General features: G+C 67.6%; 61 protein-coding genes (2 of these 61 only partly in view). 36 read left to right on the top strand and 25 right to left on the bottom strand.

Going from position 1 to position 54042, the window contains the following annotated elements:
- The 4 genes from ACJASC_RS01740 to ACJASC_RS01725 form a co-directional block, all read left to right on the top strand.
- Positions 1–48: the final stretch of an alpha/beta hydrolase family protein gene (locus ACJASC_RS01740; protein WP_415143005.1), read on the top strand. 600 nt of this gene lie to the left of the window's left edge; only the last 48 of its 648 coding nucleotides appear in the window; the start codon falls outside the window, past its left edge; its stop codon occupies positions 46–48.
- 64 nt (positions 49–112) lie between these two features.
- The gene (panC, locus tag ACJASC_RS01735) at positions 113–970 is read left to right on the top strand and encodes a pantoate--beta-alanine ligase (RefSeq protein ID WP_021694936.1); all 858 of its coding nucleotides are present in this window, start codon (positions 113–115) and stop codon (positions 968–970) included.
- Positions 967–1779: a 3-methyl-2-oxobutanoate hydroxymethyltransferase gene (gene panB, locus ACJASC_RS01730; RefSeq protein WP_415143003.1), complete on the top strand. Its 813-nt coding sequence runs from the start codon at positions 967–969 to the stop codon at positions 1777–1779. The genes panC and panB overlap by 4 nt, the downstream gene beginning before the upstream one ends.
- Positions 1780–1802: 23 nt before the next feature.
- Positions 1803–2363, top strand: coding sequence for a hypothetical protein (locus tag ACJASC_RS01725; RefSeq protein WP_415143001.1), 561 nt, complete (start codon positions 1803–1805; stop codon positions 2361–2363).
- 9 nt (positions 2364–2372) lie between these two features.
- Here ACJASC_RS01725 and ACJASC_RS01720 read toward each other — a convergent pair whose 3' ends face one another.
- Both ACJASC_RS01720 and ACJASC_RS01715 read right to left on the bottom strand, forming a co-directional pair.
- Positions 2373–2588 (bottom strand): hypothetical protein, encoded by a 216-nt coding sequence (locus ACJASC_RS01720; RefSeq protein WP_415142999.1) that lies wholly within the window; start codon positions 2586–2588, stop codon positions 2373–2375.
- Positions 2589–2664: 76 nt separating this feature from the next.
- Positions 2665–3681: a 2-hydroxyacid dehydrogenase gene (locus ACJASC_RS01715; protein WP_415142997.1), complete on the bottom strand. Its 1017-nt coding sequence runs from the start codon at positions 3679–3681 to the stop codon at positions 2665–2667.
- A 132-nt stretch (positions 3682–3813) separates the two neighbouring features.
- Between ACJASC_RS01715 and ACJASC_RS01710 the strand changes: the two genes are divergently transcribed.
- Together ACJASC_RS01710 and ACJASC_RS01705 are read left to right on the top strand one after the other, a co-directional pair.
- Positions 3814–4431 carry an SH3 domain-containing protein gene (locus ACJASC_RS01710; RefSeq protein ID WP_415143062.1) on the top strand — a complete coding sequence of 206 codons (618 nt, stop codon included), beginning with the start codon at positions 3814–3816 and terminating at the stop codon, positions 4429–4431.
- 5 nt (positions 4432–4436) lie between these two features.
- A complete protein-coding gene (locus ACJASC_RS01705) occupies positions 4437–5324 on the top strand; it encodes a cation diffusion facilitator family transporter (protein WP_415142995.1) in 888 nt (295 codons plus the stop codon).
- Positions 5325–5380: 56 nt separating this feature from the next.
- Here the strand turns inward: ACJASC_RS01705 and ACJASC_RS01700 are convergent, their stop codons facing one another.
- On the bottom strand, positions 5381–5605 hold the full coding sequence (locus ACJASC_RS01700) for a hypothetical protein (protein WP_415142993.1): 225 nt from the start codon (positions 5603–5605) through the stop codon (positions 5381–5383).
- A 180-nt stretch (positions 5606–5785) separates the two neighbouring features.
- On the opposite strand from ACJASC_RS01700, the gene ACJASC_RS01695 reads away from it, so the two are divergent.
- Entirely contained in the window at positions 5786–6037 is a 252-nt protein-coding gene (locus ACJASC_RS01695) for a hypothetical protein (protein WP_415142991.1), read from the top strand.
- Between the two features lie 84 nt (positions 6038–6121).
- On the opposite strand, the gene ACJASC_RS01690 is transcribed toward ACJASC_RS01695, so the two are convergent.
- From ACJASC_RS01690 to ACJASC_RS01665, 6 genes are all read right to left on the bottom strand, one after another.
- Positions 6122–6583 (bottom strand): PRC-barrel domain-containing protein, encoded by a 462-nt coding sequence (locus ACJASC_RS01690; RefSeq protein WP_021693727.1) that lies wholly within the window; start codon positions 6581–6583, stop codon positions 6122–6124.
- Positions 6584–6676: 93 nt separating this feature from the next.
- Positions 6677–8692, bottom strand: coding sequence for a M3 family metallopeptidase (locus tag ACJASC_RS01685; protein ID WP_415142988.1), 2016 nt, complete (start codon positions 8690–8692; stop codon positions 6677–6679).
- A gap of 23 nt (positions 8693–8715) precedes the next feature.
- A complete protein-coding gene (locus tag ACJASC_RS01680) occupies positions 8716–9777 on the bottom strand; it encodes a HesA/MoeB/ThiF family protein (protein ID WP_415142986.1) in 1062 nt (353 codons plus the stop codon).
- Positions 9774–10250 carry a dUTP diphosphatase gene (gene dut / locus ACJASC_RS01675; RefSeq protein ID WP_415142984.1) on the bottom strand — a complete coding sequence of 159 codons (477 nt, stop codon included), beginning with the start codon at positions 10248–10250 and terminating at the stop codon, positions 9774–9776. Before dut ends, ACJASC_RS01680 begins: the two co-directional genes overlap by 4 nt.
- Before the next feature lie 12 nt (positions 10251–10262).
- Positions 10263–11486 (bottom strand): bifunctional phosphopantothenoylcysteine decarboxylase/phosphopantothenate--cysteine ligase CoaBC, encoded by a 1224-nt coding sequence (gene coaBC / locus ACJASC_RS01670; protein WP_415142982.1) that lies wholly within the window; start codon positions 11484–11486, stop codon positions 10263–10265.
- A gap of 65 nt (positions 11487–11551) precedes the next feature.
- Entirely contained in the window at positions 11552–12430 is an 879-nt protein-coding gene (locus ACJASC_RS01665) for an RNA polymerase factor sigma-32 (protein ID WP_021693722.1), read from the bottom strand.
- A gap of 107 nt (positions 12431–12537) precedes the next feature.
- On the opposite strand from ACJASC_RS01665, the gene cobU reads away from it, so the two are divergent.
- The 3 genes from cobU to ACJASC_RS01650 all read left to right on the top strand — a co-directional run bounded on the left by cobU (position 12538) and on the right by ACJASC_RS01650 (position 15199).
- The gene (gene cobU, locus ACJASC_RS01660) at positions 12538–13062 is read left to right on the top strand and encodes a bifunctional adenosylcobinamide kinase/adenosylcobinamide-phosphate guanylyltransferase (RefSeq protein WP_415142980.1); all 525 of its coding nucleotides are present in this window, start codon (positions 12538–12540) and stop codon (positions 13060–13062) included.
- The gene (locus ACJASC_RS01655) at positions 13059–13625 is read left to right on the top strand and encodes a histidine phosphatase family protein (RefSeq protein WP_021693720.1); all 567 of its coding nucleotides are present in this window, start codon (positions 13059–13061) and stop codon (positions 13623–13625) included. Before cobU ends, ACJASC_RS01655 begins: the two co-directional genes overlap by 4 nt.
- Before the next feature lie 62 nt (positions 13626–13687).
- Positions 13688–15199, top strand: a complete 1512-nt coding sequence (locus ACJASC_RS01650; RefSeq protein ID WP_415142977.1) for a YifB family Mg chelatase-like AAA ATPase — start codon at positions 13688–13690, stop codon at positions 15197–15199.
- On the opposite strand, the gene gshB is transcribed toward ACJASC_RS01650, so the two are convergent.
- The 3 genes from gshB to rsmI all read right to left on the bottom strand — a co-directional run bounded on the left by gshB (position 15196) and on the right by rsmI (position 17695).
- Positions 15196–16140 carry a glutathione synthase gene (gene gshB, locus ACJASC_RS01645; RefSeq protein ID WP_021693718.1) on the bottom strand — a complete coding sequence of 315 codons (945 nt, stop codon included), beginning with the start codon at positions 16138–16140 and terminating at the stop codon, positions 15196–15198. The two genes, ACJASC_RS01650 and gshB, sit on opposite strands and share 4 nt — an antisense overlap.
- A 105-nt stretch (positions 16141–16245) precedes the next feature.
- Positions 16246–16662, bottom strand: coding sequence for a YraN family protein (locus tag ACJASC_RS01640; protein WP_021693717.1), 417 nt, complete (start codon positions 16660–16662; stop codon positions 16246–16248).
- 181 nt (positions 16663–16843) lie between these two features.
- Positions 16844–17695, bottom strand: coding sequence for a 16S rRNA (cytidine(1402)-2'-O)-methyltransferase (gene rsmI, locus ACJASC_RS01635; RefSeq protein ID WP_415143059.1), 852 nt, complete (start codon positions 17693–17695; stop codon positions 16844–16846).
- A gap of 109 nt (positions 17696–17804) precedes the next feature.
- On the opposite strand from rsmI, the gene ACJASC_RS01630 reads away from it, so the two are divergent.
- Genes ACJASC_RS01630 through murJ form a run of 3 tightly spaced genes read left to right on the top strand, consistent with a single transcriptional unit; the run spans position 17805 to position 23351 of the window.
- Positions 17805–18989, top strand: a complete 1185-nt coding sequence (locus ACJASC_RS01630; protein ID WP_415143057.1) for an ABC transporter substrate-binding protein — start codon at positions 17805–17807, stop codon at positions 18987–18989.
- A complete protein-coding gene (locus ACJASC_RS01625) occupies positions 18949–21768 on the top strand; it encodes a [protein-PII] uridylyltransferase (protein ID WP_415142975.1) in 2820 nt (939 codons plus the stop codon). The genes ACJASC_RS01630 and ACJASC_RS01625 overlap by 41 nt, the downstream gene beginning before the upstream one ends.
- Complete coding sequence (murJ, locus tag ACJASC_RS01620; protein WP_021693712.1) at positions 21765–23351, top strand: murein biosynthesis integral membrane protein MurJ; 1587 nt, start codon at positions 21765–21767, stop codon at positions 23349–23351. The genes ACJASC_RS01625 and murJ overlap by 4 nt, the downstream gene beginning before the upstream one ends.
- On the opposite strand, the gene ACJASC_RS01615 is transcribed toward murJ, so the two are convergent.
- Entirely contained in the window at positions 23348–24061 is a 714-nt protein-coding gene (locus ACJASC_RS01615; protein WP_415142972.1) for a rhomboid family intramembrane serine protease, read from the bottom strand. The two genes, murJ and ACJASC_RS01615, sit on opposite strands and share 4 nt — an antisense overlap.
- A 77-nt stretch (positions 24062–24138) precedes the next feature.
- Between ACJASC_RS01615 and trpS the strand changes: the two genes are divergently transcribed.
- Positions 24139–25155 carry a tryptophan--tRNA ligase gene (trpS, locus tag ACJASC_RS01610; protein WP_415142970.1) on the top strand — a complete coding sequence of 339 codons (1017 nt, stop codon included), beginning with the start codon at positions 24139–24141 and terminating at the stop codon, positions 25153–25155.
- Between the two features lie 168 nt (positions 25156–25323).
- Here trpS and ACJASC_RS01605 read toward each other — a convergent pair whose 3' ends face one another.
- Positions 25324–25878 carry a L,D-transpeptidase gene (locus ACJASC_RS01605; protein ID WP_021693710.1) on the bottom strand — a complete coding sequence of 185 codons (555 nt, stop codon included), beginning with the start codon at positions 25876–25878 and terminating at the stop codon, positions 25324–25326.
- Between the two features lie 188 nt (positions 25879–26066).
- On the opposite strand from ACJASC_RS01605, the gene ACJASC_RS01600 reads away from it, so the two are divergent.
- The 16 genes from ACJASC_RS01600 to ACJASC_RS01525 all read left to right on the top strand — a co-directional run bounded on the left by ACJASC_RS01600 (position 26067) and on the right by ACJASC_RS01525 (position 40270).
- On the top strand, positions 26067–26549 hold the full coding sequence (locus ACJASC_RS01600; protein ID WP_415142968.1) for a VOC family protein: 483 nt from the start codon (positions 26067–26069) through the stop codon (positions 26547–26549).
- A gap of 97 nt (positions 26550–26646) precedes the next feature.
- Positions 26647–27510 carry a branched-chain amino acid aminotransferase gene (locus tag ACJASC_RS01595; RefSeq protein WP_415142966.1) on the top strand — a complete coding sequence of 288 codons (864 nt, stop codon included), beginning with the start codon at positions 26647–26649 and terminating at the stop codon, positions 27508–27510.
- A gap of 1 nt (position 27511) precedes the next feature.
- On the top strand, positions 27512–28741 hold the full coding sequence (locus tag ACJASC_RS01590; RefSeq protein ID WP_415142964.1) for a hypothetical protein: 1230 nt from the start codon (positions 27512–27514) through the stop codon (positions 28739–28741).
- A gap of 10 nt (positions 28742–28751) precedes the next feature.
- Complete coding sequence (locus ACJASC_RS01585) at positions 28752–29207, top strand: universal stress protein (RefSeq protein WP_021693706.1); 456 nt, start codon at positions 28752–28754, stop codon at positions 29205–29207.
- A 92-nt stretch (positions 29208–29299) separates the two neighbouring features.
- Positions 29300–29869, top strand: coding sequence for a NifU family protein (locus tag ACJASC_RS01580; RefSeq protein WP_415142960.1), 570 nt, complete (start codon positions 29300–29302; stop codon positions 29867–29869).
- Positions 29869–30447, top strand: a complete 579-nt coding sequence (gene tsaB / locus ACJASC_RS01575; RefSeq protein ID WP_415142958.1) for a tRNA (adenosine(37)-N6)-threonylcarbamoyltransferase complex dimerization subunit type 1 TsaB — start codon at positions 29869–29871, stop codon at positions 30445–30447. The genes ACJASC_RS01580 and tsaB overlap by 1 nt, the downstream gene beginning before the upstream one ends.
- Positions 30444–30860, top strand: a complete 417-nt coding sequence (locus ACJASC_RS01570; RefSeq protein WP_415142956.1) for a GNAT family N-acetyltransferase — start codon at positions 30444–30446, stop codon at positions 30858–30860. Before tsaB ends, ACJASC_RS01570 begins: the two co-directional genes overlap by 4 nt.
- 213 nt (positions 30861–31073) lie before the next feature.
- Entirely contained in the window at positions 31074–32069 is a 996-nt protein-coding gene (locus ACJASC_RS01565; protein WP_415142954.1) for a BMP family lipoprotein, read from the top strand.
- A gap of 76 nt (positions 32070–32145) precedes the next feature.
- Positions 32146–33747 carry an ABC transporter ATP-binding protein gene (locus tag ACJASC_RS01560; RefSeq protein ID WP_415142952.1) on the top strand — a complete coding sequence of 534 codons (1602 nt, stop codon included), beginning with the start codon at positions 32146–32148 and terminating at the stop codon, positions 33745–33747.
- A 1-nt stretch (position 33748) separates the two neighbouring features.
- Positions 33749–34870, top strand: coding sequence for an ABC transporter permease (locus tag ACJASC_RS01555; protein WP_415142950.1), 1122 nt, complete (start codon positions 33749–33751; stop codon positions 34868–34870).
- Positions 34871–34874: 4 nt separating this feature from the next.
- The gene (locus tag ACJASC_RS01550; RefSeq protein WP_021693699.1) at positions 34875–35843 is read left to right on the top strand and encodes an ABC transporter permease; all 969 of its coding nucleotides are present in this window, start codon (positions 34875–34877) and stop codon (positions 35841–35843) included.
- On the top strand, positions 35827–36630 hold the full coding sequence (locus ACJASC_RS01545) for a purine-nucleoside phosphorylase (protein ID WP_415142948.1): 804 nt from the start codon (positions 35827–35829) through the stop codon (positions 36628–36630). Before ACJASC_RS01550 ends, ACJASC_RS01545 begins: the two co-directional genes overlap by 17 nt.
- 88 nt (positions 36631–36718) lie before the next feature.
- Positions 36719–37636 (top strand): sulfite exporter TauE/SafE family protein, encoded by a 918-nt coding sequence (locus tag ACJASC_RS01540; RefSeq protein ID WP_021693697.1) that lies wholly within the window; start codon positions 36719–36721, stop codon positions 37634–37636.
- Positions 37633–38394 carry a TIGR02186 family protein gene (locus ACJASC_RS01535; protein WP_415142946.1) on the top strand — a complete coding sequence of 254 codons (762 nt, stop codon included), beginning with the start codon at positions 37633–37635 and terminating at the stop codon, positions 38392–38394. Before ACJASC_RS01540 ends, ACJASC_RS01535 begins: the two co-directional genes overlap by 4 nt.
- A 98-nt stretch (positions 38395–38492) precedes the next feature.
- The gene (locus ACJASC_RS01530; RefSeq protein ID WP_415142944.1) at positions 38493–38684 is read left to right on the top strand and encodes a hypothetical protein; all 192 of its coding nucleotides are present in this window, start codon (positions 38493–38495) and stop codon (positions 38682–38684) included.
- 50 nt (positions 38685–38734) lie between these two features.
- Positions 38735–40270 carry an AAA family ATPase gene (locus ACJASC_RS01525; protein ID WP_415142942.1) on the top strand — a complete coding sequence of 512 codons (1536 nt, stop codon included), beginning with the start codon at positions 38735–38737 and terminating at the stop codon, positions 40268–40270.
- Here the strand turns inward: ACJASC_RS01525 and ACJASC_RS01520 are convergent.
- Complete coding sequence (locus ACJASC_RS01520; RefSeq protein ID WP_415142940.1) at positions 40242–41660, bottom strand: 1-acyl-sn-glycerol-3-phosphate acyltransferase; 1419 nt, start codon at positions 41658–41660, stop codon at positions 40242–40244. The genes ACJASC_RS01525 and ACJASC_RS01520 overlap by 29 nt on opposite strands.
- A 337-nt stretch (positions 41661–41997) precedes the next feature.
- On the opposite strand from ACJASC_RS01520, the gene ACJASC_RS01515 reads away from it, so the two are divergent.
- The 3 genes from ACJASC_RS01515 to deoD all read left to right on the top strand — a co-directional run bounded on the left by ACJASC_RS01515 (position 41998) and on the right by deoD (position 44669).
- A complete protein-coding gene (locus ACJASC_RS01515) occupies positions 41998–43491 on the top strand; it encodes a methylmalonyl-CoA mutase family protein (protein WP_415142938.1) in 1494 nt (497 codons plus the stop codon).
- Positions 43492–43586: 95 nt separating this feature from the next.
- Positions 43587–43907: an H-NS histone family protein gene (locus tag ACJASC_RS01510; protein WP_415142936.1), complete on the top strand. Its 321-nt coding sequence runs from the start codon at positions 43587–43589 to the stop codon at positions 43905–43907.
- Between the two features lie 57 nt (positions 43908–43964).
- The gene (deoD, locus tag ACJASC_RS01505; protein WP_415142934.1) at positions 43965–44669 is read left to right on the top strand and encodes a purine-nucleoside phosphorylase; all 705 of its coding nucleotides are present in this window, start codon (positions 43965–43967) and stop codon (positions 44667–44669) included.
- Here the strand turns inward: deoD and ACJASC_RS01500 are convergent.
- The 10 genes from ACJASC_RS01500 to ACJASC_RS01455 form a co-directional block, all read right to left on the bottom strand.
- Entirely contained in the window at positions 44666–45508 is an 843-nt protein-coding gene (locus ACJASC_RS01500; RefSeq protein WP_415142932.1) for an urea carboxylase-associated family protein, read from the bottom strand. The two genes, deoD and ACJASC_RS01500, sit on opposite strands and share 4 nt — an antisense overlap.
- Positions 45508–46287: a succinate dehydrogenase iron-sulfur subunit gene (locus ACJASC_RS01495; RefSeq protein WP_021693688.1), complete on the bottom strand. Its 780-nt coding sequence runs from the start codon at positions 46285–46287 to the stop codon at positions 45508–45510. The genes ACJASC_RS01500 and ACJASC_RS01495 overlap by 1 nt, the downstream gene beginning before the upstream one ends.
- Positions 46288–46290: 3 nt before the next feature.
- Positions 46291–47358 (bottom strand): polysaccharide pyruvyl transferase family protein, encoded by a 1068-nt coding sequence (locus ACJASC_RS01490; protein WP_415142929.1) that lies wholly within the window; start codon positions 47356–47358, stop codon positions 46291–46293.
- Positions 47355–47642 carry a hypothetical protein gene (locus ACJASC_RS01485; RefSeq protein ID WP_415142927.1) on the bottom strand — a complete coding sequence of 96 codons (288 nt, stop codon included), beginning with the start codon at positions 47640–47642 and terminating at the stop codon, positions 47355–47357. Before ACJASC_RS01485 ends, ACJASC_RS01490 begins: the two co-directional genes overlap by 4 nt.
- Positions 47642–49447 (bottom strand): succinate dehydrogenase flavoprotein subunit, encoded by a 1806-nt coding sequence (sdhA, locus tag ACJASC_RS01480; protein WP_415142925.1) that lies wholly within the window; start codon positions 49445–49447, stop codon positions 47642–47644. Before sdhA ends, ACJASC_RS01485 begins: the two co-directional genes overlap by 1 nt.
- Before the next feature lie 14 nt (positions 49448–49461).
- Positions 49462–49833 (bottom strand): succinate dehydrogenase, hydrophobic membrane anchor protein, encoded by a 372-nt coding sequence (gene sdhD / locus ACJASC_RS01475; protein ID WP_415142923.1) that lies wholly within the window; start codon positions 49831–49833, stop codon positions 49462–49464.
- Between the two features lie 11 nt (positions 49834–49844).
- Positions 49845–50228, bottom strand: a complete 384-nt coding sequence (sdhC, locus tag ACJASC_RS01470; protein ID WP_415142921.1) for a succinate dehydrogenase, cytochrome b556 subunit — start codon at positions 50226–50228, stop codon at positions 49845–49847.
- 267 nt (positions 50229–50495) lie between these two features.
- Positions 50496–50699, bottom strand: a complete 204-nt coding sequence (locus ACJASC_RS01465) for a DUF1737 domain-containing protein (RefSeq protein ID WP_021693682.1) — start codon at positions 50697–50699, stop codon at positions 50496–50498.
- Positions 50696–51250, bottom strand: a complete 555-nt coding sequence (locus ACJASC_RS01460; protein WP_021693681.1) for an NnrU family protein — start codon at positions 51248–51250, stop codon at positions 50696–50698. Before ACJASC_RS01460 ends, ACJASC_RS01465 begins: the two co-directional genes overlap by 4 nt.
- Positions 51247–52086 carry an HpcH/HpaI aldolase/citrate lyase family protein gene (locus tag ACJASC_RS01455; protein WP_415142918.1) on the bottom strand — a complete coding sequence of 280 codons (840 nt, stop codon included), beginning with the start codon at positions 52084–52086 and terminating at the stop codon, positions 51247–51249. Before ACJASC_RS01455 ends, ACJASC_RS01460 begins: the two co-directional genes overlap by 4 nt.
- 143 nt (positions 52087–52229) lie before the next feature.
- Between ACJASC_RS01455 and ACJASC_RS01450 the strand changes: the two genes are divergently transcribed.
- From ACJASC_RS01450 to mdh, 3 genes are all read left to right on the top strand, one after another.
- A complete protein-coding gene (locus ACJASC_RS01450; protein WP_415142916.1) occupies positions 52230–52535 on the top strand; it encodes a hypothetical protein in 306 nt (101 codons plus the stop codon).
- Positions 52536–52730: 195 nt separating this feature from the next.
- Positions 52731–53825, top strand: a complete 1095-nt coding sequence (locus ACJASC_RS01445; protein ID WP_415142914.1) for a PRC-barrel domain-containing protein — start codon at positions 52731–52733, stop codon at positions 53823–53825.
- A 157-nt stretch (positions 53826–53982) separates the two neighbouring features.
- A protein-coding gene (gene mdh, locus ACJASC_RS01440; protein WP_415142912.1) for a malate dehydrogenase crosses the window boundary here: on the top strand, positions 53983–54042 show its 5' portion. It continues 903 nt past the right edge of the window; only the first 60 of its 963 coding nucleotides appear in the window; its start codon is at positions 53983–53985; the stop codon falls past the right edge of the window.

The following is a 54042-nucleotide window of genomic DNA, read 5'->3' as shown; positions in this document are numbered from 1 at the left end:
GGCCCCCTGCCCGCGAGCTTTCCCAAGGCCTGGCCACCCACCGGCTGAGCGCGGCCTGTTGTAAGGCCCTCTTCGCCCCCGTAAAAGACGGCCAAGGTCTGGGAGGACAACCATGCACGTCTGCCGCTCCATCGCCGCCATCCGCGACGCGGTCGCGGGGTTTCGCGCGACCGGCCACAGCGTCGGGCTGGTGACCACGATGGGCGCGCTGCATGCGGGGCATATGAGCCTGATCGCGGCGGCCAAGCGCGACCACGGGCGGGTCGTGGCGACGATCTTCGTGAACCCGACACAGTTCGGCGACCCCAAGGATCTGGAGACCTATCCGCGCACCGAAGCTGCCGATCTGGCGATGCTGGAGGCGGCGGGCTGTGACGCGGTGCTGATCCCGCGCGCGGACGAAATCTATCCCGAAGCCGACGAGACCATCGTCGAGACCCGCGACCTCGCGGTGCGGATGCACGGCGCGCTCAGGCCCGGACATTTCCGGGGCGTCGCCACCGTGGTGACCAAGCTCTTCAACATCACCCGGCCCGACGCCGCCTATTTCGGCGAAAAAGACTACCAGCAGCTGCAGGTGATCCGCCGCATGGCGCATGACCTGCACATGGGCATCGACATCCACGGCGTGCCGACCCTGCGCGAGGCGGACGGGCTCGCCATGTCGTCGCGCAACGTCCGGCTGACGCCCGAAGACCGGGCCGCGGCGGTGTGCCTGAACCGCGCGCTCGACCGGGCCGAGCGGATGGCGATGGAGCGTGCCAGCCCGGCGCAGATCGAGGCGGCGATCCGCGCCACCATCGCCGACGAGCCGCGCGCCACGCTTACCGGGCTCGACATCGTCAGCCCCGGCAGCCTCGCGTTCCTGCGCCACTCGCCCGACGCGCCGTTGTCGGAGCCCGCAGCCATCATGATCTCGGCCCGGTTCGGCGAGGTCCTCTTGATCGATCAAAGGGAGATTACCCCATGAGCAGCCAGACCGAGACGATCCGCCGCGTCACCGTTCCGCAGATCGCCCGCCGCAAGGGCGGCGAGCCGATCGTGTCGTTGACGTCCTATCACGCGCATACCGCCGCCATCGTCGACCGCTACGCCGATTTCATCCTCGTGGGCGATTCCTTGGGCATGGTGATGCACGGCATGGAGAGCACGGTCGGTGTGTCGCTCGAGCTGATGATCATGCATGGCCGCGCCGTGGTGCGCGGCACGAAAAAGGCGCTGGTCGTGGTCGACATGCCCTTCGGCAGCTACGAGGAAAGCCCCGCCATGGCGTTTCGCAATGCCGCCAAGGTCATGAAGGAGACCCAGTGCGGCGCGGTCAAGCTCGAGGGCGGCGCGCGCATGGCCGAGACGATCCGCTTTCTGGTCGAGCGCGGCATCCCGGTGATGGCTCATATCGGCCTGACGCCGCAGTCGAGCCACGTCATGGGCGGCTTCAAGACCCAAGGCCGGGACGAAGAGACGTGGGAGGCGCATGTCGAGGATGCCAAGGCGGTGACAGAGGCCGGGGCCTTCGCCGTGGTGCTCGAGGGTATGGTCGAGCCGCTGGCGGCCAAGATCACCAAGGCCATCGAGATCCCCACCATCGGCATCGGGGCCTCGGCCGAATGCGACGGCCAGATCCTCGTGCTCGAGGACATGCTTGGCCTGAACCCGTGGACCCCGAAATTCGTGAAGGTCTATGGACAGCTCGGCCCGATGATCGAGGATTCGGTGAAACGCTATGCCGAGGACGTGAAGTCACGCGCCTTTCCGACCGAGGACGAGGTATACCGCTGAGGTACCTTGTTGAAGGAATGGACATGTTCAATCGCCGCCACATGATCGCCCTTGGTCTCGCGGGGCTTCTCGCCGCCTGCGGCACGCCCGACCCGAACCCTCTGTCACGCGCCGCACGGGGCGAGATGCAGCTTGCCGACATCGTGGTGACGGCCGAGGGCGCAGGGTTCGAGAGCGGGGCCGCCCGTGATTACACCAGCCGCATCGCGCCGGATCTCGACGCCGCGCTGAGCCGCGAGTTCGCCGATCGTCTGGGCCGTGGCGGGCGATGGAAGATGCTGGTCGAGGTTTCTCGGCTCAACCTCGCGGGCGGCACTTCGACTGCGCTGGGCCGCGATCAGTCGCGGCTTTCGGGGGCGGTGCGGATCGTCGATCCTGCGGGCGCTCTGCGGGCGAGCTACACGATACAGGTCCTAGCAGGAGAAGCCGCCGAAAGCCGTACCGGCACGGTCATCGGCGCGGTCGCCAATTCCGCCGGCGGTTATTACCGGGACCTGCTGGCAGGGTTCTCGCGGGACGCCCGCGCCCAAGTGCTCGGCGCCGATCTTCCGGGTCAACGCCTCGCGCGGCGCATCTCGAACTGAACGAGTATTTCAGACGTTGAGCGGCCCGTCATCGGCGGGCCGCCGGCGTCCACGCGACACGCTCCGCGACCGCAGGTGGCACATCGTCGCGGCATAGGCGCCAAGCACGCCGAAGATCACCATCAGAATGCGCGCCGCGCTCAGATCCGCATGGGTGTTCGCGCCCAGACGGGCAAAACCCGAGAGCAGAGCGAGGGTGAAGAAGGTGATGGCCCAGTTGCGCATGCGAACGGAATCCGACTTGTCCTGATTGCGCTCGCAACGCGGCGGGAGCCATGCGGGTTCCCGCCGCCCGGCAATCTCAGGCATTCCGTGGAGTCACGAGATCGGGAGGCTCCGCACCATTCGCCAACGCAATGATATTGGCGATCACCCTTTCGCCCATTGCCACCCGCCCCTCGACCGTGGCCGAACCCATATGCGGCAGCAGCACGGCGTTGGGCAGTGCTCTCAGGCGCGGGTTGATCTCGCGCCGCTTCTCGAAAACGTCGAGCCCGGCCCCGCCGATCTCACCCGCGCGCAACGCCCGCGTCAGCGCGTTCTCGTCGATCACCTCGCCGCGCGAGGTGTTCACCACCACGGCCCCGGGCTTCATCAGCGCGATACGGCGGGCGTTGACAAGGTGATAGGTCGCGGGCGTGTGCGGGCAGTTGATCGACAACACGTCGCATTGGGCGATCATCTGGTCGAGGCTGGGCCACCACCGGGCACCCAGAGCGGTCTCGACCGCCTCGGGAAGCCGGTTTCGGTTGTTGTAGCCGATCTCCATGCCGAAGGCCGCCGCGCGCCGCGCCACCGCCTGCCCGATCCGGCCCATCCCGAGAATCCCCAACCTGCGCCCTGCGATGCGTCCGCCGAGCAGAAGATCCGGTGACCAGCCTTCCCACTGGTTCGATTGCAGCAAGGCGAAGGCCTCGGGTAGCCGCCGTGTCACCGCGAGGATCAGGACCATGGCCACATCGGCGGTGTCCTCGGTGGCCACATCAGGCGTGTTGGTCACCGCGATACCGCGCCGCGCGGCTGCCGCGACATCAAGATGGTCAACGCCCGCGCCGAAATTGGCAAGCAGCCGCAGTCCGGTCCCGGCGGCGACGAGTCGGTCCGCGTCGATCCGGTCCGACAGCGTGGTGATGAGCACCTCCGCCGTACCCAGAGCCGTATCGAGCGCCTCGCGCGACAGCGGCGCTTCGGCAGGGCCGGGCACGAAATCGAACATCGCCGCCAGCCGCGCCTCCACCGGCTCGGGCAGGCGTCGCGTCGCGATCACACGAAGGCGTTTCTCCGCCACACCGCACTCCCTTGCGCTTTTCCCCGCCATGGCATCGTGACAGAGTGCCGGGACCGGGCGCGCGACGCAAGAACGCGCCCCTCGCGTACCCCATGGGCATGGCATCGAGACCGGACGGACACAGCTCGGATGATGAATATCGGACCAATCGCGGCGCTTTTGATGGCGGCCTTGGCGCTGCCTGCGCAGGCGCAGGACGGCGAGGGACGTCCGAGGCTGCGCCCCGTGGGGCTCGGCAGCACTACCGCCGCACCGACGGCAGAGCCCGCAGTGGTACCCGCCCCGGCAGCTGCAGCCCCCGCCCCTGCCCGGATTGCGCCCCGACAGGACGTCTCCCTGCCCGAGGGGCCGGTGCGTGGCCCCGAGACCAACCTGCCCTTGCCGCGATTCGTCTCGTTGTCGACCGATCGGGGCAATGTGCGGCGCGGACCGTCACTGTCGCACCGTATCGATTGGGTGTTCCTGCGCCGGGACATGCCGCTTCAGGTCACCGCCGAATACGGCCACTGGCGCCGTGTCACCGACCGTGAGGGCGTGGGCGGCTGGATGCATTACGCGATGCTCTCGGGCGTGCGCACGGTGATCGTTGACGCCGAGGCGCTGCCGCTGCGCGCGAAACCGCAGGAGACCGCCACGATCGTCGCCCAACTCGAAGCCGGGGTGGTGGCGCGTCTGGGCGATTGCGAACCCGATTGGTGCGAGCTGAGCGCCGGGGGCTACAAGGGCTGGGCGCCCAAATCGCTGACGTGGGGCGTGGCCCCGGACGAGACCCGGGACTGATCCCGGTGGCACCGCGCGACACCGACGACCGGCTGAACCTCTCGGCCGGCATCGCCTCTGTTTCCGTGGCGCTGGTGCTGATCGCGGCCAAGCTCTGGGCGCTGTTCCAGACCGGCGCGCTTTCGGTGGCCGCGACCCTGGCGGATTCGGCGCTCGATCTGGTGATGTCCTTGGGCGCGCTGGCCGCCATCGCCTATGCCGCCCGTCCCGCCGATGACGACCATGCCTTCGGCCACAGCGCCGCCGAGGATCTGGCGGCATTGGGGCAATGCCTGTTCATCCTGATCTCGGCGGCGATGATCGCAGGGGCCGCGGCGCAGCGGCTGGCCTCGCCCGCCCCCGCTGCGATCGGCGCCGAAACCACGGGCATCGCAGTGATGGGGCTGTCGATCGCGCTCACCCTCGCGCTGGTCGGTTGGCAGCGCCATGTCGCGCGCTCCACCGGCAACCGCGTCGTCGCCGCTGATTCGCTGCATTACCTCGGCGATCTGGTCCCGGCCATCGGCGCCATCGGCGCGCTCTGGGCCTCGCGCCGCTTCGACTTTGCTTGGATCGATCCCGCCGTGGCCATCGGGGCCGCGCTCCTCATGGCGCAAGGGGCCTTGCGGATCGGGCGCGACGCGTGGGACGCCCTGATGGACCGCGCGGTCGATGCCGAGACCGTTGCCGGGATCGAAGCCATCGCCCGCGGCTTTCCCGGTGTGCATGGCCATCATGACCTGCGCACCCGCCGCTCGGGGGGGCGCGTCTTCATCAACCTGCACATCGAGCTCGATGGCTCACAGAGCCTGACGCAGGCGCATGACATCGGCGCGGCGCTCAAGCGCGCAATACTGGAGCGTTACCCTCGCGCCGACGTGATCATCCACAAGGACCCGGTCCGACCTCAGTAGCTCGACGGCGGGTCCGAGGCGGGAAAGCTCTCGTCCACGGTCTCGTCCTGCAGGTCCTAGCGGCGGGGCGGGTCGCGCATTTCTTCGCGTCCGGCCTGCCGCACCGGCCCGTCGTCATGCGCGAAGGCCGCGCCCGAGCGCGCCTGCGGCTGCCTGCGATCCATGCCCGCCTGCACTGCGTCGCGCATCTCGTGGCGATAACGGCGGGCCAGCCAGAGCGCACCGCCAAGAAGCGCCAGCGTCGTCAGGGCACCGGGCCCACGGCTCTGTCGATGTCTCATGATAATGGTTCCAAGCAGTGTTTCAGGTCTCGAAATCGGAACGTGCGGCTCGGTGGCTCCGTTCCGCCCCGTACGTTTGCAGACGCTGGCGCAGCGGCGCCGGGGGAACAGCGCGGGGGCAAGCGACGTTGGCCCCTCATAGATAACCCTGCCCATTGACCCACGCCCGGAGGCTGCCCCATGACCGTGACGATCGAAACCCTCGAAGGCCGCCTTCTGGCCCAGCGCAAGGTGCTCGCCCGTCTGGTGGCCACCTTCGAAGGCCCGGCGGGCGACGACCTGCGCGAATATGTCCGCGACCGCAGCCACATGAGCGGCCACGAGGAAGACCCCGGAGCCGTCCCTGGCGAAGGCCTGTCGATCGAGGGCGCTCTTGCCGACGAGATGCACCACATCTCCGAAGCCGCCGAGGCCCATCGCAAGTCGACTTGAACAGGATAAGCTTCGCGGAAAACAACCAAGGGGGCGCGGTGATCCGCGCCCCCTTGTCCATGAACTAGACGATCCGTGAAGAGATCAGTCCCAGAAGCCTTCATCGACGCCTTCAAGCTGTTCGAGCTGCTCTTCGTTCATGCGCGTGACGATGGCATAGCTGCGATCATCGACAGCAACGAGCCGCACGTCGCCGGTGGCCAGCATCACGTGTTTGTCAGCAATGTCGAGAAAGCCGCCGACTTCGGCCACGACACCGATCATCTGGCCGTCGCGCGACAGGATCACGTCTTCGATCTCGCCGATCTCGTTCCAGTCCGGACCAAGCGCGTCATAGGTGCCGACCGTGTCCCAGCCTTCGTCGTCGGCCTCGTTGGTGGTGTAGATCGCACCGCCGGTGATGTCACGGGTGCGAATGAGTTCGCCCTGCATGCCAGCCATGTCGGCGCTCGTCATGGTCGAGAAATCGGTCATGGCATGGGTTTCGGCCAAGGCGCCGGTGGCGCCGATGCTGAGAGCGAGAGCGCTTGCAGTAAGCAGTTTCATCTTCGTGTTCCTTTTCATCATTCGATGTTGCCTCACCAACGGGCCCGTCCAGCCAAAGTTCCTATATTCCCTTGCCGAGCGCGGTCTGGATGCTCAGGCGGCGAGTCCCCGCCCCCTGAGCAGCGCCGCGACATCCGGCGTCGAGCCGCGGAACCGCTCATAGAGCACGCCCGCCTCTTCCGAGCCGCCCCGCGACAGCACGTGTTCTTCCAACCGGGCGGCGGTCTCGGGGTCGAACGCGTCGCCGGTCTCTCGGAACGCCTCGAAGGCGTCGGCATCCATCATCTCGGACCACAGGTAGCTGTAATAGCCCGCCGCGTAGCCGTCGCCCGAGAAGACATGCGCGAAATGCGGTGTCGCATGGCGCATGGCGATGGCGCGTGGCATGCCGATCTCTTCCAGCACCTCGGCCTGCCGCTGCATCGGATCGGCGGGTGCTGTGCCGCAGTGGAATTCCAGATCGACGATGGCCGAAGCGGTCTGCTCGACCGTGGCGAAGCCCTGATCGAAATTGGCGGCGGCCAGCATCCTGTCCATCAGCGCCTCGGGCATCGGCTCACCGGTCTCGGCATGGGTGGCGAACTCGCGCAGCACTTCGGGCACTTCGAGCCAGTGTTCGAAGAGCTGGCTCGGCAGCTCCACGAAATCGCGCGCGACCGAGGTGCCCGAGATGCTCTCATAGGTCACGTCCGAGAGCATTTGGTGCAGCGCATGGCCGAACTCGTGAAACAACGTGCGCGCATCGTCGAAGGACAAGAGCGCGGGCTCGCCTGCGTCCGGCTTGGCAAAATTACAGACGTTGAGCACGAGGGGCCGCACGTCGCGACCCGCCATTCGATGCTGGTCGCGCATCGTTGTGCACCAAGCGCCCGAGCGTTTGGAGGGCCGGGCGAACCAGTCGCCGACAAAGACGGCGAGGTGTTCGCCGCGCCGCGTGATCTCGAAGGTTCGGGCGTCCGGGTGATAGGCCAGGGCCTCGATCTCGCGTGCCTCGATGCCAAAAAGGCGGTGCGCCACCGAAAAGGCCGCCTCGATCATCCGGTCGAGTTGCAGATAAGGCTTGAGCGTACCGTCATCGATCTCATGCTCGGCCCGGCGGCGTCCTTCGGCATAATAGCGCCAATCCCAAGGCTCGAGCGGGCCCTTATGCCCATCGGCGTGCAACATGTCGGCATAGATCGCGGCATCGGCTTCGGCGGCCGCGCGCGCGGGCGTCCAGACGGCATGCAGCAGCTCGCGCACTGCCTGCGGGCTGCCCGCCATCTCGGTCTCGAGCTTCCACGAAGCATAGTCATCATGGCCCAGGAGCTTCGCGCGCTCCTCGCGCAGCTTGAGGGTTTCGGCGGCGATGGCCCGGTTGTCGGTCTCGCCGCCATTCATGCCGCGCGCGCCCCAAGCCTCGAAGGCCCTTCTGCGCAGCTCGCGGTTCGGCGAATACTGCAGGAACGGCACCACGAGCGACCGCGAGAAGGTGATCACCGCGCCCTTGCCCCCACCCGCCGCCTTGGCGGCCGAGCGCAGCCCGGCGGGCAGCTTCGCGAGCTCCTCCTCCGACAGCGGCATGGTCCATGCGGATTCGTCGGCCAGCAGGTTCTGCGAGAATTGCGTGCCCAAGACCGAGAGCCGCGCGCGGATCTCGGCCATGCGCACGGCCGCCTGCCCTTCGAGCTGCGCGCCCGCCCGCACGAAGCGTCGATGCGTCAGCATCAGCACCCGCGCCTCCTCCGGGCCGAGATCGAGCGCCTCGCGCGTCTGCCAGAGCGCATCGATGCGCTCGAACAAGGCTTGGTTGCCGATCACCCACGACATATGTGCCGATAGCATCGGCGCGAAGTCGCGTTGCAGGGCCTGAAGCGCGGGCGTGCTGTCGGCGCTCGCCACGGCATAAAAGGCCGAGAGCACCCGGCCCAGCGCCTCGTCCGACATCTCGAGCGCCGCGACGGTGTTGTCGAAGTTCGGCGCCTCGGGGTTGGCGGCGATGGTGTCGACGGCGGCGCGGGCCTCGGCCAGTGCCGCTTCGGTCGCGGGCATCCAATCGCCAACCGCGATACGGTCGAAGGGCGGCAGGCCGAAGGGCGTGTCCCAGGTCTCCAAGAAGGGGTTGGTCATGCGGGTCTCCTTTGGAGGGAAACCTATGGGCGCGCGGCCCCCGCTTCCAGCCCCCGCCCGCCGCAGACCGCACAACCCGGGCGGGGCCTGACCGCGATGGTGCGGCTGTCGGCATAAAGCGCGTCGAAGATCATCAGCCGCCCGGCGAGCGTTTCGCCCGCGCCGGCGATCCTCTTGACCGCCTCGGCCGCCATCATCGCGCCGATGATGCCGGGCAATGGCGACACAACCCCCGCCTCGGCGCAGGAGGGGATGAGCGACGCATCGGGCCGCTGAGGAAAGACGCAGGCCCAGCAAGGCGTGCCGCGGGCGGGATCATAGAGCGAGATCTGCCCTTCCCACTGGGTCAGGGCCGCGGCGACAAGCGGCTTGCCGGTCGCGACGGCGGCGGCGTTGACGACCTCGCGCGTGGCGAAGTTGTCGGTGCCATCGAGGATCAGGTCGTAATCGCCGAACAGCTCTTGGGCGATCTCGGAGGTCAGCCGCCGCGCATAGGGCCGGATCTCGACATGCGGGTTCTGGGCGCGCAGCTTTTCGGCGGCGGCGTGGACCTTGGGCCTGCCGATCTGCGCCTCGTCGAACAGCACCTGCCGCCCGAGATTGCTCAGATCGACCGCGTCATCGTCGATGACACCGATGGTGCCAACGCCCGAGGCCGCGAGATAGGTCAGCGCCGGACAGCCCAAGCCCCCCGCCCCGACGACGAGCACGCGCGCGCGCCTGAGCGCCCCCTGCCCCGGCCCGCCGATCTCGCGCAGGGTGATGTGGCGGGCATAGCGGGTCAGCTCGGTCTCGGAGAACCCCTTGCGCGGCGCTGGCGCTTCGGCGGGGGCGGCGCGGGCCTTGAGCATGCGCAATCCCCGCCCATAGCCCCAGACCAGCGCCCCACCCGCGAGGATCAGCAGCCAGAACGCCGCCTCGCCGCCCGTGGCCATACGCAGCGGATGGCCGTCGGGAAGCAGCAGATGCGCGGCGATCACCCCGGTCATCAACAGCCCGATCATGTAGAGCCGCGCCTGCCGGGGCGCGCCGGTGAGCGCGCCGATGCCCCACAGCGTCCCGATCATCACGCCGACGAGGATCACGACACCCCCCCGGTCGAGCCGAAGCCGCCCGTACCGCGCGCCGTGTCGTCGAGATCCTCGACCATCTCGAAGGCGGCCCGCACCACCGGGGCCAGCACCGCCTGCGCGATGCGCATGCCGTGGGTGACGGTAAAGGCCCCCTGCCCGGCGTTCAGGATGATGACCCCGAGGGGGCCGCGATAGTCGCTGTCGATGGTGCCGGGACTGTTGGGCAGGGTGATCCCATGCCTGAGCGCCAACCCCGAGCGCGGGCGAAGCTGCAACTCGAACCCGTCGGGAACCGCGACGCGCAATCCTGTGGGCACCAGCGCCCGCGCCCCGGGCATGAGGTGAAGGCCGCCCTCACGATCGCTCGGGTCGAGATTGGCCACAAGGTCGGCCCCGGCAGCTCCCGTCGTCTGGTAGGCCGGCAGCGGCAGGGCGCGATCCGCCGTTTCGGTCCAGCACAGCTTCAGTCCGATGCGCGATCCCATGGTCACCAATCCTCAAACCCGCCTGCCGGAGGCGGTCCCGTTCTTGGCCGCCAATACCTCGGCCACCCGCCCGGCGAGCCGTTCGGCCACCGCCCGCTTGGCCATGCGCGGCCAATTCTCGGCACCCTCTTCGGTAATCAACGTCACCGCGTTCTCCGTGCCACCCATGATCCCGGTGCCGGGCGACACGTCGTTGGCGACGATCCAGTCACAGCCCTTGCGCGCACGCTTGGCCGTGGCATGGGCCACGACATCGTCGGTTTCGGCGGCAAAGCCCACGACCAGGTCGGGCCGCCCCACGGCCATCCCCGCCACCCGCGCGAGAATGTCGGGGTTCTCGGCCAGCGAGAGCCCCGGCAGTGCCCCGGCCTGTTTCTTGATCTTGCGACCGCTCGCCTGCGTCACGCGCCAGTCCGCCACGGCGGCGGCGAAGATCGCGGCGTCGGCGGGCAGTGCCGCCTCGACCGCGGCGAGCATTTCAGCGGCGGTCTCGACCGCGACGATTTCGGCCCCCTCGGGCGGCGGCACGCTGGCCGGGCCGGTGACAAAGGTCACCCGCGCGCCCAATCGCAGCAGGGCCGTGGCGATGGCCGCGCCCTGCGCCCCGGAAGAGCGATTGGCGATGTAGCGCACCGGATCGATCGGCTCGTGCGTGGGCCCGGAGGTGACGAGCACATGCCGCCCCGAAAGAAACCGATCGGCGGGCAAAAGGGCGGCTTCGATCGCGGCGAGGATCGCGGCGGGTTCGGACATCCGTCCGGGTCCGTATTCACCACAAGCCATCTCGCCCTCATCCGGCCCGACCACGGCGATGCCATCGGCCTTCAGCGTGGCGAGATTGCGCCGGGTCGCGGGGTGGTCCCACATGCGCACGTTCATCGCAGGCGCGATGAGCACCGGCGTATCGGTGGCCAGAAGCAGCGTCGAAGCGAGATCCGAGGCGCGGCCCTGCGCCATCTTGGCCATCATATCGGCGGTCGCGGGGGCCACGACCACGAGGTCGGCCGCGCGCGACAATCGGATATGGCCCATCTCGGCCTCGGAGGTGAGATCGAACAGCGCCTCGTGCACCTTTTTGCCCGCGAGCGCGGAGACCGAGAGCGGCGTCACGAACTGCCCCGCGCTTTCGGTCATCACCGGTGTCACCTTGTGACCCGCCTTCGACAGCTGCCGGATCAACTCCAGCGACTTGTAGGCCGCGATGCCGCCGCCGATGATCAGGAGGATATGCGACATGGCTGCGCCCCGCGGTCAATGCGGGGCGACCCTAGGGCTTTGGCGCGTCAGGGGCAATCGGCGGCTCAGCCGAAGAAACCGCGGACCTCGCGCGATTGGGTCTCCAAGCTGCGGCGCATCTTGCCGAAAGCTGCGGCCTCAAGCTGGCGCACCCGCTCCTTCGACAGACCGAGCTCGTCGCCGAGGCTTTCGAGCGTGCGCGGCGCGTCGCGCAGCTTGCGCTCGCGCACGATGAACTGCTCGCGTGCATTAAGCGCCGAAAGTGCGCTCAGGAGCCATTGCCGCAGCATGTCGGTGTCATGGCTGTTCTGCACGAGTTCGGCAGCCTGCTCTCCGTCATCGACCAGCGCCTCGATCCACTCGCGCCCCTCATCCTCCGCCGACTGGGTGGCGTTGAGCGAGAAATCCGACCCCGAGAGCCGTCCCTCCATCATCTCCACATCGGCGAGCGGCACGCCCACCTCCTTGGCGATCATCTTGCGCAGCGTCGCGCCGTCAAGCTCGCGGCCTTCGGCAGCGGCCTCGCGTTCGATTCGGGCCTGCACCCGGCGCATGTTGAAGAACAGCGATTTCTGAGAGGAAGTGGAGCCAGTGCGCACCATCGACCAGTTGCGCATCACGTAGTCCTGGATCGACGCCTTGATCCACCAGACCGCATAGGTCGAGAAACGCACGCCGCGATCCGGGTCGAACTTGTCGGCCGCCTTCATGAGACCGAGGGAGGCTTCCTGAATGAGATCATTCATCGGCGCACCGTAGCGGCGAAACTTCGACGCCATCGAAATCGCGAGCCGCATGTAGGCCGTGATAAGCCGATGCAGCGATTTCTCGCAACGCTGATCGCGCCAAGCATATGCGAGCCGCAACTCGGTCTCGGCATCCAAGAGTTCCGCCCGCATCGCGTTGCGGGTCATCGATTGGTCCGCAAATCCGTCAAAAGCCATGTCATCGTCCCCGGACATTTAAGGGTCGGTGCGCTTGCCATGGCCGGGCGGCCTGCTAGTCACCTTGCTGCACCCTTAACGCGGTCCCCTCGCAGAAAGTTTCCCGCATGGCCTTGCAGAAATTGACACTGGTTCTAGGCGGGGCCGCTTCGGGCAAGTCGGACATCGCCGAAAGCCTTGTGCGGCAGGCGGGCGGAGAGGCGGTTTATATAGCCACGGCACAGCCCTTCGACGCGGAGATGCGCGAAAAGATCGACCGGCACCGGGTCTCGCGCGGTCCCGGTTGGCGCACGGTCGAGGCGCCGCTCGACCCAGCCTCGGCCATTTCCGGCCTTCAGGTGGGCGAGATCGCGCTGCTCGATTGCGCGACCTTGTGGCTGTCGAACCTGCTGCTGTCCGAGGCCGACCTCATGGCTGAGGAGACGCGGCTGTTCGCGGCTTTCTCGGACTGCCGGGCCCCGCTGGTCGTGGTCTCGAACGAGGTCGGGGCCGGGATCGTGCCCGACAACGCCCTGGCGCGGCGGTTCCGCGCGGCGCAGGGCGGGTTCAACCGCCGCCTCGCCGCCCGTGCCAATACCGTGATCGGCGTGATGGCCGGGCTGCCCTTCGCGCTCAAGGGCGCGATGCCATGAGCGCGCTGTGGCTCATCCGGCACGGGCCGACCCATGCCGAGGGCATGTGCGGCTGGTCCGACCTGCCCGCCGATCTGTCCGACACCGCTGCGATCGCGCGTCTTGCCGCCACGCTGCCCACCGCCCCGGTGATGTCTTCGGACCTTGATCGCGCCGTGCGGACGGCGGATGCCGTGGCCGGGAACCGCCCGCGCCTGCCGCATGATCCGGATCTGCGCGAGATCCATTTCGGGGCGTGGGAACTGCGCCGCCATGATGAGGTCGAGGCCGAAGCCCCCGATTTGATCCGCGCGTTCTGGGACCGCCCCGGCGACGTGGCTCCGCCCGGCGGAGAAAGCTGGAACGCCCTGCGCAGCCGTTGCGACGCCGCCATCGACCATGCTTGGACCGGGGGCGATCTGATCGTGGTCGCGCATTTCGGGGTGATCCTGACACAGCTTCAGCGCGCCTTGGGCTGCGACGCGCACGAAGTCTTCGCCCACAGGATCGAGCCGCTGTCCCTCACTCGCATCGAAACCGGCACAGAGGGTTGGCGCGCCGTCGAGATCAACCGCCTGCCCTGAGCTGTTAACCGATCCTAAACCATTCGCGCTTCAGCCTTTCGGTCAGGACAGGGAGCACGGACATGGTGGCGCGGGCCTACACGGTCGCCTTCGAAGGCGTGGAGGCCCGGCTGGTCGAGGTGCAATGTGCCGTGACAGCCGGGATGCCGGGCTTCACCATCGTCGGCCTGCCCGACAAGGCGGTGAGCGAGGCGCGAGAGAGGGTGCGCGCGGCGCTCTCGGCCCTTTCCATCGCGCTGCCGTCCAAGAAGGTGACGGTGAACCTGTCGCCCGCCGACCTGCCCAAGGAGGGATCCCATTTCGACCTGCCGATCGCGCTGGCGCTACTCGCCGCGATCGAGGTGCTGCCCGAGGAGGACATCGCCGCCACCGTCGCCTTGGGCGAACTGTCGCTCTCGGGTGATCTGGTGCCGGTCATCGGCGCGCTGCCCGCCGCCATGGCCGCCGCCGAGGAAGGACGCCGCCTGCTCTGCCCCGCAACCTGCGGCGCCGAGGCCGCCTGGGTCGAAGCGGTGGAGGTGATCGCGGCCCCGTCGCTCGCCCGCGCGATCCGGCACTTCACCGGGCAACAGATCCTCGAGCCCGCGCAGGCGGGGCTGACCGCCTCGGGCCCCGCACTGCGCGACCTGCGCGACGTCAAGGGACAGGAGCGCGCTAAGCGGGCGCTCGAGATCGCCGCAGCGGGGCGGCACCACCTGTTGCTGGTCGGCACGCCCGGTTCGGGCAAATCGATGCTGGCCGCGCGCCTTCCCGGCCTCCTGCCGCCGCTCTCGCCGGTCGAGGCGCTGGAAACCTCGATGATCCATTCGGTCTCGGGGCTTCTCACGGAGGGGGGCATCAGCCGCGCGCGGCCCTTTCGCGAGCCGCACCACACTGCGTCGATCGCCGCCATCGCGGGCGGCGGCCGCGGCGCCAAGCCGGGCGAGATCAGCCTCGCGCATAACGGCGTGCTGTTCATGGACGAGCTGCCCGAGTTTCCGCGCACCGTGCTGGAAACCCTGCGCCAGCCGATCGAGACCGGCGAGGTCGTGGTCGCCCGCGCCAATGCGCATCTGCGCTATCCCTGCCGGTTCCTGCTGATCGCCGCCGCCAACCCCTGCCGCTGCGGCTATCTTTCGGACCCTGCTCGCGCCTGCGCCCGCGCGCCCGGCTGCGGCGAAGACTATCTCGGGCGCATCTCGGGTCCGTTGATGGACCGCATCGATTTGCGGGTCGAAGTGCCGCCCGTCGCCTTCACCGATCTCGACCTGCCCGAGCCGCCAGAGGGATCGAGGGAGGTGGCGCTGCGCGTCGCCGCGGCGCGCGAGATCCAGACGGCGCGCTTTGCCGAGACCGACGCGCGGGTCAACGCCGATGCCGAGGGGCGGCTTCTGGAGGAGGTGGCGGCCCCCGACGCGGAGGGGCGCGCATTGCTGCTGCGCGTGGCCGAGCGGTTCGGCCTGTCGGCGCGCGGCTACCACCGCGTGCTGCGGGTGGCGCGGACCATCGCCGATCTCGATGGATCGGGATCGGTCCGCCGCGGTCACGTGGCCGAAGCGGTAGGTTACCGCCTTGCGCTGGGGCGGGAAGCCTAGAGCTTCGCCTCGATCGCTTCCCATATCCTGGCCGCGACGTTGATGCCGTCGAAGCGTTCGAGCTCCTGGATGCCGGTGGGCGAGGTGACGTTGATCTCGGTGAGCCAGTCGCCGATCACGTCGATGCCGACGAGGATCTGGCCCTTATCCCTGAGAAGCGGGCCAATCTTCGTGCAGATCTCGCGGTCGCGCGCTGTCAGCTCGACCTTTTCGGGACGGCCGCCGACATGCATGTTCGAACGGGTCTCGCCCTTGGCGGGCACCCGGTTGATCGCGCCGACCGGCTCGCCATCAACGAGCAGCACACGCTTGTCGCCACGGGTCACGTCGGGCAGGAACTTCTGCACGATCAAAGGCTCGCGGTTGATGCCCGAGAACATCTCGTGCAGCGAGGCGAGGTTGCCGTCCTGGCTGTGCAGCTTGAACACCCCTGCTCCGCCATTGCCGTAGAGCGGCTTGAGGATGATGTCGCCATGCCTGTCGCGGAAGGCCCGCAGCGTCGTCAGATCGCGGGCGATGGCGGTCGGCGGCGTCAGGTCAGGGAAGGTCAGGACCAGCAGCTTTTCGGGGTAGTTGCGGACCCAGAAGGGGTCGTTCACCACCAGCGTTTTCGGATGGATCATGTCCAGCAGATGCGTGGTGGTGATGTAACCCATGTCGAAGGGCGGGTCCTGGCGCAGCCAGACCACGTCGAAGGTCGAGAGATCGACCTCCTGTTCCGCGCCAAGGCTGTAATGATTGCCCTTCTCGCGGCGCAGCTCCAGCGGCCAGCCGCGCGCCGTCACCCGCCCTTCCTGAAAGGCGAGGCGGTCGGGGGTGTAGTAGAACAGCTCGTGACCGCGCGCCTGCGCCTCCTCGCCGATGCGAAAGGTGGTGTCGGCGTCGATGTTGACGCTTGCGATCGGGTCCATCTGGAGGGCGACCTTGAGGGCTTTCGGCATGGCGGCGATCTTTCGCTGGGGACGCGGTTCCCGATCCATGCCCGATGCGCGCGGTCTTCGCAATGCGCGGGACCTGCGCCCCGGCGCACAGGCCCTCTGGCGAAATCACCCGCCGTCGAAGGCGTTTTCGATGACGCGCACCGCACCGCGCCCGTCCACCAGCGCCAGATCGAAGCGCATCTCGGTCATCAGCCCGTCGGGGGCCTCGCCACAATAGGCTTCGGCGGAGCGGCAGATGCGATCCATCTGCCGACGGGTGAGATGGGCGATTGCGGCGTCAAAGCTGCGGCTCGCCTTGACCTCGACGAAGACAAGCCGCGCGCCTTCGCGGATGATCATGTCGACCTCGCCGCCCGGGCCGCGCCAGCGCCGCGCCTCGATGACATGTCCGTCCTGCGCATAATGGCGTGCGACGATGTCTTCGGCGGCAAGGCCCGTGTGGTACCCGCGCCTGCCCCGTTCGGCGCGAAGCGACGTCGCCTTTGGGGGCGTCTTGCACGTGGTGCTTGGCCGTACTTGCATTCCATGCTCCTCGCCTCGGAGCGTCACCGTGCCGCGTACCCCGCCAGAGAAACTCCGCGCATTCAGCGGATCGCCGTCGAAGCCCTGCTCTGGTTGAAGCGTCCCGTCATCGATCGGTGACGGGGGATCCGATTGGGCAGCCATCCGCCGGGTCGGTCTCGCGGTCAGTGCTCGGCCGCCCTCAAGTCGCATCTCCATCTGCATCATCCGACCCTTTTCCCAGCGCCAGCGCCGCCTGATAGACCTCGCGCCGCGGCAAGCCCAGCGCGCCAGCCACAACAGTTGCCGCGTCTTTCACGCGCATGTTGCGCATCGCCTCGCGCAAGGCGGTTTCCAGATCGGCACCCGTGACCTCCTCGGTCTCGGCCCGCCCCACGAGAACGACCACCTCGCCCTTGAGCGTGCGCCCTTCGATCGCGTCACAGACCTCTGCCGCGGTGCCGCGGATCACCTCCTCGAACCGCTTGGTCAGTTCCCTGCACAGCGCCACGGGTCGTTCCCCACCCAGAACATCGCGCAAGGAGGCTAACAATTCGTGAACGCGCTTAGGGCTTTCGTAGAGCACCAGCGTGAAGGGCAGTGATCTCAGCGACGCGATTTCGGTTTCGCGTTGGGTCTTGGCGGGCGGCAGGAAGCCCGCGAAGGCGAAGCGGTCGCTCGGCAGACCCGAGACGGCGAGCGCCGCCAGCACGGCCGAGGCACCGGGGGCGGCCAGCACCTTGTGCCCCCCCGCGATTGCGGCGCGGCCCAGCGCATAGCCCGGATCGGCGACAAGCGGCGTACCGGCCTCGGAAACATAGGCGACCGATCCGCCGCGTTCGAGCACCGCGAGGATGCGCGCCCGGCCCTGCGCGCCGGAGTGATCGTGATAGGCGAGCAAAGGCCGACCATTGAGCGGAACGCCGTGGATTTCCATGAGCTTGCGAAGCGTGCGCGTGTCCTCGGCCGCCAGCGCGTCGGCACTGGCGAGAAGGTCGAGCGCGCGCAGCGTGATATCGCGGGCGGTCCCGATCGGGGTCGCCACGAAGTGCAGCCCCGGTGCAACCGGCCTGGTTTCGAAATTCGTCACTGGACCCTTGCCCGCCCCGGTTTATGATTGGTCGCGAACCTGCCCCGCGCCTGTGCCGGAGAAAGTGATGCCCATGTTCGCCCGTTTGACGCAGCCCCGCAAGGCCGCGGCCCGACTTCTCGCCCTGTTCTCCATCCTCTGGCTTGCCGCATGTCAGCCGATCGTGGCGACCGGCCCCGTTTCGGACGCCCAGCGCGTCACCCCCGGCGCGCCGGTGAAGGTGGCGCTTCTGGTGCCCGCGGGCTCCTCCTCGCAGAGCGACGCGCTGCTCGCCTCCAACCTCGAGAACGCTGCCCGCCTCGCCATCGCCGATCTCGGCAATGTCGAAATCGACATGAAGGTCTATCCGACCGCCGGCGACCCCGCCCGCGCCGCGCGGGCCGCGACCACCGCCGTGGCCGAAGGCGCGCAGATCATCCTCGGGCCGCTCTATGCCGAGGCCGCCAACGCGGCAGGCGTCGCGGTGGCCGATCAGGGCGTGAACGTCCTGGCCTTCTCGAACAACCCGACCATCGCAGGCGGCAACGTCTTCATCCTCGGGCCGACCTTCTCCAGCGCCGCCACGCGGTTGGTGCAATATGGCCGTGCCAACGGCATCGACCGCTATGTCGTCGCCTATGGCAACGACCTTCAGGGCGTGATCGGCCGCGACAGCATCGTCAACGCCGTCAAAAGCTCCGGCGGCGCCGTCGCGGGCACCCAAGCCTACGAGCTGAGCCAGGCCGGCGTGCAATCCGCCGCCCCCCGCGTTGCCGAGACGGTGCGCGGCACCGGTGCCACCGGCGTCTTCACCACAGCCGGCGTCAATGCCGACCTGCCGATTCTCGCCAACGCGCTCAACAAGGCGGGCGTCACGCCGCAGCAGGCGCGGATGCTGGGTCTCACCCGCTGGGACGCAGCGCCGCAGGCGCTGACGCTGCCGGGGCTGCAGAACGGTCTCTTCGCCGTGCCTGACACCGCCCGCACCCGCGCCTTCGAACAGCGCTATTCGTCGACCTATGGCGCGCAGCCGCATCCTCTCGCTGGTCTCGCCTATGACGGCATCGCCGCCATCGGTGCGCTGGCCGCCACTGGCCGGGCCGATGCGCTGACCCGCAACGCCCTCGTCACCAGCCAAGGCTTCAAGGGCACCTCGGGGATCTTCCGGCTGCTGTCCAACGGCACCAACCAGCGTGGCCTCGCCGTCGCCACGATCCGCAACAACCAGGTGGTTATCCTTGACCCTGCTCCCACAAGCTTCCGCGGCGCCGGTCTCTAAGACCCCGCCCTACGCGAAGCCCGACACGACCGACGCGCCGGAGGATCTGATCCTTCCGGCGCGCGACATATTCGACGCCGAAAAGGTGTCGCGAATGCTCGGCGAGGCGATGGCCGGGCTGGATGACCCCATGGCCATGCGCCGCGCGGCCGTCACGGTGTTGTCCGAAGCCCGCCGCGAGGGGCGCGACGCGATCGCGAAGGCCTTTGCCACGCGCCCCTTCGCCGCGCGCCCCGCGACCCGTGCCTATGCCTGGCTGACCGACCGCGTCGTCACGGCCTGCTTCGACGTGGCGCGCGAGCTGCACCCGCTCCACAACCCGACCGAGGGCGAGCGGCTGTCGCTCCTTGGCGTCGGAGGCTACGGGCGCGGCGAGATGGCGCCGCATTCGGACGTCGACCTGCTTTTCCTGACGCCGTGGAAGATCACCCCATGGGCCGAGAGCGTCATCGAATCGATGCTCTACATGCTGTGGGATCTCAAGCTGAAGGTCGGCCATGCGAGCCGCACCGTGAAGGACTGCCTGCGGCTGGCGAAGGAGGATTTCACGATCCGCACCTCGCTCATCGAATGCCGCCGCCTCGCGGGCGATCCCGCGCTCGCCGCTTCCCTGCGCGAGCGGCTCTGGACCGAGCTGTTCCGCGCCACCGCGCCCGAATTCATCACCGCCAAGCTTGCCGAGCGCGACACGCGCCACCTCAAGCAGGGCGGCCAGAGATATGTGGTCGAGCCCAACGTCAAGGAGGGCAAGGGCGGCTTGCGCGACCTGCAATCGCTCTACTGGATCGGCAAATACGTCTACGGCGTGCAGGACGCGGCCGAGCTCGTGGGGCAAGGCGTCTTCACCGATGAGGAATACGCCGAGTTCGTGCGCGCAGAGGATTTTCTCTGGGCGGTGCGCTGCCACCTGCATCTGGTCACCAACCGGGCAATGGACCAGCTCACCTTCGACATGCAGGTCGAGGTGGCCGAGCGGATGGGCTATGTCGATGGCGGTGGCCGCCGCGCGGTCGAGCATTTCATGCAGGACTACTTTCGCCATGCCACCCGCGTGGGCGAGCTGACCCGCATCTTCCTAACCGCACAGGAGGCCACGCATCTGAAGTCCGAGCCGATGCTGACCCGGCTTCTGGCGCGGCGCAAGCGCGCTCGCCCGCCCTACCGCATCGTGCACAACCGGCTCGACGTGGCGGACGAGACGGCGTTTCTTGCTGATCCGGTGAACCTGCTCCGGATCTTCGACGAAAGCCTGCGCACCGGCCACCTGCTGCATCCCGACGCGATGCGGCTGATCTCGGCCAACCTGCATCTGATCGACGCGAAGCTGCGCGAGGACCGGGAGGCCAACCGGATCTTCCTCGACCTGATGATCCGGCGCGGCAACCCGGAGCGGGCGCTGCGCCGGATGAACGAGCTGGGCCTTCTCGCGGCCTTCCTGCCTGAATTCGCGCCGATCGTCGCGATGATGCAGTTCAACATGTATCACCACTACACGGTCGACGAGCACACGATCCAATGCATCTCGACCTTGGCGCAGATCGAGCGCGAGGAGCTCGTCGAGGAGCTCCCCGTGGCCTCCTCGATCCTGAAAGCCGGGGTGAACCGCAAGGTGCTCTACGTGGCGCTGCTGCTGCACGACATCGGCAAGGGCCGCGACGAGGACCATTCGGTGCTCGGCGCACAGATCGTCCGGCGGGTGGCGCCGAGGCTGGGGCTCAATCGCAAGGAAAGCGAGACGGTCGAATGGCTGGTGCGCCATCACCTTCTGATGTCGGACATGGCGCAGAAGCGCGACATCTCCGAGCCGCGCACGGTGCGCGATTTCGCCCGCGCGGTGAAAACCAAGGAGCGGCTCGACCTTTTGTGCGTGCTGACCGTCTGCGACATCCGCGGCGTCGGCCCCGGCACGTGGAACAACTGGAAGGCGATGCTGCTGCGCAGCCTCTACACCGCCACCGAGGAGGCGCTCGCCACCGGGCTCGAGGATCTGAGCCGCGGCGCCCGCGAAACCGAGGCCAAGAAAGCGCTGCGCGAGGCCCTGTCGGACTGGCCGCAGGCCGAGCTGCGCGCGGAGACCAGCCGTCATTACGGCCCCTACTGGCAAGGCCTGCCGCTCGACGAGCATGTCCGCTTCGCGCATCTGCTGCGCGGGCTCGGCACCAACGAGATCCGCACCGACCTCATGCTCGATGCCGATCGCGACGCCACGCGGGTGAGCTTTGCCACCACCGACCATCCGGGGCTGTTCTCGCGGCTCACGGGCGCGCTGGCGCTTGTGGGCGCCAATATCGTCGACGCGCGCACCTATACCGCCAAGGACGGGCTGTGCACGGCCGTGTTCTGGATACAGGACGCCGAGGGGCATCCCTACGAGCAGGCCCGCCTGCCCCGGCTTGAGCAGATGATCGGCAAGACGCTGCGCGGCGAGGTCGTGACGCGCGACGCGATCAAGGACCGCGACAAGATCCGCAAGCGCGAGCGCGCCTTCCGCGTGCCCACCTCGATCGCCTTCGACAATGACGGCTCGGAGATCTTCACCATCATCGAGGTCGACACCCGTGACCGGCCCGGCCTGCTCTATGACCTGACCCGGACGCTGGCCGCCGCGAATGTCTATATTTCCTCCGCCGTCATCGCGACCTATGGGGAGCAGGCGGTCGATACCTTCTACGTCAAGGACATGTTCGGATTGAAATACCATTCTGAGTCGAAGCAGCGCGCGCTCGAACGACGGCTGCGCGAGGCCATCGAAGCGGGCGCGCGGAGGGCCGTGTCTTGAAGCCCATCCGCTTGGTGCAGGGCTTTCTCACCGTCGGCATCTGGACCCTGCTGTCCCGCGTCTTCGGATTCGCGCGCGACATCATGATCGCGGGCTATCTCGGCGCGGGCCCGGTGGCCGAGGCCTTCCTCGTCGCCTTCTCGCTGCCCAACATGTTCCGCCGCTTCTTCGCCGAGGGCGCATTCAACATGGCCTTCGTGCCGATGTTCTCGAAAAAGCTCGAGGGTGAGGAGGACGCGGCGGGCTTCGCGCAGGAGGCGTGGGTCGGCATGGCCTTCATCCTCACCGTGTTCACGGTGATCGGCGTGGTGGCAATGCCGGGGCTGGTGCTGCTCATGGCGTCGGGCTTTGCGGGCGACGAGCGGTTCGACCTTGCGGTCGAATACGGCCGCCTCGCCTTTCCCTACATCCTGTTCATCTCGCTCGCCGCGCTGGCCTCCGGCGTGCTCAACGCCACCGGCCGCTTCGTCGCCGCCGCCGCGGCGCCGGTGCTCTTGAACATCGTGTTCATCCTCGCGGTGCTGGTGGGCGCGGCGCTGGGTCGCGATCCCTCCGAGAGCCTCGGGCTCGGCATCGACCGGGCGCTCGGGCTCCGGGTGGGCGACACGCTGGCGCTGTCAGTGCCCTTCGCGGGTCTGGTGCAGCTCTTCCTCGTGTGGTGGGCTGCCAAGCGCGCGGGCTTCCACCTGCGCTGGGGCTGGCCGCGCATGTCGCCCGACCTGTGGAAGCTTGCCGCCATCGCGGCCCCTGCGGCCCTGGCGGGCGGTGTGGTGCAGATCAACCTGTTGGTCGGTCGGCAGGTGGCCAGCTTCTTCGAAGGCGCGGTTGCCTGGCTCAACTATGCCGACCGCCTTTACCAGCTGCCCTTGGGCGTGGTCGGTATCGCCGTGGGCGTGGTGTTGCTGCCCGATCTGTCGCGCCGGCTGCGGGCGGGCGACGAGACCGGCGGCCGCGACGCCTTCAACCGCGCCGCCGAGATGAGCCTCGCGCTCACCATCCCCGCTGCCGTGGCGCTGGTGGTGATCCCCGTCCCGCTGGTCTCGGTGCTGTTCGAGCGCGGCGCCTTCACCACCGACGACACCATGGCGACCGCGCTTACCGTCGCGGTCTATGGCGTGGGCCTGCCCGCCTTCGTGCTGCAAAAATCGCTGCAACCGCTGTTCTTCGCGCGCGAGGACACCAAGAGCCCGTTCCGCTACGCGCTCGTGGCGATGGTGGTGAACGTGGTGGTGGCCGTGGGCCTCGCTCCGGTGATCGGCTTCATCGCCGCCGCTCTCGGCACGACGCTGGCGGGCTGGGCCATGGTCTGGCTGCTGTGGCGCGGCTCGCGCGGGATGGGGGTGGCCTCGCAATGGGACGACCGCTTCCGTCACCGGCTGTGGCGGATCTGCGGCGCATCGGCGCTGATGGGGGTGCTGCTCCTGGGCTGCGCGGCGCTCCTGGGCCCGTTCCTCGCCACGCCGACGGTGCGCTACCTCGCGCTGGCCGTCCTCGTGGCGATCGGGATGCTGGGCTATTTCGGCTTCGGCCAGCTTCTGGGGGCGTTCCGCCTCGCCGAGTTCCGCCGCGCGGTGCGGCGCTAACGCGTCCGCATCCGCGCGAGGAACCCGCGCGCGCCGCCCGGTGCCAAAAGCGGCGACAACACCAGCCCCGTCACGAAGCCTGCGGCGTCGGCCACCCATGCGGGGTCGGCGCCGAACATCAGCCCGAACACCAGCTGCAGCGCCAGGAGCACGCCGATCAGCCGGAACGCCGCCAGCCGGTTCGACCCGGCGCGCCCGAGTTGCAGCCACATCAGATAGGTGAAGCCGCCGATCAGCCCGTAGACCGCCGGGTAGGCCCCGGCCAGCGGGTAGTTGGTCGAGGTGAAGACCCCGAAGGCGATGGCCCCCGTAATGGTCGTGGCCGCCAGCAGCAGGCCCAGCGCGACCGGGTGCAGCACCTCGCCCACGAACTTGCCGAGCGCCAGAAGCAGCGCCACCGCAAAGAGCGCGTGAGTCAGGCTGAGATGCACGAAAGGGTAGCTCAGCAAACGCGAGGCGAGGCCCCAGTCCCAGCGCAGCGCCAGCCGGTCGAGCACGGCGGCGGAAAACCCGTAGCCCTCGATCGCGCCGATGCGCCAGCCCACGGCCTGTGGCCCGCCAACGAGCCCGGTGGCCCCGAGCGACAGCACCGCCTCGATGCCAGCCATGACCAGCGCCAGCACCACGATCAGCGGCGGCAGCGTGCCGAAGGGGCCCTCGATCGGGGAGTGGTTCGGATCGGGTCTCGGGTAGTATCCCTGCGGTCGCATGTTCGTCCCCTTCGGTTGACCTCGACAGGGGGCATGGCTAATCGGAATGCCACCCGGTTTCCAGCAGGACACGCGCCATGACCGACACCACGTTCGCCCCCCGCGTCTTTTCGGGCATCAAGCCTTCGGGCGGCCTCACGCTCGGCAACTATCTCGGCGCGATCAAGCGCTTTGTCGAGATGCAGGGCGGTGAATTCGAGACGATTTTCTGCGTCGTGGACCTGCATGCCATCACCGTCTGGCAGGAGCCGGAGGAGCTGCGCCGTGCCACCCGCGAAGTGGCGGCGGGCTACCTCGCCTCGGGGATCGATCCGGAGAAATCCATCCTGTTCAACCAGTCCCGCGTCTCGGCCCATGCCGAACTGGGCTGGCTGTTCAACTGCGTCGCGCGGATGGGCTGGATGAACCGGATGACCCAGTTCAAGGAAAAGGCGGGCAAGAACGCCGAGAAGCAGAGCCTCGGGCTTTATGCCTATCCGTCGCTGATGGCCGCCGACATCCTCGCCTATCACGCCACCCACGTGCCGGTGGGCGACGACCAGAAGCAGCATGTCGAGCTGACCCGCGACATCGCGGCCAAGTTCAACCACGACTACAAGACCGACTTCTTCCCGCTCACCACCCCGGTGATCGAGGGGCCGGCGATGCGGGTGATGAACCTGCGCGACGGCACCAAGAAGATGTCGAAGTCGGGCGAGAGCGACATGGAGCGGATCAACATGACCGATGACGCCGACACCATCGCCAAGAAGTTCAAGAAGGCCCGCACCGACCCCGCGCCCCTGCCCGACAATCTCGACGAGTTGAAGGATCGCGCCGAGGCCAAGAACCTCGTGGATATCTACGCGGGCCTGTCGGGGGTGACGGCCGAAGCGGTGATCGCCGAGCATGGCGGCGCGGGCTGGGGCCAGTTCAAACCCGCCCTCGCCGATCTGGCAGTCGAGAAGCTCGCCCCGATCTCGTCGGAGATGGCGCGGCTAATGGACGACCCGGCCGAGATCGACCGGATCATGGCCCGCGGCGCCGATCGCGCCCGCGCCATCGCCGATCCGATCGTCGCCAAGACCTCCGAGATCATGGGCCTCGTCCGCTGAGCCACGGGCGGGGCGCTACGCGCCCTGCCCACTCCGGCTAGGCTACAGCACGGCTCCCATCACCGTTTTCTCAAGGCGACAGGGCACCGGGGCGGAAACGGGCCGCCTCGGCGCTTGCGTCCCGGACAGGGGCGGAAGGGGAGCGCAGTCCCCTTCCGTCGCATCGGCTCAGATCAGCCGCACCTGCGTGCCGGTCTCGACCAGCGCGAAGAGCTTGGCGATGTGTTCGTTGTAAAGACCGATGCAGCCATCCGAGGAAGGTCGGCCGATCTTGCGCGTGTCATGGGTGCCGTGAATCCGATAATATTGCCACGAGAGGTAGAGCGCATGGGTGCCCAGCGGGTTGCCGGGGCCCGCGGGCACCACCGCCGGAAGCGAAGGGTCGCGCTCGCGCATCGAGGGCGTCGGGGTCCATGTCGGGCCCTCCACCTTGCGCACTACCTCGGTATAGCCGAGCCGGGTGAGTTCTTCGCTCACGGGAACCGAAGAAGGATAGAGCCGGTAGGTCTCCCCGTCACCGCCCCAGAAATGCACGGCGCGGGCCTTGGTGTCGGCGACGATGACACCCCTGCCCAGCGCGTCGAAATGATCGCGCCAGTCGATCCTCTGAAGCGCCGAGACGTTGCGCTGCACCGCGCCTTGGGCCGCGATGGCGGGAGCGGCGAGCGTGACGAGGCCGGCGGCGGTGCCGGTCGCAAGAAAGCTGCGTCGGGTCTGGGTCATGAGGTCTCCTGATCTGTTTTGCCCTCCCTTCCCCCTTCCCGCGCGGGAGGATCAACTCACGACGGCGCGAGGTGCCGCATCGGGGTTTCGCGTTGTTGCACCGATGCCGTGCGAAACTGGTGACTGACGCCGAGGCCTGCCGGTCCCTATCTTGGTGATGTACCGCCCCTACCCGGAGTGCCGCCGCCATGACCCAGATCGCCCCCGCCGCCACCCGTATCGGCCACGTGCACCTGCGGGTCGCCGATCTCGACCGCGCCATCGCCTTTTATGGCGGCGTGCTGGGCTTCGAGGTGATGCAGCGCTACGGCCCCGGCGCGGCCTTCCTCTCTGCGGGGGGCTATCACCATCATATCGGTCTCAACACTTGGGAGAGCCTTGGCGCCGCGCCGCCGCCGCCGGGCCATACCGGCCTCTACCACACTGCGGTCCTCTACCCCGACCGCAGGTCGCTGGCGCGGGCCCTGAGGCGAGCGATCGAGGCTGGAGTCGAGATCGACGGCGCGGCCGATCACGGGGTGAGCGAGGCGATCTATTTCCGCGATCCCGACGGCAACGGGGTCGAAATCTACCGCGACCGCGCCGAAGCCGATTGGCCGCGCGACGCCGAGGGCGGGCTTTCGATGACCAATGCCCGGTTCGATCTGGGCGCGCTGCTGGCCGAGGCTTGAGCGCAACGCCCCGACCGTTGCGGCGCGCCGGAGCGCCGCCGCCTCTCGACCGCCCTGCGCCATCGGCCTAGCCTGCGCCCCAAACTGGAGGACAGGCATGGCCACGGGCACCGATATCCGGACCTATCACGAGGGGCGCTGGCACGAAGGCGACATCGCGGTGATCCGCGCCTCCGACCACGGGGCGTGGCTCGGCACGACCGTGTTCGATGGCGCGCGTTACGCGCACGGGCTCGCGCCCGACCTCGACAAGCATTGCGCGCGGGCCAATGCCTCGGCCGAGGCGCTGATGATCACCCCCACCGTCTCGACACAGGAGATGGTCGGCATCGTCCGCGAGGGGCTGGCCGCCTGCCCCAAGGATGCCGCGATCTACATCCGCCCGATGTACTGGGCGCTTGATGGCGGCCCCTTGGGCATCCTGCCCAAGGAGGGCGCGACCGGCTTTGCCGTGGCGCTCGAGGCGATCCCGATGGCGCCGCCCGATGCCGCGACGACGCTCACCACCACGCGCTTTCGCCGCCCGGTGATGGAGGACGCGGTGGTCAACGCCAAGGCGGGCTGCCTCTACCCCAACAACGCCCGGATGATCGCCGAGGCGCGCGCCAAGGGCTTTGGCAACGCTCTGGCGGCCGACGCGCTGGGCAATGTCGCCGAAAGCGCCAGCTCCAACGTCTTTGTCGTCAAGGATGACGAGGTGTTCACGCCGATCCCCAACGGCACCTTTCTCGCGGGCATCACCCGCGCGCGCCACATCGCCAACCTGCGCGCCGACGGGGTGAAGGTGCACGAGGTCACGATGTCCTTCGCCGACGTGCATGCCGCCGACGAGGTGTTCTTGTCGGGCAACATGCACAAGGTCACGCCTGTCACCGCCTTCGACGACACGGCCTATCCCATCGGCCCGGTCACGAAGCGGGTGCGCGAGATGTACTGGGACTGGGCGGCGGCGGCGGGCTGAGATGCGGCTCTGGCGCGCCATCGACCGGCTGCTGGCGTTCTTGCCCTTCGCGCTGAGCGCTGTGGCGCTGGCGCTCTTGCTGTCGCAAAACCCCTTCGCCGCGCCCTATCTGGAGCGCACCACCGAGGCGGTGGCGCTGGAGCTGCGTGCGGCCTTGGCGCGTGAGGTGACGCCGGAATGGTACATGGCCGAGATGGACCGCGCGCTTCTGGCCGAGGATCTCGACGCGATGCGCATGGTCTCGGCGGTGGGCGGACGACACGGCATCGCGCCCTCGCCCGCCCTTTTGGGCCGGATGCAGGCGCTCGAGGCGCAAGAGACCGGGGCGCTGGCGGCGGTGCGCGACTGCGCGGTCTGTGCCGCCGACATCACCGCCTGCCCGCGCGTGACGCTACTGGCGATGTGCGGCGTCACGGTCGAGATGACGCCGCTTGGCGATCTCAACGCGCTGCGCCGCGCGGCACAGGCCGGGATCGCGGGCGAGGAGATCGACCGGATCGAGGTGGCGCTGGCGGGTGTGGGCCTCGGGGCCACCGGTCTGGTGCTGGCCTCAGGCGGCACCAGCGCCACGGTCAAGGTGGGGGCGACCTCGCTGCGGCTGGCACGGCGGCTCGGCACCGTCAGCCCGCGTTTCGCGGATGAACTTCGGCTGCTCTCCGATGTCGGTTTCCGCCCGGATCGGCTCGACGATCTCACCTTGGGCAGGGCGGGCCTCGACGAAGTGGCCGACCCGGTGAAGCTCGCCCGGGTGGGTGAATTGGCCTCGGATCTGGGGCGCGTTGCCGCGAATGCCTCGCTCACCGACGCGGTGCTGATGCTGCGCCATGTCGACGACGCCGCCGATGCGCGGCGGCTGGCGCGGCTGTCGGACGCCGCCGGACCCGACACCCGCGCCACGCTCGACATTCTCGGCAAGGGCCGCGCCTTTCGCGCGCTGGTGCGGCTGTCGGACCTCGCCATCGGGGCGGCGACGCTCTTGTGGCTGGTCGCGGGTCAGGTGCTGATCTTCTTGGGGGAACGCTTTGGTCGCCTCGTGCTGGCGCTTTTGCGCGTACCGGTGCGGGCGCAGGCGCGCGGGGCCGATGCCCGCACCGACATGCCGCGTCCGCGCGCCGAGCCTCCCTTGACCCGGCCGCAGCCGCGCCTGCGCCCCGATCCGCCCCTGCGCCGCCCCGTCGTGCACCGCCCCGTTGTGCCGCGCCCCTCGCTGGGCCACACTCCGGCGGAATGACGGAGAGCCCATGCGCAAGTTTCTCGTGATCCTCGACGACACCCGCGAATGCCTCAACGCGATGCGCTTTGCCGCGATGCGCGCGGGCAAGACCGGCGGCGGCGTCACAATCCTGTCGGTGATCCCCCCCGACGAGTTCAACCATTGGGTCGGCGTGGGCGAGATCATGCGCGCCGAGGCGCGCGAGCGCATCGAAGTCCATTTCGAGGTCTTCGCGAAATGGATGCGCGACCGCCAGAACGTGCATCCCGACCTCGTGATCCGCGAAGGCGAGGCGGTGCCCGAGATCCTCGCCCAGATCCGCGAGGACCCGGAGATCGGCGTGCTGGTGCTCGGCGCGGGGGACGACCGCAAGGGGCCGGGACCGCTGGTGAGCCAGCTCACCCGCGAGGCGGGCAGCCTGCCGGTGCCGATCACCATCGTGCCGGGCGACATCTCCAAGGAGCGGCTGGAGGCGATTACCTGAAAGCTCTGACGAATGGTTTTTAGAACCGTTCCAAATCTTGACTTCGGGCCCTGCGAGGCGCATATCGGGAGCCTGAAACGAAAGGTGGTCCGATGTTCATCCAGACCGAATCCACGCCGAACCCCGCGACACTGAAGTTCCTGCCGGGGCAGACCGTGCTCGAGATGGGCACGGCCGACTTCCCCTCCGAGGAGGCCGCGCAGTCGAGCCCGCTTGCCAAGCGCATCTTCGCGACCGGCGGCGTGGCGGGCGTGTTCCTCGGCTCGGACTTCGTGACCGTGACCAAGACCGACGCGGTCGAGTGGGATCACATCAAGCCCGCCGTGCTCGGCGCTGTGATGGAGCATTTCCAGTCCGGCGCGCCGGCGATCGACGACGGCACTTCGAACAGCGCCTCGGGCGGTCATGCCGAGCATACAGGCGAGGACGGTGCCATCGTCGAGCAAATCAAGGAATTACTCGACACCCGCGTGCGGCCCGCCGTGGCGCAGGATGGTGGCGACATCACCTTCCACGGCTTTGATCGCGGCATCGTCTACCTGCACATGCAAGGCGCCTGCGCGGGCTGCCCCTCCTCGACGCTGACGCTCAAGATGGGCATCGAGAACCTGCTGCGCCACTACATCCCCGAAGTGGTCGAGGTCCGGCCCGTCGCCGCCTGATGACACCGCTTCTCGCCTTCGACACTTCGGCCGCGCATTGCGCGGCCGCGCTGCATCTGGGGGACCGCGTGGTCGCCCGGGTTGAGCCGATGGCCAAGGGACAGGCCGAGCGGCTGATGGGTTTCCTTGAAGAGATCCTCGCCGCCGAAGGCCTTGACTGGAGCGATCTCGCAGCCCTCGGCGTAGGCTGCGGGCCGGGCAACTTCACCGGGCTTCGGGTCGGCGTCTCTGCGGCGCGCGGCCTCGCGCTGGGTCTGGGCATCCCGGCGATCGGCGTGTCGGGCTTCGAGGCGGCGGGACTGGGTCATCCGCGCCCCGTCACCGTCGCCCTGCCCGCGCCGCGCGACCACCTGTGGCTGCAGCGCCTGACCGAGAACGGGGCCGAAGCCCCCACCCTCGCGCCCGCCGCGCAGGCGGGCGAGGTGCTGCACGCCCCCGAGGCGGACCCGCTGGTCCGCGCCATCGCCGAAATCGCGTGCGGCCGCGCCGCGACGCCCCAGCCGCGCCCGGCGCCGCTCTATGTTCGCCCCGCCGACGCCGCGCCGCCGCGCGACCCCGCGCCCGTGCTGATCGGATGACCGAGCCGCGGGCCCTCGCCGAGACCTATGCGGCGGCCTTTCCGGATGAGCGTCACTGGGGCGCGGCCGAGTTCGCCGAGCTGCTCGCCGCCCCCGGCGCGATCCTGTCGGGCGACGCAGCAAGCTTCGTTCTGGGGCGGGTGACGCTCGACGAGGCCGAGATCGTGACGCTTGCCACACATCCCGGGCATCGCCGGCAGGGCCGCGCCCGCGCCGCGTTGGAGGCGTTCCACGACGCGGCGCGGGCTGCCGGGGCCGATACGGCCTTTCTCGAGGTGGCCGAGGACAACGTGGCGGCCTGTGCGCTCTACGCGGCGGCGGGCTATGTCCGGGCGGGCCGCAGACGGGGCTACTATTCCCGGCCCGACCGGCCGCCGGTGACGGCGCTGATCCTCACCCTCCCCCTGCGTTAGGATGCCCCGGCGTCAGTCGCCTTTTGCGTGGGCAAAGCCGTCCCGAAGCCACCCGAAGCCACCTCAAAGCCCCGATGACTTGGCGCAAATCAGGGAAAAATCAGTTGACCCCCGAGGGCTGCGCATTGCCTTATCCTGCCATGAGCCGGCGCATGACCGGTAGGCGCGTGTCGCCCCTCAGGGGCCGTGCCGAGACCTGACAGGGAGCTATTGATGACTCATTTCGCGAAATTCCTCGGCGCCTCCGCCGTGCTGGCCCTCTCGGCAGGCGCGGCTCTGGCCGATCCGGCGCTGATCTACGATCTGGGCGGAAAGTTCGACAAATCCTTCAACGAAAGTGCGCATAACGGCGCCACTCGCTGGGCCGAGGAAACCGGCAACTCCTATGCCGAAGTCGAGCTGCAGTCCGACGCCCAGCGCGAGCAGGCGCTGCGCCGTTTCGCCGAGGCCGGCAACAACCCGATCGTCACGGTGGGCTTTTCGTTCATGACCCCGCTCGAGGAAATCGCCACCGACTACCCCGAGACCAAGTTCGTGATCATCGACGGCGTGGTCGACCAGCCCAACGTCCGCTCGGTGATCTTCAACGAGCATGAGGGCTCCTACCTTGTCGGCCAAATGGCCGCGATGGCCTCCGAGAGCGGCACCGTCGGCTTCATCGGCGGCATGGACATCCCGTTGATCCGCAAGTTCGCCTGCGGCTACGCCCAGGGCGCTCAGTCGGTGAACCCCGAGATCACCGTCCTGTCGAACATGACTGGCACCACCCCCTCGGCCTGGAACGATCCCGTGAAGGGCTCCGAGCTGACCCAGGCGCAGATCTCGCAAGATGCGGACGTGATCTATGCCGCCGCGGGCGGCACCGGCATCGGCGTGCTGCAGACCGCCGCCGATCAAGGCATCCTGTCGATCGGCGTCGACAGCAACCAGAACTACCTGCAGCCGGGCAAGGTGCTGACCTCGATGGTCAAGCGCGTGGACAACGCTGTCTATGAGGCCTTCGAGGCGGGCACCGAGGTCGAGACCGGCATCAACGTGATGGGCGTCAACAACGAGGGCGTCGGCATCGCCGTCGATGAGCACAACGAGGCGCTCGTCACCGATGAGATGACCGCCGCCGTCGAGGACGCCAAGACCAAGATCGCCTCGGGCGAGATCGAGGTGCACGACTACATGAGCGACGAGAGCTGCCCCTCGCTCGACTTCTGATCGCCCCCCAGGGCATGACACGAGGGGCCGCGCCGCAAAGCGCGGCCCCGTTTCGCACCCGAGGACCGGACATCACATGACCGACCACACCCCCGCGATCGAGCTCAAGGGCATCTCCAAGGCCTTTGGCCCCGTGCAGGCCAACAAGGACATCTCGATCCGGGTGATGCCCGGCACGATCCACGGCATCATCGGCGAGAACGGCGCCGGCAAATCGACGCTGATGTCGATCCTCTATGGTTTCTACAAGGCCGATGCGGGCGAGATCTTCATCAATGGCCACCCGACCCAGATCCCCGACAGCCAGGCCGCGATCCGCGCCGGGATCGGCATGGTGTTTCAGCATTTCAAGCTGGTGCAGAACTTTACCGTGCTCGAAAACGTCGTGCTCGGCGCCGAGGAAGGCGCGATGCTGCGCCCGTCGCTCGCCAAGGCGCGCCGCCAACTCAAACAGCTGGCCGCGGAATACGAGCTCAACATCGACCCCGACGCGCGGATCGAGGATATCGGCGTCGGCATGCAGCAGCGGGTCGAGATCCTCAAGGCGCTCTACCGGCAGGCCGACATCCTGATCCTCGACGAGCCCACCGGCGTGCTGACCCCGGCCGAGGCCGACCACCTGTTCCGCATCCTCAAGGGGCTGCGCGATCAGGGCAAGACGATCATCCTGATCACCCACAAGCTGCGCGAGATCATGGAGATCACCGACACGGTGAGCGTGATGCGGCGCGGCGAGATGACCGCGACGGTGCAGACCGCCGAAACCTCGCCGCCCGAACTGGCCGAGCTGATGGTCGGCCGCAAGGTGCTGCTGCAGGTCGAGAAGGCCCCCGCTACGCCGGGCAAGACGATCCTCGAGGTCGAGAACCTGCGCGTGATCGACAGCAAGGGCGTCGAGCGATTGCGCGGCATCGGGATCGAGATCCGCGCGGGCGAGATCCTCGGCCTCGCCGGCGTCGCGGGCAACGGCCAGTCCGAATTGCTCGAGGTGCTGGGCGGCTACCGCAAGGCCAAGGGCAAGGTGCGGCTCAATGGCGAGGAGATCGACCTCACCGGCTCCAAGTCCGACGCCCGCACCCGGCGCGCGCGCGGCATCGCCCACGTCCCCGAGGACCGGCATCACGAGGGGTTGATCCTCGACTTCACGGCCTGGGAAAACGTGGCCTTCGGCTATCACGACAAGCCCGAATTCAACAAAGGCGTCTTCATGGACAACGCGGCCATCAAGGCTGACGCCGCCGCGAAGATGGAGCGCTTCGACGTGCGCCCGCCGAACCCGAACCTCGCCGCCAAGAACTTTTCGGGCGGCAACCAGCAGAAGATCGTCGTGGCGCGCGAAATCGAACGCAATCCCGACCTGCTGCTGATCGGCCAGCCGACGCGCGGCGTCGACATCGGCGCGATCGAGTTCATCCACGATCAGATCGTGGCGCTGCGCGACATGGGCAAGGCGGTGCTGCTGGTGTCGGTCGAGCTTGACGAGATCATGTCGCTGTCGGATCGCATCGCGGTGATGTTCGACGGCCAGATCATGGGCGAGCGCCTGCCCTCCGAGACCGACGAGCGCGAGCTTGGTCTTCTGATGGCGGGCATCACCGATACGGACAAACCGCATAGCGAGGCCGAGATCGAGGCCAACCTTGCCAAGAAGCGCGCCAGCGCCGCGAAGGAGGCCTGAGATGCAGAAGATGCCGCAATGGGCGGATGTGGTGCTGATCCCGCTGATCAGCCTGCTTCTCGCCGCCCTGCTCTCGGCCTTGGTCATCCTTGCCATCGGCGAAAACCCGTGGTCGGCCCTCAAGCTGATGGTCGACGGCTCGATGGGCTCGACCTACGCCTGGGGCTACACGCTCTACTACGCGACCAATTTCATCTTTACCGGCCTCGCCGTGGCGATCGCCATCCATGCGCGCCTGTTCAACATCGGCGGCGAGGGCCAGGCGATGCTGGGCGGCCTCGGCGTGGCGCTGATCGCGCTCTATATCCCTTGGCCGCATTGGAGCCTCGCGCTTCTGGGCGGCGCGGTGGGCGCGGCACTCTTCGGCGCGGCCTGGGCTCTGATCCCGGCCTGGCTTCAGGCCAAGCGCGGCAGCCACATCGTGATCACCACGATCATGTTCAACTTCATCGCCGCGGCGCTGCTGAACTACCTGCTGATCGGCGCGCTCAAACCCTCGGGCTCGATGGAGCCCGCCACGGGCCGCTTCCCAGAGGCCACGCATCTGCCGACCTTCCAGGACATGTTCTCGACCGCCGAGACCGCGCTGTTCCGGGGCGCGCCGGTGAACGTGTCGTTCTTCGTGGCGCTGCTGGCCTGCGTCGCCGTCTGGGCGCTGATCTGGCGCACCCGTCTGGGCTATGAGATCCGCGCCTTCGGCCAATCGGAATCGGCGGCGAAATACGCGGGCATCTCGCCCACCCGGATCATCGTCGTGACCATGCTGATCTCCGGCGGTCTCGCGGGGATGATGGCGATCAACAACGTCATGGGCGAGGCCGAGCGCCTCGTGCTCAACGCCGTCGAGGGCGCCGGTTTCATCGGCATCGCGGTGGCGTTGATGGGGCGCAGCCATCCCTTCGGCGTGCTGCTCGCAGCGCTGCTCTTCGGCTTCCTCTATCAGGGCGGCGCCGAGCTGGCGCTGTGGACCTCGATCCCGCGCGAGCTGATCGTGGTGATCCAGGCCCTCGTGATCCTCTTCACCGGCGCGCTCGACAACATGGTGCGAATGCCGCTCGAGGCGATGTTCCTGAGGCTGCGGCCCGCGCCGAAGCCCGCCCGCAAGACCGAACCGGCGGAGTGAGCCCATGGATTTCCTGACCCTTCTGCAGGTGCTCGACACCACCATCCGGCTTGCCACGCCGCTGCTGCTTGCCTGTCTCGCCGGGCTCTTTTCCGAGCGCGCGGGTATTTTCGACATCGGTCTCGAAGGCAAGATGCTGGCCTCGGCTTTCCTCACCGCCGCCGTCGCGGCCGTTACCGGCTCGGTGCTGATCGGCACGCTGGCGGGGATCGGCGCGGCCTTGATGCTCTCGGGCATTCACGGCCTCGCCTCGATCACCTTCAGGGGCAACCAGCTGATTTCCGGCGTCGCGATCAACTTCCTCGCCGCGGGCATCACGGTCGTCATCGCGCAGAGCTGGTTCGGACAGGGCGGACGCACGCCGCAGCTCTCGGGCAATGCGCGGTTCGAGAGCATCGACCTGCCCTTCGTGTCCGAAATCCGCGACATCCCTGTCCTCGGCCCGATCTATGCCGAGCTGATCTCGGGGCACACGCTGCTGGTCTATGTGGGCCTGCTGATGGTGCCGCTGACCTGGTGGGTGCTGTTTCGCACCCGCTTCGGCCTGCGGCTGCGCGCAGTGGGCGAGAACCCCGCCGCCGTCGATACCGCCGGCATCTCGGTCGTCGGGCTGCGCTTTGCCGCCGTGGCGATCTGCGGCCTGCTCACCGGCCTTGCCGGAGCCTATCTCTCGACCGGTCTTCAGGCGGGCTTCGTCAAGGACATGACGGCGGGGCGCGGCTATATCGCGCTCGCCGCGCTGATCTTCGCCAAGTGGCGGCCGTGGTACGCGCTTGGTGCCTGCCTGCTGTTCGGCTTCCTGCAGGCGATCGCCCTGCGCCCCGACGTGATCGAGGGTACGCTCGGCTTCGAAGTGGGCGTGCAGCTTCTCGACGCCCTTCCCTATATTCTCACGGTGGTGATCCTCGCAGGCTTTGTCGGCCGCGCGATCCCGCCCCGCGCCGGAGGCGAACCCTATGTCAAAGAGCGTTGAACTCGCGGGCCTGATCAAGGCCCAGGCCGGGGCCGAGCCTGTCAGATACGGGCTGATCCTCGGCTCCGGCCTCGGCCACATCGCAGGCGCCGTCGATGGCGTCACCATCCCCTATGACAAGCTTTCGGGCTTTCCGCATGCGGGTGTGTCGGGTCACAACCCGGTACTTGCCGTGGGCGATCTCGAAGGTCAGCGCGTCGCCGTCTTCGGCGGGCGCGCGCATTACTACGAGCGCGGCAATCCCGGCGAGATGCGACTGCCGCTCGAGGTGCTCAAGGAACTTGGCGCCGAGGCGGTGATCCTCACCAACGCCGCGGGGTCGCTGCGCGCCGAGATGCCCACCGGCTCGATCATGGCGCTCTCGGACCACATCAACTTCTCGGGGCTGAACCCGCTGATCGGGGAGACGACCGATGCGCGCTTTGTGCCGATGGGCGACGCGCATGACCCGGAGCTGCGAGCCAAGCTGCACGCGGCGGCGCGGGCCGAGGGGGTCGAGATGCATGAGGGCGTCTATGCCTGGTATTCCGGCCCCTCCTTCGAGACCCCGGCCGAGATTCGCGCGATCCGAACCCTCGGTGCCGACGCGGTTGGCATGTCGACGGTGCCCGAGGTGATCCTCGCGCGCTTCATGGGTATGAAGGCGCTGGCCATCTCGGCGATCACCAACATGGCCGCCGGCATGTCCGACGAGAACATCGGCCACGAGCACACCAAGGCGATGGCGCCCTTGGGTGCGGCCAAGCTGGAACAGGTGCTACGCCGGATGCTGCGCGACATGGGCTGATCGCGCCGCAACGCGGCATTCTTTGCGCCGGGGGCTTGGAAAAGCCTGCCGCGGCTGCCTTAATCGGCCCCAGCGCAAAAGGCTTCGCATGCAGCTCTACCTCCCCATTGCCGAGGTGTCGGTCAACATCTTCCTGATCCTCGGCCTCGGTGGGCTGGTGGGGGTGTTGTCGGGCATGTTCGGCGTCGGCGGCGGGTTCCTGATCACGCCGCTCCTGTTCCTCGCGGGCATTCCGCCCGCCGTGGCCGTCGCCACCTCGACCAACCAGATCGTCGCCTCGTCCTTCTCGGCCCTTCTGGGACATCTGAGGCGCCGCACCGTTGACATGACGATGGGCGCGGTGCTGCTCGCGGGTGGCCTCGTGGGCTCGGGCCTCGGCATGGCGGTGTTCAACTGGCTGCGCGCGCGCGGCCAGGTCGACCTGCTAGTTGAGCTGAGCTACGTGATCTTTCTCGGCACGGTCGGCGCGATGATGCTGGTCGAGAGCCTGAACGCGCTGCTGAAGTCGCGCCGCCCCGGCGCGCGGCCCAAGCGGCGCAAGCACTACTGGGTCCATGCGCTGCCGCTCAAGATGAAGTTCCGAGTCTCGGGGCTCTACATCTCGGCGATCCCGCCATTGCTGGTGGGGCTGTCTGTGGGTGTGCTGGCGGCGATCATGGGGGTCGGCGGCGGCTTCGTCATGGTGCCCGCGATGATCTACCTGCTCGGCATGCCGACCAAGGTGGTGATCGGCACATCGCTGTTCCAGATCATCTTCGTCACCGCCTTCACCACAATGCTGCACGCCGTGACCAACCAGACGGTCGATATCGCGCTGGCGCTTCTGCTCATCGCGGGGGGGGTGATCGGCGCGCAGCTCGGCACAAGGATAGGCGCGCGAATGAAGGCCGAGCAGCTGCGCATCCTGCTTGCGCTCCTCGTGCTGGCGGTCTGCGGGCAGCTGGCTCTGGGCCTCGTGCTGCGGCCCGCCGAACTTTACGAGATCCAATCGGTGGCCCCGTCATGATCCGGCTGGCGCTGCTGCTCGTCGCGATCACCCTGCCCGGCCATATGGCGCGCGCCGAGGAGATCGTGCTTGGGCTGAGCCGCGATCAGGTCGCGATCACCGCCACCTTCGACGGCTCCGACATCCTGATCTTCGGTGCGGTGCACCGAGAAGCGCCGCCCCCGGTGAACGCGGACCCGCTTGAGGTGATCGTCACCGTCGCCGGCCCCCCCGAGACCGCCATCGTGCGCCACAAGGAGCGCCGCGCCGGGATCTGGATCAACGCCGACGCCGTGCGGATCGAGGGCGCCCCCTCCTTCTACGCCGTCGCCACCACCGCGCCGCTGGGCGAGGTTCTCAGCATCACCGAGGATCTGCGGCTGGCTGTGTCGATCTCGCGCGCGATCCGCGCGGCGGGCAATCGCGCCTTCGAGACGGCGAACCACGTCGCGGCGCTGGTGCGGATCCGCAAGGCGCAGGACGTCTACCGGCTGCAGGAGGGAGGTGTCGATCTCGACCGCGAAACGCTGTTTCGCACCTCGCTCGCCCTGCCCGCCGATCTCGTCGCGGGCAACTACACCACGCGGATCTTCCTGACACGGGGCGGCAAGGTGATAGACAGCTACGAGACGGTGATCGGCGTGCGCAAGGTCGGCGTCGAACGCTGGCTCTACGACTTCTCGCGGGAGCAGGCCGCGCTCTATGGGCTCTTGTCGCTGGCGCTGGCGATCGCGGCGGGCTGGGCGGCTTCGGCGGCCTTTACGGGCTGGCGTCGCTGAGAGCCGCTAAAATCCCCCCTATTCCAAGGCTCCCGCAGGGGCGCTTTGGCATGCTAGCTTCGGTCCGGGGGGCCTGTTACAGCCTAAAAGGAGCACCGATGTCACATCGATGGATGTTCGACGTGTTGGTCGATCTCGAATCCTATGCCAGCCGCAACGGCCTGCCCCAGCTGGCGCGTCGGCTTTCGGAGGTGGCCGGTCAGGCCGCGCACGAACTGGCGCTCATCCCGTCAGGCCGACCGGGTGAGCGCGCCGAAGCCCCGACATCCGCGCGCCACCGCGCCGATTAGGCGCAGCGCCCCCTCTGGCCCCTGTCGCGGCGCGCGGGTAGGGTCGCGCCATGACACTTCCCGCCGTGACGTACTCCTCCGACCAGGCCGAAGCCTGGGATGCCGTGACGCAGCTTCTGCGGCTCAGCGGCATCGATCTCGACGACGAATTGCTGAGCGCGCCCGCCTCGGACGCGCAGCGCACCATCGCCGTCATCGGCAAGGCAGGCTCCGGCAAGACGCTGCTGCTCGCGGAGCTGACCGCCGCCCTCAAGAAAGCGGGCGTCGACATCGTCTCGGGCGATTGGGAGGGGCGCCGCAAGAAAGACCGACGCACGCTGGCCGTTCTCGCGCCGACCAACAAGGCGGCGAGCGTGCTGCGCAATCGCGGCGTCCCTGCGACGACGATCCACCGCATTCTCTATACGCCGGTCTACGACCCCGAATACGAGAAGATCGCCGAATGGCTCGGCGGCGAGGGCGAAAAGCCCAACATCGAGGGCCTCACCGAAGAGGCCCTGGCCCGCGCCGCCAGCGCCTTCGCCACCCATGGCTCGGTGCCCGCCGCACTGGCCGCCGCCGGTCTCAGGGGATCGGACTTCATCACCGGCTGGAAGCGCCGCGAGGAGCCGCTCGACATCGGATTCATCGACGAATCTTCGATGCTCGACGAGAAACAGGTCGAGGATCTCAAGGAGATCTTCCCGACGCTGGTGCTGTTCGGCGACCCGGCGCAGCTGCCCCCGGTGCAATCCTCGGGCGGCATGGTGTTCGATACCATGAAAGACGCCGACAAGCATGTCCTGCATCGCATCCACCGGCAGGACGCTGACAATCCGATCCTCGATCTCGCCCATGCGCTGGCCGATCCGCAGGTCGATTTCTACGCCTTCGAGCGACTGGTGCAGGAGGCCGCGAACCGCGACGAACGCGTCGTCATGGCGCGGCGGGTCGAGGCCGAGCTGATGGCCCGCTCGCCGGTTCTCGTGTGGCGCAACGCCACGCGCATCCGTCTGATCCATGCCTTCCGCGCCGCTTACGGCGCGCCAGAGGGCGACCTGCTGCCGGGCGAGCCGCTGATCTGCGACGGGATCGAACTGCCGCTGAAGCATCGCAAGAAGCGGCTCGATCTGGAGGCGCGCGGCCTGATCAAGGGCGCGCAGGTGGTCTATATGGGCCCCGGGCGCAAGCCGGGGTTTTCGCGGCTGCACGTAATGGGCGCGCCCGAGCCGCAGCTTTCGGCAGCCTCGATCGTGCGGATCGAGCAGGAGGGCGACGCCGAGCCCTTCATCCCTTATGCGGCGCGGATGGGCGCCACCTTCCTGCATGGCGCGGCCGTCACGATCCACAAGGCCCAAGGTTCACAATGGGACACGGTGCAGGTCTTTGCCCCCGACATCGAGATCGCGGCGCGCATGGGCCGGGTCGAGGCCGGACAACCCCTGTGGAAACGGCTGGCCTATGTCGCGATCACCCGCGCCGAGCGCGAGCTGCGCTGGGTGGTGCGCTCGATGCTGGCCAAGCCGGGCGACAACCTGAACACCGACGACCTCGTAGCCCCCGCCGCCTCCTTCGAACTCAGCGCACCGACGGCGCAGGAGGGCTGAGTTCCGCGGCCGGGGCCGCGAGTCGCACAGGCTCGAAGTGATGCGCGACCGAGGCTGCGTAAAACCGCAGCACCGGCTCAGCCCCTGCAGCGGGCGCCAGCCCCTCGCCGCCTTCGATCACCAGCCCGCGCTGCTTGAGGTTGTTCAACGCATCCGCCGTGATCCGCGCGGCATCGCGGCGCGGCAGCGCCACGCCGCGCGCATGTAGCATGCCCAGACGGGCCGCGACGCGGATCTCGATCCGCGCGGACGGCAAGGGCGAGGCGTCGAGCAGGATCCCCGCGACGAGCGGCACCGGCAGCACCGGCATCACCGCCTCGATCCGGCGCATCATCTCCTTCGACAGCCGCGCCGTATCCTGCGGGCCCGGGGCCTCGTCTCCCAAGAACTCGGCCAACGACAGCGGCTGCCCGAAACCGACCGAGGCGGTGCCATAGCCGCGAAACCTTCTCGTGAGCCGTTGCCCCAGATGCCCCAGAACGGCCCCCGCCAGCCGCGAAGCCGGAACGCGGAACCGCCGACCGCCTGCCTCGGCGGCGCCGATCAGCACCCGGTCCTCGAGCACGCGGTCGTAATTGAGCGCCACCGGCACGAAGATCACGTCGCGGCGGTGGTTCGCGAAATCTTCGACGATATGCCCCAAAAGCCCGGTCTTGGGAGCGGCCACGCGCCCCGTGAGACTCAGCCCGCCCTCGGGAAAGATCGCCTGCGTCACGCCCCCCGCCGTCGCCATCTGAACATAGCGTTGCAACACCCGGCGATAGAGCACGCCGCGGTCGCGTCTGCGGATGAAATAGGCCCCCATCGCCCGGATCACCGGCGACAGCGGCCAGACCCGCGCCCATTCGCCCACCGCGTAGGACAGCGCCGAGGTCCGCGCGGCAAGCCATGTCACCAGAACGTAATCCATGTTGGAGCGGTGGTTCATCACGAAGACTACCGCCGCGTTCGCGTCGATCGCATCCAGTTCGTCCCGGTCGAAAGCCCCGAGACGGATCCGGTAGAGCGCCCGGCTGAGCCATTTGGCAAGCCGGATGCCGAAGGTGAAATAGGCGGTCGCCGAAAAGGACGGCACGATTTCGCGCGCATAGTCGCGGGCCTGCTCGAAGGCCACGTTCTCGGGAACGCCGTGGCTCTGTGCATGTTCGACGACGGCTTGTGCGACGGCGGGATCGTAGATGAGCCGCTGAATCATGTCGTGACGCCGCGCCAGCTTGAACGGCTCGATCGGGCGCGCCAGCCTCGTATTGAGCCGCGCCACGGCACGCTCCATGCGCTTGCGAAAGAACCAGCGTACCGAGGGAAACAGGAAATGCGATGCGAAGGTGACCGCCGCAAACAGCACGATCAGCACGAGCAGCCAGAGCGGGATTTCGACAGGGCGGAACATGGGCCGACCCTGACGCAATCCGGCGCCCGAGGGTAGCGTGCGAGAGGCCCCTCCCCCGCACTTGCCCTGCTTTCACGCGCCGGAACGATGCGTTTGGAACACACTGGGGTCTTCGGATGGCCCTGCCGGTGCTCCCGGCGCCGTGATAGGGCGACCGGGCTGGACGCCTCGGGACCGAGTGCCCATCATGAAGGACCGCAGAATGCGAGAGACAATCGTGTAAAGGCGACCCGAACCTGCGCTGCGGGATCAGGCGCCTGCCCGCCCATGCGAACCGGACGATGCCATGACCGTTCCTCCTTCCCCGCCCCGGCGACCCGAAGATGCCACGCCCCTCGTGCTGCGTCCCGATCTGCCGACGCGCGCGGGGTTCGATTCCGATCATCCGCTGGCCATGGGGGCGGTGGGTCGGGACGGACCCGCCATCAGCCATCTGGGCGACCTCGCGGCCTTGCTGCCAAAGGAGGCTTCCGTTCCGGTGGTGATCGCCTCGGACGCGACGGGCCCGTGGATCCTGGCCATGCTTGCGGCTTGGGCCGAGCGGAGCCCGGAAGGGGCGTCGGCGCTGCAAGGTGCGCTGTGCAACGATGCAATCCGGATCTGCCAAGGCCCAGCGTCCCCGGCCTGGTCGGCCGAGGCGGCCCTCGATCTTGCCGCTGACACGCTGTCATGGAGCCGGCGCGCCCTGCCGCAGATGCGCGGTGCACGGCTGCCGGTCGCGGCCCCGATGGACGGTGACCCGGTGCTGCCGCTCGCAATGGCATTGCAATCGGGGCTGGCACTGCTGGCCGCGACGTCGCGGCGTGAGAGGCCACAGCATCTTTTTGCAGCCGCTGAAGGCATCGAGTTCGTCATGCCCGGCGATACGCTTGGCGACCGCGCAGCGGGCGCATATTTGGCGCAGCTGTGGCACGCACTGCTCACGGAACGGTACGGGGCGGGGTTTGCCCCGCGCGAGGATCTGGTGCTCTATTCCGACGAGAAGGGTCCGGGCTTTGCCGGCATATCGCCGCCCGAAATCGATGTCCTGCGCGCGACTCTCGCGCGGCGCGAGGCAGAAGGCACGTTCACCTGTGACCACGGTCCTTTGCAAATCGCGCCCCCTTCGCCGGCCACCGACACCGCTGGCGAGGCCGGTCCCGAGCGGAACGCCGCGCTTGCGCGGTGGCGTCAGGAGCGGGACGGCAACGCCGTTCAGAAATCGCTGCTGGCACTACGCGAGGCCGCGAAACGCGGCATCAACGTCATGGGTCCTTCGGTCGCCTGCGCCAAGGCGGGGGTGACGACCGGCGAATGGGCCGCGGTGCTGGCCGCCGCGCTTCCGGCCCGGTCGCGGCCCGTCTCCCACGCTCAGCCGATGCCGCCAGCCGATCTGGCCCTGGCGCAGGCGCGCCTGCAACAAGCGGCGCAGGGACTCGCACGTCCCGTCACGCTGTTGCTGGTGCGCCCGGGCCTCGATGGTCGCCCTTGGATCGAGCACCCCGTCTTTCGCGCGGCAAAAGATTGCGGTGTCGATATCCGCGATCCCGGCGCGCGCCTGTCACCTGCCACAATAACCCAAGCGGTCTCGCGCGAACGGCCCCATGTCCTGATCTTTTGCTTGGCCTCCACGCAATCGGCGCAAATGACCACGAGCATTCTGGTCGACCTGCAAAAGGCCGGCTTTGGATCGATCCCGGTGTTGGGCTTTATCGCATCGGGAGAGGAGTGGCTTGGCCTCGAGGAATTCGCGGGTTCGATGACGCTACGAAATATTGGCGAAACAACTGCCCCGGCCCTACTTGACGATTTGGCAAACTTGATCATTTCAAGAAGATCCGCGTCGAATTAAGCCACCCTACCCTTTTAGACAGGTCACAGCTTCTTGTTGATCATTGCAATGAACAATGATCAATACTGGGATCATTCAGCAGGAAGAACATCTACATGAACACCAATCTCCACGAGTTGTCCCGCAAGGAACTCGAAAAGCTTCGCAAGGATATCGACGAGGCGTTGTCGACCGTTTCCCAGCGCGAGCGTAAAGCGGCATTGGACGCCGCCGAGCGTGCCGCTGCAGAACACGGGTTCTCTCTTGCCGAACTTGCGGAGTCCGCAAGCAAGGGCCGGAAAACCAAGACCAAGAACCCCGCAAAATATCGCAACCCCGAAGACTCGAACCAGACTTGGTCCGGTCGCGGCAGAAAACCGCGCTGGATCAACGAGGCGGAGGCCGCCGGCCGTCCTCTTTCCGATTTCGAGATCTGAATCCTTATTGGCCGGGCGACTTTGCCCGGCCGCTTTCTCTTTTCAGGCGAGCGGCGCATGAGTACGCATATCGGCGCGGCCCCCGGCGAAATCGCGCAGACCGTACTTCTTCCCGGCGACCCGCTTCGGGCGAAATGGGCTGCGGAAACCTTTCTCGATGCGCCGCGCTGCATCAACGAAGTGCGCGGCATGTTCGGCTTTACCGGGAAATGGCGCGGTCACGAGGTGACCATTCAAGGGTCGGGCATGGGGATGCCGTCGCTGTCGATCTATGCCAACGAGCTGATCCGCGACTATGACGCGCGGACCCTGATCCGCATCGGCTCCTGCGGCGCGACGCAGGCTGATATTGTGGTGCGCGATGTGATTCTCGCCGTGACGGCATCCAGCGTCGGAAACCCGTCGCGCGCGATGCTGCGCGAAATCCATTACGCGCCCCACGCCGATTACGGGCTTTTGCGCGCGGCTCACGACGCCGCCATGCGCCGGGGAACTGCCGTGCATGTCGGAGGAATTTATTCCTCGGATACGTTTTACGACGAACGCCCCGATCTGCACGATCAAATGGTGCGCCATGGCATCCTTGCCGTGGAAATGGAGACGGCGGAGCTCTATACGCTGGCCGCCCGCCACGGCCGGCGCGCTCTGGCCGTGCTGACCGTGCCGGACCACCTCGTCACCGGAGAGGACCTGCCGGCGATGGAGCGCGAGCGCAGCTTCGGCGACATGGTCGAGATCGCCCTCGAAGCGGCCTTCGCCTAGGCGCCGTGCCCGCTTGCATAGCCGTTGCGCTGCGGGCTGTCCCAGCCCTTCAACGCCTGCGGCTCCGGGCGCAGCACCGTCATGGAGAGCGGATGGCAGGCGGCATGATCGCTCGAATGCCCGGCCCCGCAGTCGCCGCCCGGACAGGCGCTCATCACCGCGAGCAGGTCGATCTCGGCGAAAAGATCGAGATGGTCCCCCGCCCGCACGGGACTCGCCTTCATGAAGTAACGCCCGCTGTCCCGGGTAAAGCCCGTGCACATGAAGACGTTGAGCACGTCGTGCACATGCGCTTCGGCCTCGGCCAGCGACAGCCCCTCATGCGCCGCCAGCGCGCGGGTGAGGTTGGAATGACAGCAGCGGTCGTAATCCTCGCCCGAGAGCAGGCGATGCGTATAGGGGTCGCAGCGCGTGCCGATCACGTCATGGACCGATCCCCCGTCGGCATCGGTGCCGTACCAGTCGAGGCTGTCGGCGATGATCGTGGCCATCGGACGAAAATGTGGGAAACAGGACCACAGGCGGTCGCCCACGCTTACATGCGTGCCGTGCAGGGCGCGGGTCTTGCCGGAGAAGAAGCGCTCGGAAAGATCGCCCCGGGCAAAGAGATTGAGATCGCCGACCTGAGGCCCCTCGGGACAGCCGAGCCGCAGGATATGGCCTGCGGGCACCTCGATCGCGGCTGCATCGCGCAGGGGCACGGTGACCCGGGCCACCTCCCGCGCGCTCTGCGCCGCCCGGAGGTAGAGATCCATCGGCGGCGGCGTCAGGCTCGCGTCGGGATAGACGAGAACCGGGGGAGCCGCCCGGCGCGCATCGGCGTCGGACGGCTGTGTCATCAGACGGCCCGCTCGACCATCATGTGCTTGATCGACTGGATCGCTTTCGCGGGGTTCAGACCCTTTGGGCAGGTCTTGGCGCAGTTCATGATCGTGTGGCAGCGGTAGAGCTTGAACTCGTCCTCGAGATCATCGAGCCGCTCGCCCGTGGCCTCGTCGCGGCTGTCGACGATCCAGCGATAGGCATGCAGGAGCGCGGCCGGCCCGAGATAGCGATCACCGTTCCACCAGTAGGATGGGCAGGCTGTCGAACACGAAGCGCACATGATGCACTCGTAAAGACCATCGAGCTTGCGCCGATCCTCGATCGACTGGCGCCATTCCTTGGCCGGCGTGTTGGTCTCGGTCTCCAGCCACGGCTTGATGCTCGCGTGCTGGGCATAGAAATGGGTCAGGTCGGGGATCAGATCCTTGACCACCGGCATGTGCGGCAGCGGGTAGATCTTGATGTCGCCTTTCACCTCGTCGATGCCGTAGGTGCAGGCCAGCGTGTTGATGCCATCAATGCTCATCGCGCAGGAGCCGCAGATCCCTTCGCGGCAGGACCGGCGGAAGGTGAGTGTCGGATCGATCTCGCTCTTGATCTTGATCAGCGCGTCGAGAATCATCGGCCCGCAATTGTCGACATCGACGAAATAGGTATCGACGCGCGGATTTTTCCCGTCATCGGGGTTCCAACGGTAGATCTGGACCTTGCGCAGATTGGTCGCGCCCTCAGGCTTGGGCCAGGTCTTGCCATGGGTGATCCGGCTGTTCTTGGGAAGCGTCAGTTGGACCATGGGTCACCTCTTGTCGAAATGGGGGGTCGGAACCGCGGCCGTTTTCCGGCTCTGGCTCCACGCTGGGTCGAATTGGCCAAAGAAGGCCGAGATGGCCTCCGAAGGCAGGGTCAGAGTCTGCTGCCAAGCGCTGTTCAGACGCTCGGGCAGCAGGCCTGCCGCGATCTCGTCGCGCCGGATGGAGGCGAGCCCCGAGCGACCGGCGATCTCGCGCGCCCGGTGATCGACCTCGACCACGAGGACGCGTTGACCATGATGCAGGCCGCGGATCGTGCCGTGCAGCCGTGTGCCGACCACGTCGACCGCTCCGGCGGCGAGAAAGGCGTCATAGGCCGCAAGGTTGGGCGGCAGCAGGCGCACTGCTTCATGACCGGGCAGGCGTCGCAAATGCGCGAGATCGCGCGGCTGCTGCGGCCAGAACCAGACCTCGTCATAGACCTCGCGAAGTCCCGCCAGCAAATCCGCGTCGGTGTCATGCGCGAGATGGCGGGTCAGCGTGAACACCGCGCGCCGCGCCGGCCCCTCGCCGCCCATCTCACGCGGCGCCGACCACAGGGTCGGACAGGAGGTCATGACGCCTTTGAGGCCGATCTCCTCAAGCAGGCGCAGCGCCACGTGATCACGCACCGAATGCAGGTGCCTTGCCGAAAGGACGTGCCTCAACAGGCGGCGCTGCAGCGGGTGCACGCGGTCGAAGTCGCGGTTGCCGCCGACTCCCACCAGCACGACTTTGCCGCGCAGCGCGGAAAGGTCGCGGGGCATGATCCGCCACATGTAGTCCGAGCCGAGCCGGAACCGTGCAGAGAGCGCGTTGGTGCCGAGCATCAGTACGATGTCGGCGGCGGCAGCGGCGCGGCGGCCCGAGGGTCCGAGACCGTCATGCCCGGCCGAGGTCGTGACATAGGCGTCGCGCAGCAGCGGCGCGATTTCGGCGCGGCACCGGTCCATGATGATCTCGTCGCCGAGATTGTCGGAGGCGCAAGCCGTGTCGATCAGGTGAACATGGCGCAGATGCGAAGCGTTGCCCGCATCGTGCCATGCCTCCTGATCGGTTCGCGCCGCCGCGTTCACCTGAGCCTCGGCGGGCGCACTGGCATCTGGCCGCTGCGGGCCACGACGCAGTTCTCATAGACCTCGAAAGGGTCGCGACCGCGCAAATAGTCGTCGGTCACCCCGATCGAGATGCCCGATGACAACCCGCTGCGCGAGCTTGCACCGATGCTGACATTGCCCGTCGGGCCCTGGGCCGCACGGGCCCGCTGTTCGCAGACCCGCGCCGCGTCGAGCGGCGACAGCGGGGTCTGCGTACAGGCCCCGGCCATCAGCGGCAGCGCCAGGAGCAGCGCCGCGCGCATCAGTAGACCCGCGCCTTGGGTGCGATCTTCTTGAGATCGATGCCGCCCTCTTCCGCCTTGGTCAGCGGGTCGAGATGCACCGGGCGATAATCGAGCCGCGCGGTGTTGCCCTCAATCCATGCGAGGGAGTGCTTGCGCCAGATCTCGTCGTCGCGATCAGGATAATCCTCGTGCGCATGGGCGCCGCGGCTCTCCTTGCGCGCCTCGGCGGCGGTGATGGTGGCCAGCGCGTTGGGCATCAGGTTGGCCAGCTCGAGCGTCTCCATCAGGTCCGAGTTCCACACGAGGCTGCGGTCGGTGACATGGATGTCGTCCATCTTCGCCGCCGTCGCCTGCATCTTCTTCATGCCCTCGGCGAGGGTCTTGTCGGTGCGGAACACCGCCGCATCGGCCTGCATGTTGCGCTGCATTTCAAGCCGCAGCTCGGCGGTGGGGGTCCCGCCTTTGGCATGGCGCAGCCCATCGAAACGCTCGAACGCCTTTTCGATCGCCGCCTTGGCCGGGGCTTTCACGGTGGTCGAGGGATCGACCACCTCGCGCGCCCGGATCGCCGCGGCGCGGCCGAACACCACGAGGTCGATGAGCGAGTTGGAGCCGAGACGGTTGGCGCCATGAACGCTCGCACAGCCCGCCTCGCCCACCGCCATCAGGCCCGGCGTCACCGCGTCGGGGTTCTCGGCCGTGGGGTTGAGCACCTCGCCCCAGTAGTTCGTCGGGATACCGCCCATGTTGTAATGCACGGTCGGCAGCACCGGGATCGGCTCCTTGGTGAGATCCACGCCCGCAAAGATCCGCGCCGACTCGGAGATGCCGGGCAGACGCTCGGCCAGGGTCTCGGGCGGCAGGTGGTTGAGGTGCAGGTGGATGTGGTCGCCATCCTTGCCGACGCCGCGCCCCTCGCGGATCTCCATGGTCATGCAGCGCGAGACCACGTCGCGCGAGGCGAGATCCTTGTAGGTCGGCGCATAGCGCTCCATGAAGCGCTCGCCCTCGGAGTTGGTAAGATAGCCGCCCTCGCCGCGCGCGCCTTCGGTGATCAAGCAGCCAGCGCCGTAGATGCCGGTCGGGTGGAACTGCACGAATTCCATGTCCTGTAGCGGCAGGCCTGCCCGCGCCACCATGCCGCCGCCGTCGCCGGTGCAGGTGTGCGCCGAGGTGGCGGAGAAATAGGCACGGCCATAACCACCCGTTGCCAGCACCACGGTCTTGGCAGCAAAGACATGCATCGTGCCGTCATCGAGCTTCCACGCCAGGACGCCGCGGCAGGTGCCGTCATCATCCATCAGCAGGTCGATGGCGAAATACTCGATGTAGAACTCGGCCTTCTGCTTGAGCGACTGGCCATAGAGCGTGTGCAGGATCGCGTGGCCGGTGCGGTCGGCGGCGGCGCAGGTGCGCTGCACCGGCGGGCCTTCGCCGTATTCGGTGGTGTGGCCGCCGAAGGGGCGTTGGTAGATCTTGCCCTCTTCGGTGCGCGAGAAGGGCACGCCGTAATGCTCCAACTCGTAGACCGCCTTAGGGGCCTCGCGGGCGAGGTATTCCATGGCGTCGGTGTCGCCGAGCCAGTCGGAGCCCTTCACCGTGTCGTACATGTGCCATTGCCAGCTGTCGGGGCCCATGTTGCCAAGCGAGGCGGCGATGCCACCCTGTGCGGCCACGGTGTGGCTGCGGGTCGGAAAGACCTTGGAGATGCAGGCGGTGCGCAGACCCTGCTCGGCCATGCCGAGGGTCGCACGCAGACCGGCACCACCGGCGCCGACCACCACCACGTCGAATTCGTGGGTCTCGTATTCGTAGGCTGCCATTGAGGGGTCTCCGATCAGAGGGCGAGGCGGATCAGGGCGAGAACGCCGATCGCGGCCAGAGCATAGGAAAGACAGGTCACACCGATGATCAGCGCCTTGCGGGTGAAGCCCTGGGCGTAATCCTCGATCATGATCTGCGCGCCGGCACGGAAGTGCCAGAAGCCGACGATGAAGGTCAGCACCGCGATCGCCGCCGGGATCGGACGCTGGTAATAGATCACCACCTCTTCGTAGGTGCCGCCCAGAATGGCGCCGAAGGTAAAGACGAAGAGCGGGATCAGGATCGCGAGCGCCACCGAGGAGATGCTCATGCGCCAATGCTGGCGGGTGCCGGAGTGCGAGGCCCCGAGGCCGTGGGCACGCTTGCGGTCGGTCAGGTAAGCCATGCGGGTGCCCCTCAGAGTACGACGACGGTGAAGATGGTCAGCAGGACCGAGACGATCAGGATGATCTGGCTGAGCAGTTCGGCCTTGTCGATCTCCAGAAGCTTCACCTCGTCCCAGATCAGGTGCCGGATGCCCGCCAGGGTGTGATACCACAGGCCCAGCACCGAGAAGAACATCACCAGATCGCCGAACCAGCTGCGCAGGAACCCGTCGGCGGTGGCAAAGCTCTCGGGCCCGGCGGCGGCGGCGGCGAACCACCAGACGATCAGCGCGGCCGACACGATCATGGCATTGCCGGTGATCCGCGTGAGGATCGAGGTGATCGCGGTGATCGGCCATCTGTAGATCGTCATATGGGGCGAAAGCGGGCGGTTGCCCCGGTTCACGTCGGCCATGGCGTCGTCCTTATCTGGCGTGCGGGCCTGCGCATGGGCGGCCCCGGCTGGCTTATCCCTAGCGATTTTGGGCGGCCTGTCACCCGGGACGACTGCCAAAACCAAGGAAAAATCGTTACGGAGGGCGAGAATCCGCCAGCTGTGATCACAGTCTTCGAAACCGTGATCACGCAAGAAGGTCGGAATGGCGAGGTTTGGGGCCCGGGCATGTCCCTGATCTAGGTAGACGCACGCGTCTGCCCAGATCCTGCGACGATCCGCCCCTGCTCAGAGCTGGCCCAACTTGAGATCGGCGGAATAGGCAACATCCGCTTCCTTGGTGACGGCCTGCCCGCAGCGCATGACGCCATTGGCCGAGTCGTAGGCATAGCTGGGCTCTCCATAGAGATCCCAGCCCTTGGACAGCGCCTCGGTGACCTTGTGGCAGAAGGCCGAAGTGTCGTCCCCGGTGAGAAAACGGTAGATCTTCATGAGATGGCTCCGAAAGGGTTGGGTCCGACCCAGCCATGCACCAGCCCGATCAGGATGAAAACCACCACTGCGATGATCGCGGTGCGCAGTTCGCGCGCCATCGTCACAGGGGCCGGACGCACGGTAAGCGGCATGCGCGCGTCGAGCAGCGCCATCTCGATCACCGCCCAAAGCCCGAGACCTCCGAACAGCACCAATGCCGACCATGTGCCATTGGCCAAAAGATGCGCCCCCGACCACAGCGACACCGCCAGAAGTTGCGGATGGCGCAGTGCCACGGCGATACGGGTCTTGGCCCCCGAGGCGGCAAAGAGATAGACCGCGACGAGCATCATCAGGTTGTTGAGATGCCGCGTCCACGCCGCAGGCGTCCGGTGATACGCCGAATCCCAGCCGATATAGCCGAGAATCATCAGCAGCAGGCCGAGCAGCACCGTCATCGCCACGACGGGCCGCGCGCGGCGTCCGAGCCGGGCATGCAGCGCCGGGGCGAGTTGCGGCATCAGATGCGCAGCGCTCCACAGACCCAAGCCCAACACCACGAGTATCATGAGGCTTCTCCCTCGCCGACGATGCGCGCCAGTTCAAGCGTCGCTCGGGCGCTCTGCACATGCAGCGCCTCGACGATCTCGCCATCGACCACCGCCACCCCCTGCCCTTGCGCCATCACCGCCTCGTGGGCGGCGATGCGGCGGCGAGCGAGGTCGACCTCCTCGGCGCTCGGTGCGAAGGCCGCGTTGGCCGCCGCGATCTGCGCAGGGTGGATCAGGCTCTTGCCATCGAAACCCATGTCGCGGCCCTGTTCGCACTCGGCCCCGAGCCGCGCGGAATCATCGAGCGCATTGCACACCCCGTCGATCGCCAGCACCTGCCGCGCCCGCGCCGCGAGCAGCGTGCCTTGCAGGGCTGCCCAGAGCGGCATCCGGTCGGGACGGGCGCGCAGGCCGAGGTCGCGGGCGAGATCGTTGGTGCCCATGATGATGCCGGCAAGCCGGGGATGCGCGCAGATCTCGGGGGCCGCCAGAACGCCGCGCGCGGTCTCGATCATCGCCCAAAGCGGCCTCTTGGTGCGCGCCGCCACCGCATCGAGATCCGCCAAACCATCGACCTTGGGCACCACCACCCCATCACAGTCCCATGCCGCCAGCGCCGCGAGATCCGCTTCGCCCCAAGGCGAGCCGAGGGGATTGATCCGCACCAGCCGCGCCCCGCCGCGCGATCCGGCCTGTGCCAGCGCAGCCCCGAGGCGTTCTCGCGCCGTCTCCTTGGCGGCGGGGGCGACGGCGTCCTCAAGATCGAAAATCAACGCGTCGCAAGGCAGATCGCGCGCCTTTTCCAGGGCGCGGGGGTTCGAGGCCGGAACATAAAGCAGGGAGCGGAATGGCATGGGCGGACCTTCGACAAGGGGATGCCCGCGACAGTGCCGCGCCGGACGCATGGACGCAACGGTGGCCCCGTTAACCGCATCTTCGCGCCGCTGCGGCAGTCTGGAAACAAGGCCCCAAGCCGATCCCTCCGAAGGAGACCGCGATGACCCCGACCCGACTGATGTTGCTGGCGCTGCCGCTTTGCGCGCTGGCCCTGCCCGCCGCCTCGTCCCCGCGCTGCGGCACGCATGAGATGATCGTCACGCAGCTGGCCGAACGCTATGGCGAAAGCCGTCAGGCCATCGCACTCGACGGGGCCAATCAGGTGATCGAGGTCTTCGCCTCGGACGCCACAGGCAGCTGGACCCTGCTCGTGACCCGTGCCGACGGGCAAAGCTGCCTGTTGGCGGCGGGTCAGGCCTTTGAGATGCTGAGTGAGAGGCTGCCATCGGAGGATCCTGAGGCTTGAAACCCCTGTTTTCGGCCCTTTTCAGCCTATTTCGCCGCGGCGACTGCGCCAGATTCAGCCATCCCTTCCGGTCGCAGAAAAAAATCCTTCGGACCATGCAACCGGCGTCGAGACCGGGTGTTCTTCCTTCAGACACGGGCCGGTGATCTCCGCCAGGGGATGCGGGGCCCGCTGAAGGACGAAAGGTCTGGAACAATGAAACTTCTTCTTACCTCCGCCGCGACCGCGCTCGTCATGGGCACGACCGCTTACGCCGAATCCCACAGCATGGGCATGGGCGCCTACGAAGTCACCGCTGACGACTTCTACGCCTCCAACCTGATGGGCATGCGCCTCTATTCCTCCGAGCAGGAACTGGGCTCCAACGGCGATATGATCAACTTCGCCGAACAGGAATGGGATGATATCGGCGAGATCAACGACCTCGTGATCTCCGAAGAAGGCACGGTTCAGGCCGTAATCGTCGGCGTTGGCGGCTTCCTTGGGATCGGCGAAAAGGACGTCGCCGTAACGATGGATCAGATCCGCACCTATGACGACGAGAACGGCGAGCGGTTCCTCGTGATCAACTCCAGCCAGGAAGCTCTCGAAGCGGCTCCGGCCTTTGAGCGCGCCTCCGTCGAAGACACCGCCATGACCAATGGCGAAGCCGCCGAGCCGGGCATGGTCGAGCAGACCGGTGCCGCCGCCACCGCGGCTGCCACCGCGACCATGGCCGAGGGGGAAGAGACCGAAATGGCGACCGATACCGCCACGGTCCCGGCCGCCGGCGAGACCACGACCACCGAGGTCGAGACCGAGATGGCCGAGGGCGAAGCCGAGCTCGAGACCATGGAGACCGAGGTCGAAACCGAGATGGCCGAAGGCGAAGCCGAGCTGGAGACCACAGCTCCGGCGGCGACCACCGCTGGCATGATCGAGCGCGAGGGCTACACCACCACCCCCGTCACCGACCTGAGCACCGAAGAGATCAACGGCGCCACCGTCTATGGCGCCAATGACGAGAATATCGGCGACATCGAAGACCTTGTGGCCTCCGACAGCGGCGCAATCACCGAGGCCGTGATCGGCGTCGGCGGCTTCCTCGGAATCGGCGAAAAGAAGGTTGCCGTGAACTTCGAGGATCTGCAGATCCTGTCCAACGAAGACGGCTCGGACATCCGCGTCTATATCAGCGCGACCGAAGACGAGCTGAAGGCGCTGCCGGAATACGAAGCACCGGCCGAGGAGATGGACGCCAACGCCGTCGAGATGGAAACCGAGACTGAAACTGTGCCCGCCGCGCAGTAACCGACGCCCACCCACCACGCGGCCGCCCCTCGGGGCGGCCGTTTGCGTTTGCGCAAACATCGCGTAACCAACTCGGCAAGACCCGCCTCAGGCTTGCAAGAGGGTCTGGCACGGCTTAGGCAAAGCCTCGCAAACACATTCTCGACAGGAGCCATTCATGGCCAGACCCAAGATCGCCCTCATCGGCGCCGGTCAGATCGGCGGCACGCTCGCCCAT

The sequence above is a fragment of the Limimaricola cinnabarinus genome, assembly GCF_047631075.1.
GTDB lineage: Bacteria > Pseudomonadota > Alphaproteobacteria > Rhodobacterales > Rhodobacteraceae > Limimaricola > Limimaricola cinnabarinus.
Note: the sequence above shows the minus strand (reverse complement) of the source record. Positions and strands in the feature narration are given on the sequence as shown.

Bases quoted from the DNA above. Each gene is read 5' to 3' on its own strand.
- ACJASC_RS01520 (WP_415142940.1), bottom strand. From the start codon at position 41,660: ATGTTCCGCCCTGTCGAAATCCCGCTCTGGCTGCTCGTGCTGATCGTG.
- coaBC (WP_415142982.1), bottom strand. From the start codon at position 11,486: ATGTCGCATATCCTCCTGATCATCGGCGGCGGCATCGCGGCCTACAAG.
- ACJASC_RS01455 (WP_415142918.1), bottom strand. From the start codon at position 52,086: ATGCCATTCCGCTCCCTGCTTTATGTTCCGGCCTCGAACCCCCGCGCC.
- cobU (WP_415142980.1), top strand. From the start codon at position 12,538: ATGGCCTTGCAGAAATTGACACTGGTTCTAGGCGGGGCCGCTTCGGGC.
- ACJASC_RS01450 (WP_415142916.1), top strand. From the start codon at position 52,230: ATGACCCCGACCCGACTGATGTTGCTGGCGCTGCCGCTTTGCGCGCTG.
- ACJASC_RS01545 (WP_415142948.1), top strand. From the start codon at position 35,827: ATGTCAAAGAGCGTTGAACTCGCGGGCCTGATCAAGGCCCAGGCCGGG.
- trpS (WP_415142970.1), top strand. From the start codon at position 24,139: ATGACCGACACCACGTTCGCCCCCCGCGTCTTTTCGGGCATCAAGCCT.
- ACJASC_RS01630 (WP_415143057.1), top strand. From the start codon at position 17,805: ATGTTCGCCCGTTTGACGCAGCCCCGCAAGGCCGCGGCCCGACTTCTC.
- ACJASC_RS01605 (WP_021693710.1), bottom strand. From the start codon at position 25,878: ATGACCCAGACCCGACGCAGCTTTCTTGCGACCGGCACCGCCGCCGGC.
- gshB (WP_021693718.1), bottom strand. From the start codon at position 16,140: ATGCCGAAAGCCCTCAAGGTCGCCCTCCAGATGGACCCGATCGCAAGC.
- ACJASC_RS01460 (WP_021693681.1), bottom strand. From the start codon at position 51,250: ATGATACTCGTGGTGTTGGGCTTGGGTCTGTGGAGCGCTGCGCATCTG.
- ACJASC_RS01585 (WP_021693706.1), top strand. From the start codon at position 28,752: ATGCGCAAGTTTCTCGTGATCCTCGACGACACCCGCGAATGCCTCAAC.
- ACJASC_RS01695 (WP_415142991.1), top strand. From the start codon at position 5,786: ATGACCGTGACGATCGAAACCCTCGAAGGCCGCCTTCTGGCCCAGCGC.
- ACJASC_RS01500 (WP_415142932.1), bottom strand. From the start codon at position 45,508: ATGACACAGCCGTCCGACGCCGATGCGCGCCGGGCGGCTCCCCCGGTT.
- ACJASC_RS01540 (WP_021693697.1), top strand. From the start codon at position 36,719: ATGCAGCTCTACCTCCCCATTGCCGAGGTGTCGGTCAACATCTTCCTG.
- ACJASC_RS01640 (WP_021693717.1), bottom strand. From the start codon at position 16,662: ATGCAAGTACGGCCAAGCACCACGTGCAAGACGCCCCCAAAGGCGACG.
- ACJASC_RS01510 (WP_415142936.1), top strand. From the start codon at position 43,587: ATGAACACCAATCTCCACGAGTTGTCCCGCAAGGAACTCGAAAAGCTT.
- ACJASC_RS01700 (WP_415142993.1), bottom strand. From the start codon at position 5,605: ATGAGACATCGACAGAGCCGTGGGCCCGGTGCCCTGACGACGCTGGCG.
- ACJASC_RS01715 (WP_415142997.1), bottom strand. From the start codon at position 3,681: ATGGCGGGGAAAAGCGCAAGGGAGTGCGGTGTGGCGGAGAAACGCCTT.
- ACJASC_RS01650 (WP_415142977.1), top strand. From the start codon at position 13,688: ATGGTGGCGCGGGCCTACACGGTCGCCTTCGAAGGCGTGGAGGCCCGG.
- ACJASC_RS01725 (WP_415143001.1), top strand. From the start codon at position 1,803: ATGTTCAATCGCCGCCACATGATCGCCCTTGGTCTCGCGGGGCTTCTC.
- ACJASC_RS01565 (WP_415142954.1), top strand. From the start codon at position 31,074: ATGACTCATTTCGCGAAATTCCTCGGCGCCTCCGCCGTGCTGGCCCTC.
- ACJASC_RS01600 (WP_415142968.1), top strand. From the start codon at position 26,067: ATGACCCAGATCGCCCCCGCCGCCACCCGTATCGGCCACGTGCACCTG.
- ACJASC_RS01560 (WP_415142952.1), top strand. From the start codon at position 32,146: ATGACCGACCACACCCCCGCGATCGAGCTCAAGGGCATCTCCAAGGCC.
- deoD (WP_415142934.1), top strand. From the start codon at position 43,965: ATGAGTACGCATATCGGCGCGGCCCCCGGCGAAATCGCGCAGACCGTA.
- ACJASC_RS01615 (WP_415142972.1), bottom strand. From the start codon at position 24,061: ATGCGACCGCAGGGATACTACCCGAGACCCGATCCGAACCACTCCCCG.
- ACJASC_RS01690 (WP_021693727.1), bottom strand. From the start codon at position 6,583: ATGAAACTGCTTACTGCAAGCGCTCTCGCTCTCAGCATCGGCGCCACC.
- dut (WP_415142984.1), bottom strand. From the start codon at position 10,250: ATGGGATCGCGCATCGGACTGAAGCTGTGCTGGACCGAAACGGCGGAT.
- panB (WP_415143003.1), top strand. From the start codon at position 967: ATGAGCAGCCAGACCGAGACGATCCGCCGCGTCACCGTTCCGCAGATC.
- panC (WP_021694936.1), top strand. From the start codon at position 113: ATGCACGTCTGCCGCTCCATCGCCGCCATCCGCGACGCGGTCGCGGGG.
- sdhA (WP_415142925.1), bottom strand. From the start codon at position 49,447: ATGGCAGCCTACGAATACGAGACCCACGAATTCGACGTGGTGGTGGTC.
- ACJASC_RS01535 (WP_415142946.1), top strand. From the start codon at position 37,633: ATGATCCGGCTGGCGCTGCTGCTCGTCGCGATCACCCTGCCCGGCCAT.
- ACJASC_RS01655 (WP_021693720.1), top strand. From the start codon at position 13,059: ATGAGCGCGCTGTGGCTCATCCGGCACGGGCCGACCCATGCCGAGGGC.
- ACJASC_RS01550 (WP_021693699.1), top strand. From the start codon at position 34,875: ATGGATTTCCTGACCCTTCTGCAGGTGCTCGACACCACCATCCGGCTT.
- ACJASC_RS01525 (WP_415142942.1), top strand. From the start codon at position 38,735: ATGACACTTCCCGCCGTGACGTACTCCTCCGACCAGGCCGAAGCCTGG.
- ACJASC_RS01590 (WP_415142964.1), top strand. From the start codon at position 27,512: ATGCGGCTCTGGCGCGCCATCGACCGGCTGCTGGCGTTCTTGCCCTTC.
- ACJASC_RS01465 (WP_021693682.1), bottom strand. From the start codon at position 50,699: ATGAAGATCTACCGTTTTCTCACCGGGGACGACACTTCGGCCTTCTGC.
- ACJASC_RS01485 (WP_415142927.1), bottom strand. From the start codon at position 47,642: ATGCGCGCGGCGCTGCTCCTGGCGCTGCCGCTGATGGCCGGGGCCTGT.
- ACJASC_RS01580 (WP_415142960.1), top strand. From the start codon at position 29,300: ATGTTCATCCAGACCGAATCCACGCCGAACCCCGCGACACTGAAGTTC.
- sdhC (WP_415142921.1), bottom strand. From the start codon at position 50,228: ATGGCCGACGTGAACCGGGGCAACCGCCCGCTTTCGCCCCATATGACG.
- ACJASC_RS01495 (WP_021693688.1), bottom strand. From the start codon at position 46,287: ATGGTCCAACTGACGCTTCCCAAGAACAGCCGGATCACCCATGGCAAG.
- ACJASC_RS01685 (WP_415142988.1), bottom strand. From the start codon at position 8,692: ATGACCAACCCCTTCTTGGAGACCTGGGACACGCCCTTCGGCCTGCCG.
- ACJASC_RS01555 (WP_415142950.1), top strand. From the start codon at position 33,749: ATGCAGAAGATGCCGCAATGGGCGGATGTGGTGCTGATCCCGCTGATC.
- ACJASC_RS01595 (WP_415142966.1), top strand. From the start codon at position 26,647: ATGGCCACGGGCACCGATATCCGGACCTATCACGAGGGGCGCTGGCAC.
- ACJASC_RS01530 (WP_415142944.1), top strand. From the start codon at position 38,493: ATGTCACATCGATGGATGTTCGACGTGTTGGTCGATCTCGAATCCTAT.
- ACJASC_RS01665 (WP_021693722.1), bottom strand. From the start codon at position 12,430: ATGGCTTTTGACGGATTTGCGGACCAATCGATGACCCGCAACGCGATG.
- sdhD (WP_415142923.1), bottom strand. From the start codon at position 49,833: ATGGCTTACCTGACCGACCGCAAGCGTGCCCACGGCCTCGGGGCCTCG.
- tsaB (WP_415142958.1), top strand. From the start codon at position 29,869: ATGACACCGCTTCTCGCCTTCGACACTTCGGCCGCGCATTGCGCGGCC.
- ACJASC_RS01720 (WP_415142999.1), bottom strand. From the start codon at position 2,588: ATGCGCAACTGGGCCATCACCTTCTTCACCCTCGCTCTGCTCTCGGGT.
- ACJASC_RS01710 (WP_415143062.1), top strand. From the start codon at position 3,814: ATGGCGGCCTTGGCGCTGCCTGCGCAGGCGCAGGACGGCGAGGGACGT.
- ACJASC_RS01445 (WP_415142914.1), top strand. From the start codon at position 52,731: ATGAAACTTCTTCTTACCTCCGCCGCGACCGCGCTCGTCATGGGCACG.
- ACJASC_RS01570 (WP_415142956.1), top strand. From the start codon at position 30,444: ATGACCGAGCCGCGGGCCCTCGCCGAGACCTATGCGGCGGCCTTTCCG.